Source organism: Bacteroides sp. AM16-24 (assembly GCF_003471885.1).
Classification (GTDB): Bacteria; Bacteroidota; Bacteroidia; order Bacteroidales; family Bacteroidaceae; genus Bacteroides.
The window spans coordinates 115,344-173,014 of record NZ_QRKI01000011.1 but is presented as its reverse complement, the minus strand read 5'-3'; the positions used below and the strand labels follow the sequence as shown (position 1 = coordinate 173,014).

The window sequence follows — 57,671 nt, the reverse complement described above, 5'->3', positions numbered from 1 at the left end:
GTAATCGAAAGCGATATAATGTTTTGGGAATTCCCATAACACATACTCACGCTTATTAAATGAGTAGGCTGCCTGACCTTTATAGAACCATTTCTTATCTTTTGTACCATAAGCACCATATCCGCTGAAACTCCAGTGTGGGTCGAAGTTACCGGTAGTCATACCACTGAGGCGGAAACGTGTACCGTTTACATAATTACTTGTGATACTGGTATTGATAGGACCGAAGTCGAACTTGCTGGGGTGCTTTTTGCTTCCTGTTTCTACAAAGTTCTCTATCAGGGCTTTTGCACCGAAGATAACATACTTGAAGCCTGGAATCTGTTCAATGCGATTCATGAATACGTCCATGTTACTCTCCTTTTTGGTGAGGGGAACCTGGCGTACTGAAGCCCAGTATTCATCGCTCTTGTTAAGCATGTTGGCTTCCTTGATGACATTACCTTTCAGGCGGAAAAGACGGGGCTCTATATCTTCAAATTTGTAATTACTGTACTTGGTAGTACGTTGTACTTCAAGTCCTTGCAAACCTTTCACGAATTGTAATTCTACAGTCATGTCGTCATCTGTCAGTACCCAGTTGCCATCCGGCATCTGTTCAAACTGCTGCACAATATCAAGATTGTCCACGAAGTTGACTCCAGTCTTTTTAGGGAGGTTCATGGTACATTTCTTCACTGCATAGGTGGAGTCTTTCACGACATAGAGATGTCCTGTAAAACCAAAGTCCTGCGAGTTCTGTGGAACGAAAGTAAGGTGTACACACTCCTGGCGGTCCACCATAATAGTATCCATAAGATAGAACTTATAAAAACTGATAGCGCCTCGTCCGATAGGGCTGACGAAACGGCGTTGCAACAGGCGGATGTCGTCATCATAGATATTGACGTCAGAGAATACATCGGTCAGAATGGTTCCCAGCATATCTCCAGTGTTGAAGAACTCTTCAATACCGCTGGAATTCATACCTTCGATAATAGTCTTTTCGCTTTTGGGACTTTTACGATAGATGGTTTTTGAAGACGTCTCTTTGATGGAAATAGGGAGAATCATCTTGTTGGTCTTGGGCGATATTTCTACCTGGTCCTTGAAGAATGAGAATTTTTTATAGATACCTTTCTCCATCTTCTCTGGAGTGACGTCGTTCATGGACATCTTCATCTTTTCATATTTCTGGTACTGATAGAAGTCATTGGCTTCCAGTTTCAGCCCTTTTTTATTTTCGATGACTTTTCTCATGAAATCCACGGCAGGGTTGTTTTTCCGGGAATATTTCTCTTTTTGAGGTTTTACCACTACTTCAGAGAGCATGACGTCGGCAGGTGCCATCTTCACGTTCAGCACTTTGGTGTTAGGAGTTAGTGTGACTTTCTTGGTCACATATCCGATGGCGGAGAATGTAAGCTCATTCCAACCTTTGCGGGTTTCTACTGTATATTCTCCTTCGGCATTGGTGATAGCACCTACACCTTTCCCCTCGTATTGAACGGTGATGTACATTAATGGTTCGTTGGTTAGGGAGTCGGTAACGACACCTTTTATCTGTGCGGATGCACTATGTGCAACAAATAGTGACAGCAGAAAAAGGATGATAGTTGTATATTGTTGTTTCATATTTAAGTCAGTATGAGGCTGCAAAGGTAGCAAATTACCATTAAATAAGAAGTAAATATAATCTAAAGAAATAAGAGGAATGTTTATATGCGCTCTTCTTTTATATCAAGGTAAAGGAAAAGATGCTGTTTTTTAGATTTTATGTTACCTTTGCAGGGATGAATAAATCTTGTCACAGCTTAACTATAAGAGTAATATATGAAACTTCATGTTGTTAGTTTTCAAGTGCCGTTCCCTCCTGATTATGGAGGGTTGATAGATGTGTATTATAAACTGAAGGCTCTGAAAGAAGCTGGCTGCTCGGTTGTTTTGCATACATATAGGTATGAGGTGGCTGAGCAACCTGATTTGCTTAAGGTGGCTGATGCCGTCTATTATTATGAACGCTTTACAGGTTGGTGCTCTATGTTTTTTTTTCGTCCTTATATTGTTTACAGTAGGAGAAGTAAGTTATTACTGGAACGTTTGTGTGAGGATGATTCCCCAATTCTGTTTGAAGGACTGCACACCTGTTATTTCCTCTCAAATCCTTTATTGAGAGGCAGGCAGAAATGGGTGAGGATGCATAATGTAGAGCATGATTATTATTACTTTTTGGGGAAGTCATGTGTTTCTTGGTACGAGAAATGTTATTATTATTTGGAAGCTTGGAAATTGAAACATTATGAACGGGTATTGCTGTATGCTGATAAAATATTGGCTATTACCAATACGGATGCTCTCTATTTCACTCAGAAATATCCTTCTGTGTCGACTTATTGTCTGCCTTGTTTCTTTGATAACATTAGTGTAGAAACTGTGACGGATGTAAGTCCGGAGAATGAGAAGTATATACTATATCATGGAAATCTGTCTGTTCTTGAGAATGTTCGAGTGATTAATTATATTCTGGACAACTTGCTGCCTAAGTTGGATATAAATATGCGGGTGGTTATTGCCGGTAAAAATCCTGATAAGCATTTACGGGAGAAAATTTCCAGAATACCGAATGTATCTCTTGTCGCAAATCCTTCGCAGGAAGAAATGAACTCTCTGATAGTCTTTGCACATATTCATTTACTGCTGACTTTCCAGAATACAGGAATCAAACTGAAGTTGATATATTCTTTGATGAAAGGGCATGGACATTGTCTAGTGAATTCGATGATGATTCCGGATCTAGGCTTTGAGGAAGTGTGTACAATTGCTGATGGACAAGAAGCACAAGTTATAGCTCTCCGTAAATTGTATCATACTCCTTTGATGCCTGAAGCGCTCCAATGGCGACAACAGGCTTTAATGAAAATGGGATATAACAATCAGGTTACTTTAATTCTCCATTAATCAACGTTTGCACAATACGTTCCGCTGTACGTCCGTCCCAACGGTCAGGTAACGTAGTATGTTTCCATTCGCCATGCATCAACGTTTCAAGTACGGCGGCAAATGCAACGGGGTCTTCGTTCACTAATTCATTAGTACCTACACGCCAGGTTTCGGGATGTTCGGCATAAGAGTTGAGCGTGATGCAGGGAACATCAAGGAAGGTAGCTTCTTCTGCAATGTTGCCGGAATCTGTGATGATACCTTTGGCATGGTTGATAAGATATCCGAAGTGCAGGTAACTTTGAGGCGGTAGAATGTGTAGGTTGGGTGCAGGTATTTCCAGCACTTTGATGGCTTTCTGCACGTATGGGTGCAACGGAGCAATAATGGGCATACCTTCGGATTTATCCACTAATGTTTGTATTAAAGATTTGAGCACATTCTTTTTGTTCAGCAACTCGTGACGATTGAGAGTGAGTAATAGATAGCCGTGTCCTTTCAAGCCCATGGTAGAGAACCATACGGGTTGCAAGAGGCGGTGACGGTTATAACGGACAGTATCTATCAGAATATTACCTACATAGTGGATGTATTCGGGAATCATGCCTTCCTGATTCAAGTTGCGGTTAGCCACCATACCTGCGGTAAACAGATAGTCGGAAATGGCATCTACAATGGTACGGTTCACTTCGCGAGGCATATTCATATCGAATGAACGAGTACCGGCAATGAGGTGTGCGACTTTCAGCCCGCGCTTCTTGGCAACGATAGAACAACTCATGGTGGCTGTAAGGTCATCTACAACAAGAACTACCTGGGCGGGATGTGTGTTCAATTCCTTTTCGAAGGCAAGCATGATGGCAGCTGTTACTTCCGATTGGTCATGACCGCTGACTCCAAGATAACCATCGGGTTTCTTCATGTCCAGATCGGAGAACAGAGAGGCATCCAGACTGGTATCGTCTTGCCGTCCAGTATAAATAAGACGGTATGAAATTTTCTTTCCAGCTTCCTGTGCGGCTTTAATAGCCCGGGTGATAGGAGCTATTTTCATGAAGTTGGGGCGTGCACCCGATACGATTGTTATTTTCATTATATATAAATTGATGAGACAAAAATACGTTTTCTTAGGGAAATTATTTGTTACTTTGCCAATAAATTTAATGAATAGCAATTATAAATCATTAAACATTTAACGTTAATCATTGATTATTATGCCAACATTTGTTCAAATACTCGACTTTATAGGTACGTTTGCTTTTGCCATCAGTGGCATTAGGCTGGCTTCGGCAAAGCGGTTCGACTGGTTCGGGGCGTACGTGGTAGGTTTTGTAACTGCCATTGGTGGCGGTACGATACGTGATGTGCTGTTGGGGGTCACTCCGGGCTGGATGACAGATCCTATCTATTTGATTTGTACAGGATTGGCATTGCTGTGGGTGATTCTTTTTGGAAAACATCTGATTCATTTGCATAACACTTTCTTTATATTCGACAGCATTGGTTTGGCACTGTTTACAGTAGTCGGTGTGGGAAAAAGCATAGTACTGGGATATCCGTTCTGGGTAGCTATTATTATGGGTAGTATTACAGGTGCTGCAGGTGGTGTGATTCGTGATGTGTTCATCAATGAGATTCCACTGATTTTCCGAAAAGAGATTTATGCTATGGCATGTGTGGTAGGCGGTACGGTTTACTGGATGTGCGATCTTGTTGGTGTACATTCATATGGCTGTCAGGTGGCAGGTGGTATTTCAGTATTCGTCACGCGTATTCTGGCTGTGAAGTATAATATCTGTCTGCCGATTCTTTCGGGAAGTGCAGCAGAAGTAGAAGATAAAGACAAGGATTAAAAACTTTGTTCCAAGGACAAACTGAATAATTGCAAAAGCGAATGGAAAAAGAAAAGGGTATCACCGGAAGAAGAGGTGATACCCTTTTTAATTAAAGGAGATTCTTGTTAGAACATTGCGTCTTTCGTGTTGAACAATTTTCTTTCATTCAGTTTCACTACTTTGCCGTATTTCTCCAGCTTCTTCACGTCGATATCTTTCGGGTTACCCATGATACCGATACAGTATGGTTTACCTTTGACATTTTCTTCGTAGTACTTCACGATATCATCGAAAGTCAGCGCATCAACCTTAGGCAGATTTTCTTTGGTAGGATCATCGTTATAACCTACACGTTGCAGTGATCTCATGTATTCAGCTTTGTTGCGGAAAGAAGGATGTGTAGTCAGCATCTCCTGGCGCATATAGCTCTTGATGTTGTCTATACGGTCAGCGTTCTTTGGCATGTCTGTAATCAGCCCCATGAATACATCCAGTGCATCGTTGGCTTTATCATTCTGTGTACCGATGTTACCGAACAGATAAGTCGGGTTGCCAGGCAATGAAGGTGTACCGATATATGCTCCGGCTGAATAAGCCATAGAACGTTTTCCACGGATTTCATCCAATACCAATCCGTTGAAACCACCGGAGAAATATTGATTGAATGCATCGCGAATCACGTCGTCTTTCTTGTCGAATTTCTCCATTGGCATGAAGAAGTAGATTTGAGCCTGTTCGGCATCAGAGTTCGGCAGGAAGTAAACGGTGTTCTCCGTTACGGTAGCCATAGGTTTGTCCTGTGGTGAAGTGGTCGGTTTTTCGTTGGCAACCAGTGGCAAGTTTTTGCTGAGAACTTCGTAAGCTTTGTCGAAAGGCATTGTTCCGCAATAGAAGATTTCTGCTTCATAGTTTGCTGCGCGGTTAATGTCACCTGTCAACTCGGAAATCTGCAATTCATAAACTTCCTTGTCTGTCAGTTCATCGATGTAGGATGATTTATCCTGGTAAATCATATACTGCATAAGTGCGCTGGACAAAGCGTTTACGTTTTCCTTGCGTTGCTGACGGCTACCCAGCATGGAACCTTTGATACGGCTCAGCTGTTTTTCGTCCAGTTTCGGCATCAGGATCTGACGGGCGAGGAGCTGGCAAGCTTGCGGCAAAGTTTCTTCATAACCTTCCATGGTGATGTAGAGATAGTTGCTGTTAGCACTTACTTCACAAGTAGCATTCAGTTTACCAAGCTCTTCTTTCAATTGTTGTGGCTCGTAAGCACCCATGATACCTGCATTATTCATCAGGTCTGCTGCGATACCCAGTTTGCGGAATTCGCGCTCACCAACACCGTAACGCAGTGTTAAGCTGAATACATTATTTTCCGGATTCTGTGTATAGTACATCTTAGAGCGGTCGTTCAATTGTTTGCTTTGTACGTCAGCGAAGTTGATGAACTTCTCATCTACTTGTCCGATAGGCATGTTCTTGAATTGCGTAGCATACAGTGATTGTTTGCCTACAGGAGGTTCGATAGGTTTATATCCCGGTTTCTTAATTTTGGTACTCTTATCGAGTTTTCCTTTTTCGATGTAAATGGCAAGATAATCATTTGTCAGGTATTGCTTGGCAACACGTTTGATATCTTCTGTTGTGATAGCCATTACTTCATCTTTGTAGTTGAGAACTTGTCCCAGGTCTTCTTCACTGATGAAAGCATCCATCAACATATGTGCTTTGTAAGTGTTAGACTCCATTCTGCGGTCGAAATCACGACACATATTGTTCTTAATAGAATTGATTTGCCATTCTTCAAATTCACCGTTAGCTACTTTCTCAATAGCTTTCAGAGCTTTCTTTTCAGCACTCTTATTTGATTCGAAGCGACGTTGGTTTTCGTCGTACAAAGGGATGCAACGCACGATATTACGGCCTTGTTCGCGACGACTGTCTGAATAAGCAAAGCCTTGTGTCAATTCACCGTCAATGGTCAGCTTGTCCAGTGTACCGGTGTTGCTGTTATTGCTCAACAGAGACATAGCGATATCCAAAGGCTTTTCATCGGGATGTCCGGAAGGTACACCTTTATATACGAGGCATACATTGGGATAATAACCGATCTTTGCATTATATTGCTTACGGCCTTTGATTTCAAGGTCGGGATAAGTTTTACGTTCGGGAGTCGGTTTAGCTTGCAGGCGTCCGAAAGTAGCGTTGATACGTCCGCTGATTTGTTTAGCATCTACGTTACCAACGAGGATGAGCACCATGTTTTCCGGAGTGTACCAATCGTTATAATAGTCGATCAACTTACTCAAACGTGGGTTTTTCAGGTGTTCCGGCAATCCGATAATAGGGCGTGCGTAGGGATGTCCTTCGTATGCCTTGCTTGAGATAAACTCTTGCTGTACGCTGCTTGGATTGTCTTGGTACATGTTATATTCCTCATATACACTTTCCAGCTCGGTCTGGAAAGTACGGAATACTGGATTAATCATACGTTGTGAGTAGATTTCCAACCATTTATTGATTTGGTAAGGAGGGAATGAGTTGTGATAATAAGTCACATCGAAACTTGTTCCGGCATTCAATCCCTTTCCACCCATACTTTCTATCAGATTCATGAATTCGGTAGATACACTTACTTTAGCGGCTTCTACTGTCAGTTCATTGATTTCTTTAGCGAGGGCTTCTTTCTTCACGGGATCGGCTTCATCCGCCATTTCATCGTATTTGGCAATGATTTTATCGTAAAGAGGCTTTTCGGTAGCCCAGTCCAGTGCTCCGATCTTGTCGGTACCCTTAAACATTACGTGCTCCAGGTAGTGTGCCAGTCCGGTATATTCTGCCGGATCGTTCACTGAGCCTGTTCGGCAGGCCACAATACCATATACATCCGATTTGGTGTTGTCTTCCCATATATATACGGAAAGGCCATTCTTTAGCTTGAATGCTTTCAGCCCTTGACCGTATGACGGCAGAGCGATAGCCATGATAGCCAGAAGAATAATGGAATTAATAATTCGTCTCATAAAATAAAGTGTTTTTAAATAAAGTGTTTTTGCTATATGTAGGCAAAACTATAAAAAAATCACAAACACTTTACGAAATCTTCGGAAAAAGATACGCTTTTTTTTAAAAAGACCGCCAGAAAACTCTCAAAATGGGGGTGAAAACTGTCATTTGATAGTTTTTGCCCTAAATAAAAACAAAACTCGACCCCTCGGAAACTTGAAACTTCCCTATACTTGCAATCGTGAATTTAAAATAATTATTAACTATTTAAAAGAGCAAAGTATGAATACCTACAGTTTTAGGAAGGATTTGATTAGTGTGCAAGAAGAACTGCTTCGCTTTGCATATAAGTTGACAGCCGATAAAGAGGAGGCGAATGATTTATTGCAGGAAACCTCACTCAAAGCGTTGGATAACGAAGACAAGTACATGCCCGATACAAATTTCAAAGGGTGGATGTACACCATTATGCGGAATATCTTTATTAATAATTACCGCAGAATTGTTCGCGAACAAACTTTCGTGGATCAGACAGATAACCTTTATCATTTAAACCTGCCGCAAAACTCCGGTTTTGCAAGCGCTGAAGGAACTTATGATTTGAAAGAGATGCACCGCATTGTCAATTCATTACCTCGTGATTATAAAGTCCCCTTCTCCATGCACGTTTCCGGTTTCAAGTATCGTGAAATAGCCGATCGGCTCGGATTGCCTTTAGGAACTGTCAAAAGCCGCATATTCTTTACCCGCCAGCGGCTACAACAAGAATTGAAAGACTTTGTTTAAAAGCTACAAGCTATGAGGAGTTACGAGCTATAAACTCTGAGTAACAAATTACGAGCTACGAGTGCCTTGCAGTATGATGGCCGGGTGAACAATCATTTACCTGCCAACATAGCGCAGCCACTCGTAGCTCGTAGCTTGTAGCTCGTAATTTTGATGACAATATGATATAAAACATAACTTTTATAGCAAATATTTAAGGTATATTTTTGACTATATGTCAGAATAAACCCTTATATTTGTACTTATTAAGTTAACTTACTAATCCATATATGTTAAACCGCTAACTACCGACTGCGATGAAAAAAGAAATTAAATTCAGTCTTGTTTACCGTGACATGTGGCAATCTTCCGGTAAATATCAACCTCGTGTAGACCAATTGGTACGTATCGCCCCCTTGATTATCGAAATGGGGTGTTTTGCCCGTGTGGAAACTAACGGAGGGGCTTTTGAGCAAGTGAATCTGTTGTATGGCGAAAACCCCAACAAGGCCGTACGTGCTTTTACTAAACCTTTCAATGAAGCAGGTATACAGACACATATGCTGGATCGTGGTCTGAATGCTCTGCGTATGTATCCGGTACCTGCCGATGTTCGTCGTTTGATGTATCATGTGAAGCATGCACAGGGAGTGGATATCACTCGTATTTTCTGTGGATTGAATGAAACGCGCAATATCATTCCTTCTATAAAATATGCATTGGAAGCAGGTATGATACCGCAAGCTACGCTGTGTATCACGCATTCGCCTGTACATACAGTGGAGTATTACGCTCATGTTGCTGATCAGCTGATCGAAGCCGGAGCACCCGAAATCTGTCTGAAAGACATGGCAGGTATCGGTCGTCCGGGTATGCTGGGGCGATTGACGAAAACAATTAAAGAGAGGCATCCGGAAGTGATCATTCAATATCATGGTCATAGTGGGCCGGGCCTGTCGATGGCATCTATTCTTGAAGTCTGTGAGAATGGAGCTGATATCATTGATGTGGCTATGGAACCGATGTCCTGGGGTAAAGTACATCCGGATGTAATTTCGGTGCAGGCTATGTTGAAAGATCTGGGTTTCCAGGTACCGGATATCAATATGAAAGCCTATATGAAAGCGCGTGCCATGACGCAGGAATTTATAGATGATTTCCTAGGGTATTTCATGGATCCTACGAATAAACATATGTCTTCTCTGTTGTTGAAATGTGGACTTCCCGGTGGTATGATGGGGTCTATGATGGCGGATCTAAAGGGGGTACATTCAGGAATAAATATGATACTGAGAGGGAAAAACGAACCTGAACTTAGTATCGATGATTTGCTGGTGATGCTTTTCGACGAAGTGGAATATGTATGGCCTAAATTAGGTTATCCACCACTGGTGACACCTTTCAGCCAGTATGTGAAGAATGTTGCGTTGATGAACGTTATGCAACTGGTGAAAGGCGAGGAGCGCTGGACGATGATAGATAATCATACCTGGGATATGATTTTGGGTAAGAGCGGACGCCTGCCAGGTGAACTGGATCCTGAGATTGTAGAACTCGCAAAGTCCAAAGGTTATGAGTTTGTAGATACAGATCCGCAGTTGAATTATCCGGATGCATTAGATGAGTTCCGGAAGGAAATGGATGATAACAACTGGGAATATGGTGACGATGATGAAGAACTCTTTGAGTTAGCCATGCACGACCGTCAGTATCGTGACTATAAGTCAGGTACTGCTAAGAAGCGTTTTGAGGATGAGTTACAACGCGCTAAGGATGCTGCCATGGTGAAAAATGGATATTCAGAAGAAGAAATAAAAAAACTGAAACGTGCTAAGGCTGACCCGATAATTGCTCCGGATAAAGGACAGGTACTGTGGGAGGTATCAGTTGAAGGTCCTTCTGTTGCTCCGTTCATCGGGCGTAAATACCAGCATGATGAAGTGTTCTGCTATCTTTCCACCCCGTGGGGAGAATACGAAAAAATACCGACCGGATTTACCGGACGTGTCGTAGAGATATGTGCCAAGCAAGGTGATACCGTGAATAAAGGCGATGTGATTGCTTATATTCAGAGGAGTGATATTTTTGCATAGTTAAATTAATGATTAACGGTTAGTGATACACTGACCGTTAATCATTAATTCTCCCTTATCCACTTTTTTATTGTCTCCTTTAGCACCTCCTGTGTGAAAGGTTTAGTCAGGAAATCGTTGCACCCCACTTCAAGTGCTGCTTTACGGTCATGATCATAGGCAAAAGCAGTCAGGGCAATGATGGGGATATCGGGTGATAGTTCACGGATGATTCTTGTTGCATCCAGTCCGCCGAGGTTCGGCATTTTCATATCCATCAGGATGATATCCGGATTTAATTCCACAAACATATTGACGGCTTCCATACCATCTTTGGCACGTTCCAGGTGATATTCTTTTCCTAAGATGGCTTTGATCAGGATATAGTTACTGTCGGTATCTTCGGCTATCAGGATCGTTTTCATTCGAGAACTTTCAGGTGTAGCTTGATTCTTTTCAGTTGTTGCTTTTTGTTCATTGGTTGTCGACCCACTCTCTTCAAGTACAGTTTCAGGCATTTCTTTTTCTTCCTCGTTGGCAATCTTTGCAGGCAGGTTAAAGGTGAAAGTTGTACCTTTCTCCAGTTCGGAAGTTACAGAGATTGTTCCGCCCAGACGTTCAATGATGGTCTTGCAAATTGCTAACCCTAATCCTGTACCTTGTGCAAAATTGTTTGCTTTCACAAACCGTTCGAAAACTTTTCCTATCTTTTCGGGAGCAATGCCTGTTCCTGTATCAGTTACATGGAAAATGATATTTTCCCCTTCTTGGTGGTATCCATAACTGATACTTCCATGAGTTGTGAACTTGAATGCATTTCCTATCAGGTTTGATATAACCTGGAAAATACGATTCTTGTCCGAATCGATGCGAATATCTTCATCCGAAGGTTCAAATATTAACTCAACATCGGAAGGACAACGGAATACATGGGCATCATGAATCTCTTTACAAAGCGGATATAGGCGGACGGGAGCAATGCTGAATTCAACAATACCGGCTTCTATCTTTGATAAATCCAGTATTTCGTTGATGAGTTGCAGCAGGCGTTCGTTGTTAGCTTCCACTATGTTGTAATATTCTTTGCGTTCCTCTGTATTTTCACTTTCGGCGATGATGCGTGAGAAACCTATAATGGCATTGAGTGGCGTACGTATTTCATGGCTCATATTGGCAAGGAAAGCCGATTTGAGCTGATCGGAAGTTTCCGCTTTTTCTTTGGCAACCATTAATTCACGTTTCATCAGTTCCATGTCGGTGATGTCCCATTCTATATTCAATAAGATGGGAGAGAAGTCGTTACTTTCTATTTTCATCTTCCGTTTGTCAAGGAAAAGAGATTGTCCGTTACCATCACGTTCTTCCGTAATCCAGTGCATTTCTTGTCCTGTAGCAGCTATCTCAATGTCTTGGCGACGTTTTTCTTGTGCTATTTCCAGAGGATAGAAGTCGAAATCGTCTTTTCCCAGAGCTTCCTGCATAGTGATTTCACGGTTATATGATTCACGGTTGCGGTATAAGTACTTAAAATTGTTTTTTATATCTTTCACGACGATACCTGCGGGCAAATACTCTATGGTTTTGTCTAATATCTGGCTGAAGCGTTTGATTTGCTGTTCGTGTTTGATGCGTTGGGAAATATCCCGGCCGAATGCCCAGATAGTTCCTTCACCTTCATCACTGATGATACAATAGGCATTACTTTCGTATGCCAGTATTTCGGGGTAGAGTGGCAGAGGGTTATACATAGTGACACACAGTTTCTTTTCTCCATTCTTGATGGAAACAGCCAGTTTTTTCCATTCTTCTTCATTCCGGACATATGAGTCGATTTCATAAATTTTTAGTTGGGTGATGTCATCTGTATTGTTCAGGTTGTGGTGCAGCTTGAACTGGCGGTTGGCAAATATCAACGTACCATCTTCATGGGCTGCAAAGATGTCTTCTGTGGAATTGTTGATGGCATGTGTCAGCAGATTGATGTCATTGCGTCTCTGCTGGATGTCGGTGATATTTTGTATATATCCTTCCAGGGTAACATTGCCGTCCTTGTATCGTTCGCGGGTGAATGCTTTCAGGCGGATATAAAAGACTTTTTTGTCTAAGGAAATACGATAGTCTATGCTTTCTTCCATATTCCCTTTGAGATTTTGGACGAGCCAGTTGCTGAAACTGTCTCTATCTTCAGGAAGAATAAAATTCAGGTAGTCGGATAGGAGAATACTTTGTTCTGCTTCCGTACACATGATACCTGTCTGACCTGAATAGCTGAATTCCTTGGCGTTGGCATTATATATCCACCTGCCAATGAGCGCGGCCTTTTGTATTTCAAACAGTTCCCGATTTTTTCTTTCCAGTTCCAGTTTGCGTTGGCTGCGTTCCGTAATGTCACGATATTGACATAATATTAGGTCGCCATAGGGCTGCATGATACATTTGAAGAAATAATTTCTACCCCGCAATGTGAGTTCATAATTGCGGATTGATTTTGTTTTCTGGAGTAAGACTTTCTTGAATTCCGGATAAAACTCACGGTAGGTATTGGAGGGTAACAGGGATAGTAAATTCTTTCCAAGTAGCCTTTTTTCTTTTATGAACCATAAATCTACATTATGGATAGCTATATCTACACATACACCGTCTTTGTCCATGAGTATTAGTGTGTCTGATACCATGTTCAATAGTTTTTCGGAGTTGTTTGTGTCTTTCAGGATGCTTTTCATGTCTTCTTGTGTATTTAGATTTATAATTGGGCAGGTATCTTATTTTCCCGCCCTTCGTGATTTTTCCCAAGCTCCACTGCTATTGCCTTTACGTTTACTTAGGTAGCGGAATCCCCTTATTACATTGACGTTCATAAAAAGGAAGTAATAAGGTATGAAGAGAATTTTGTTTTTAATATGTCTTCTTGAAAGGATATATCCCCAGATACCCATCAGGTAAAATAGAACCTGTAATCCCAGAATGATAGCGTAGAATAGAGGACAGTTACCAGTAAAGAGTAATATAACATTGAGGGGCAGCAACAGGAACAGGAGGATAGGGGTGATAGACCATCGCAGAACACGATGGGATACATATTGGAAATTAAGCCAGCCATAGCGGAACGGGTTCAGTAACGGACGTAATCGCCAGATAGACTGTAGTCCTCCGGCTGCGATGCGTACTTTACGTTTTTCTTCTTCCTGCATATCGGCAGAACCACTTTCGGTGGCGTAAGCTGTAGCACAGTAAGCGATGGTATAACCGTGCATGGCTATGCGGAGGGAGAGGATGAAATCATCGAGTAGGGTATCCGTTCTCATGTCTTCGAATAATTCGCGGCGTACAGCGAACAATTCTCCGGCGGCTCCTACAGCTGAGTAAAGACGTGAATCGAGTGCTTTCAAAGTCGACTCATATTTCCAATAGATGCCTTCTCCACCTGATGCTGCATTATCTTTGCTTTGTACGGCAATACGTTTTTCTCCGGCAACACACCCTACTTTAGGATTGGTAAAAGCATGAACGATTTCACGCAGAGCTTCACGGTTCAAGTGGGTATTGGCATCAGTGAATATGACGAGTGGCGTTTTTACAAACTTCATTCCCCGGTTGAGGGCAGCGGTTTTTCCCTGCCGTTGGGGCTGATGGAGTACGGTGGCTTGAGGCCAGCGTGAAAGGCGTTCATTAGTGTGGTCGTTACTGCCATCGGTTACCCAGAATATTTGCAGTTTCTCTGTAGGGTAGTCTAAGTCCAGGCAGTTTTGCATTTTTTCGTCTACAACGTCTTCTTCGTTGTAAGCTGCAATAAAGAGTGTGAGTTCGGGCAACTCTTCATCCGGAGGCATGGGGTAGTGGATCGGCTTACGGAAAGTTTCCTTTATCTTAACCAGAATATATAATACAATTCCATATCCTATATAAGTGTAGAATACGATAAAAAGGCTTATCCAGAATACTATCTCAAGGTTTCTCATTATAAAGTTGTTTAAGGTAAACAAGTAATAATGCTCAAAAGTATGGATAATCTTTTACTGATGCAAGAAAAGGGGAAAGATTTATCAAAACGCTTCTGTCATATTGAAATAAAACAACGTTTGGTTGTTGACTGTATTTTTACCCAAATCAAGACGGACATTCATACGGGGCTGTACTTCAATACGTAGTCCGACACCGTAGTTGGGAAGTACACCTTCTATCTTGCCGGGAGTGGGACCCATGAATCCGCAACCTGTCCAAGCTACGAAACCTACATGGTTGAGCATACGCTTCAGCCAGGTACTCTTATCGGTGTTTATCATCTGGCGATACTCCGCCATAACCACATGGGAAGATTTGTCACGATATTGTCCCATATAATAACCACGCAGGTCAAAAGGAGTTCCGGTAAGCATGTATTGTGTCAAAGGTACATCTCCAAACACGTTTTTAGTTTGTGCTGTCCAGGCAATGACCTTACGTTTCCCGACAGTCTTATATTGACGATAGTCTATCTCCAAGCGATAAAAGTTTTTATCGCTCCCGAGAAATTTGGTATACATCATTCCACGGAAATCGAGGTACATGCCCGAGTAGGCATTGGAGGGAATGTCACGGCTGTCATAAGTCAGCAGAAAACCAAGTCCGGAATTGAAATTTTTGTAACCTTTCTCTGTACCTCCGGCTGCCTTGTAGGATGGTTCGTCTACCAGATGTTTGGCGGGTTCTGTTATATCGTCATAGTTGATGTCTATCTGTGGTCCGGCAAATATATTGCTGTTGCCTAAGCGGAAAAGGAACCAGGGATTGAACTGGATACCACTGTAGCGGTATTGGCTGGTACTGTCGCTACGAACATAATTCTTGTTTGTACTGTAGCCCAGACCGTAGAAATTATCTTCCGTGTTTTTATAAGCAAATTTTCCGAAGATGCGGAAACGGTCACCTTTAAAAAAGAGTTGAGGCTTGGAAAAGAGGTTGATGCCACCATTGAACAAGAAAGCGATGGCTACAGGAACTACAGAACGCAACTGTGTAGTGTCACTGGGATTCATGCGGAAAGTCATCAGAGCGCTACCACCAAGTACTGCACCAAAATCGGGAGTATAACTCGGACCACCCAAAATATTATAATGCAAGTTTCGTTTTGCTACCTTTTGTTTACGCAATTCACGCTTAGTCAATGCAGGAGTCGTATCGTTGCCAGTAATCATCAAATTCATTCCTTCCTGAGCGGAAAGTGCTGTTACTGAAAGTAGTAATGTAATAATACCTGTTATATATCTTTTCATATCATACGAATGAGGGTGCAAAGAAAACTAATAAATTTGAATTAGTTTTCAATTCAAAAGACAATAAATCTAAAGATTTTACTAAAAGTTTCAAAAAAGCCATTAATTTTGCATCTAATCAAAGAATTGGCAGTGGGAATTGCCAATGGTCTTTTTTCGAAGTATCGGACATTTAGACTAATATAAGACCATCCCCGTACCCGGTCCGTGTCTGGTCCATACCAAAGCCGTACCAAGTCCAAGTTCTTAGACACGGAGCAAGTACGGACTTGATAGGGGGCAGACCTGTAGAGGACAGGAAAAATAGACCAATTACTATACAAACCATATATTTTATGAATAAACGAATTTTATCAGTTTTTGTTTTCAGTGCCGCTTTATTTTCCATGCAGGCACAAGACGGAAAAGGGGGAATCAGCGAAACGATGCTGAACCAGATTAAACAGGGCTATCAAGGCACCACTGCCGATAAGGCTCTTCGTAATGCCATCGGAAACAATGACATTCGTAAACTTGCACTGAATCAGGAGAATCTGACAGGAATGGATACTCATTTTTCTGTGAAGGTAAATTCTAAAGGAATTACAGATCAGAAGTCGTCCGGACGTTGCTGGCTCTTCACCGGACTGAACGTGATGCGTGCCAAGACTATTGCCAAATATGATTTTCAATCTTTTGAATTTTCGGAGATTTACCCTTTCTTCTGGGATCAACTGGAGAAAGCCAATCTTTTCCTGCAGGGTATTATCGACACCCGTGAAAAGCCTATGAGCGACAAAACAGTGGAATGGCTTTTTCAACATCCTTTGAGTGATGGAGGAACATTTACGGGGGTTGCTGATATTGTCAGCAAATACGGTCTGGTACCTAAGGAAGCTATGCCGGAAACCAATAGCAGTGATAATACTTCGCGTATGGCAAATCTGGTTTCTTTGAAATTGAAAGAATACGGCCTACAATTGCGCGACCTTGCTTCTAAAGGGGCAAAACCGGCGGCATTGGAAAAAGAGAAAACAACAATGCTCGGTACTATATATCGTATGTTGGTACTGAATTTGGGTGTTCCACCTACAGAGTTCGATTATGTACGTAAGGATGCCAAGGGTAATCCTGCGGAGACCGAACATCACACTCCGATGTCTTTCCTGAAGAAATATGGTGATGAGAATCTGCTGGGCAATTATGTGATGGTAATGAACGACCCTTCCCGTGAATACTACAAATGCTATGAGATAGACTATGACCGCCACCGCTACGATGGCAAAAACTGGACCTATGTAAACCTGCCTGTAGAAGATATCAAAGAAATGGCTATTGCTTCTTTGAAAGACAGTACCATGATGTATTTCTCTTGTGATGTGGGTAAGTTCCTGAATTCCGAACGTGGTTTGCTCGATGTGAAGAACTATGATTACGAATCGCTTATGGGCACTACTTTCAATATGGATAAGAAACAACGTATCCAGACTTTTTCCAGCGGTTCTTCTCATGCCATGACGCTTATGGCAGTAGATTTGAATAAGGACGGAAAGCCTGTGAAGTGGATGGTGGAAAATAGCTGGGGACCTACAAGCGGTTATCAGGGGCATTTGATCATGACGGATGAATGGTTCGATGAATATATGTTCCGTCTGGTTTTGGAAACTAAGTATGTGCCTGCTAAGGTAATGGATCTGTTCAAACAGAAGCCTATTCGTCTACCCGCTTGGGATCCTATGTTTGCGGAAGAAAATTAACACGATAACTCATCTTGTCGTCATCGTGCTCGTTAACGAAAGGAATTGCGGAAATTTATCCGTAATTCCTTTTGTTTTTGCTCTTTATTCACGTTCTTTTTTGCTACTTTTGCGGCAAATTAATGAAACCATTATTTTATATAAACGCATGGCAAATGTAATTAAGTTACGTAAAGGCCTTGACATCAACCTGAAAGGTAAAGCTTCTCAGGAGTTTATGTCTGTGAAAGAACCGGGATTCTACGCATTGGTTCCCGATGATTTTACGGGTATCACTCCGAAAGTGGTAGTCAAAGAACAGGAATATGTGATGGCCGGAGGACCCTTGTTTATCGACAAGAATCATCCTGAATTGAAATTTGTTTCGCCCGTTAGCGGCGTAGTGACAAGCGTGGAGCGCGGCGCACGCCGTAAAGTGCTGAACATTGTCGTTGAAGCTGCAGCCGAGCAAGACTATGAAGAATTCGGTAAGAAAGACGTAAATGCCCTGAATGGCGAGTCGGTGAAAGCTGCATTGTTGGAAGCCGGTATGTTTGCGTTCATCCGTCAGCGTCCCTATGATGTGATTGCTGATCCGACGATGTATCCGAAAGCTATCTTTGTTTCGGCCTTCGACAGTAACCCGCTGGCACCTGATTTTGAATTCGCCCTGAAAGGCGAGGAAGCAAACTTCCAAACAGGATTGGACGCTCTTTCCAAAATGGCAAAGACGTATTTAAGTATTAGTGTAAAACAAAAGGCAGCAGCGTTGACGCAAGCTAAGAATGTAACGATTACTGCATTTGACGGACCGAATCCGGCCGGCAATGTAGGCGTACAGATTAACCATATTTCACCTGTTGTGAAGGGTGAAACTGTATGGACAATCGGTGCGGAAGCTGTTATATTCATCGGACGTCTGTTCAATACAGGTCGTGTGGACATGACACGCAAAGTTGCCGTAACAGGTTCCGAAGTGTTGAAACCTGCTTACTGTAAACTGAAAGTCGGTGCTCTGCTGACAAACGTATTCAGTGGAAACGTGACTACCGGTAGAGATTTACGCTACATCAGTGGTAATGTACTTACAGGTAAAAAAGTGAATCCGAACGGTTTTCTTGGCGCTTTTGACAGCCAGTTGACAGTGATTCCCGAAGGTGACGATATTCACGAAATGCTGGGTTGGATTATGCCGCGTTTCAATCAGTTCAGTGTGAACCATTCTTATTTCAGCTGGTTGCTGGGTAATAATAAGGAATATGTGCTTGATGCCCGTATCAAGGGTGGTGAACGTCACATGATCATGTCTAATGAGTATGATAAAGTATTCCCGATGGACATTTTCCCTGAATATCTGGTAAAAGCTATCATAGCAGGTGATATTGACCGTATGGAGGCTTTGGGTATTTATGAGGTAGCTCCTGAGGATTTTGCCCTTTGCGAATTCGTATGTTCTTCGAAAGTAGAAGTTCAACGCATTGTTCGTGCAGGACTTGACATGCTCCGTGCTGAAATGGCCTAATTCAATTTAAAAATCAAGAATTAAAAATTAAAGATGAAAGCGTTAAGAAATTATCTCGACAAGATAAAGCCGAACTTTGAAGAGGGCGGCAAATTCCACGCATTCCAGTCTGTGTTCGACGGATTCGAAACATTCCTGTTCGTCCCCAGCACGACTTCGAAATCGGGAACGCACATTCACGACGCTATCGACAGCAAGCGCATTATGTCGATGGTGGTCATTGCGTTGGTACCGGCGTTGTTGTTCGGTATGTATAACGTAGGTTACCAGCACTTCCATGCTACCGGTGCTACGGGTAGTTTTATTGAAATGTTTGCCTACGGTTTTCTGGCTGTATTGCCTAAAATCATTGTTTCTTATGTAGTAGGTTTGGGTATTGAATTCGTTGTGGCTCAATGGAAGAAAGAAGAAATCCAGGAAGGTTTCCTCGTTTCAGGTATCCTGATCCCTATGATTGTTCCGGTAGACTGCCCGCTGTGGATTCTGGCAGTGGCTACTGCATTCTCCGTAATTTTTGCAAAGGAAGTATTCGGTGGTACAGGTATGAACGTATTCAACGTTGCCCTGATTACTCGTGCATTCCTTTTCTTCGCATATCCTACGAAGATGTCCGGTGATGCTGTTTGGGTATCAGGAGATACTATCTTCGGTATGGGGCAGGCTGTTGACGGATTGACCGTAGCTACTCCGCTGGGTGAAGCTGCTACTACAGGTGCCATTCCGCCTTTCTCTTGGGATATGGTAACGGGGTTGATACCGGGTTCTATTGGTGAGACCAGTGTAATTGCCATTGCTCTTGGTGCTATCTTGCTGTTGGCAACGGGTATCGCAAGCTGGAAGACGATGTTCTCCGTATTCGTGGGTGGTGCATTCATGGCTTGGGTGTTCAATACAGTCGGTCCCGACACTCCGATGGCTCAGATGCCTTGGTACGAACATCTCGTGCTGGGTGGTTTCTGTTTCGGTGCTGTGTTCATGGCTACCGATCCTGTAACTTCGGCTCGTACCGAGACGGGTAAGTATATCTTCGGTTTCCTGATTGGTGTCATGGCAATCGTAATCCGAGTACTGAACCCCGGTTATCCCGAAGGTATGATGCTTGCCATCCTGCTGATGAACATCTTCGCTCCGTTGATTGACTACTGTGTAGTACAAGGTAATATCAGCCGTCGCGAGAAACGTGCAATTAAGTCTAACAATTAAAATACCGTAAGAAAATGAATACCAATAGTAATAGTTATACTATCATTTATGCTTCGGTAATGGTTGTTATCGTTGCATTCTTGCTGGCATTCGTTAGTTCCTCATTGAGAACCATTCAGAACAAAAACGTGGAACTGGATACGAAGAAGCAAATACTCGCTGCATTGAACATCAAGAATGTGGAAGATGCCGAGGCTGAATATAATAAATATGTAAAAGGAGATATGCTGATGAATGTAGACGGTACATTGACCGAGAATACCGGTGAATTTGCTACTGACTACGAAAAAGAAGCTAAAGAACATCAACGCCTGCACGTATTCGTAGCAGAAGTGAATGGAGAAAAGAAATATGTGTTCCCTGTTTACGGTGCCGGTCTTTGGGGTGCTATCTGGGGATATGTTGCACTGAATAGCGATAAAGATACTGTTTATGGTGTCTATTTCTCTCATGCCAGTGAAACTCCGGGTCTGGGTGCTGAAATTGCCGGACAACACTTTCAAGATGAATTCTTGGGTAAGAAGACACTGGAAAACGGTGAAATTGCCTTGGGTGTTGTGAAGAACGGCAAGGTTGAGAAACCTGATTATCAAGTGGACGGTATCTCTGGTGGTACGATTACTTCTGTAGGTGTAGATGCCATGCTGAAAGCTTGTCTGAATAGTTACAAGAGTTTTTTAACCAATAATGATGAGGAATAAGGATATGGGACAGTTGTTTTCAAAGAAAAATAGAGAAGTATTCTCAACTCCGCTGGGCATGAACAATCCTGTTACCGTACAGGTGCTGGGTATCTGTTCTGCACTGGCTGTAACTGCCAAACTGGAACCCGCCATCGTAATGGGTCTTTCGGTAACAGTGATTACGGCTTTTGCCAATGTGGTTATTTCATTGTTGCGTAAGACAATTCCCAACCGTATCCGTATTATCGTTCAGTTGGTTGTGGTAGCAGCTTTGGTAACCATTGTGAGTGAAATATTGAAAGCTTTTGCTTATGATGTAAGTGTACAGCTTTCTGTGTATGTAGGTTTGATTATTACAAACTGTATCCTGATGGGACGTCTGGAAGCATTTGCCATGCAGAACGGTCCGTGGGAATCTTGCCTGGATGGTATAGGTAACGGTTTGGGATATGCTAAGATTTTGATTATCGTAGCTTTCTTCCGCGAACTGTTAGGCTCGGGTACATTGCTTGGTTTCAATATCCTGAACCATGAATGGCTGACAAATCTGGGTTATGTGAACAACGGTTTGATGCTGATGCCGCCGATGGCTTTGATCATCTGCGCTTGCATCATCTGGTATCAACGTGCTCGTCACAAAGAATTGCAAGAAAAGTAATCACTAGTAAACAGAAAGAATTATGGAACATTTAATAAGTTTATTTGTCCGCTCCATATTTGTGGACAACATGATATTTGCATTCTTCCTGGGTATGTGCTCTTACTTAGCTGTATCTAAGAATGTAAAGACTGCTGTAGGACTGGGTATCGCTGTAACTTTCGTATTGGTGGTTACGCTTCCAGTCAACTATTTATTGCAGACCAAGGTGCTGGCTGCCAATGCTATTATTGATGGCGTTGACCTCAGCTTCCTCAGTTTTATCCTTTTTATTGCTGTAATTGCCGGTATCGTACAGTTGGTAGAGATGGTTGTGGAACGTTTTAGTCCTTCTCTCTACGCTTCACTGGGTATCTTCTTGCCGTTGATTGCTGTAAACTGTGCTATCATGGGTGCTTCTCTGTTCATGCAGCAGCGCATCAATGTAGGTGAGAGTGACCCGAAGTACATCGGTGATATATGGGATGCCATCTCTTACGCACTGGGTTCCGGTATTGGTTGGTTACTGGCTATTGTCGGTCTGGCAGCTATCCGTGAAAAAATGGCTTACTCTGACGTGCCTGATGCGCTGAAAGGCTTGGGTATCACGTTCATTACAGTAGGCTTGATGGCAATGGCATTCATGTGTTTCTCTGGTTTGAACATCTAATAAAGAAAGGAATAGAACAATGGATATGAATTTAATATTAGCGAGCATTGGAGTATTCCTGGTGGTTATTCTGCTGCTTGTCGTTATCTTGCTGGTTGCCAAGAACTTCCTGGTGCCTTCAGGTAATGTAAAACTGACTATAAACGGTGACAAGGTACTGGATGTGGAGTCTGGTGCTACGTTGCTGAATACATTGTCTGTGAATGGAGTATTCCTTTCTTCCGCTTGTGGTGGTAAGGGTTCTTGCGGACAGTGTAAATGCCAGGTACTGGATGGTGGCGGCGAGATTCTGCCGTCTGAGGTTCCTCATTTTAGCCGTAAACAAGTACAGGATCACTGGCGTCTGGGTTGCCAGGTGAAGGTAAAGAGCGATATGGCTATCAAGATTGATGAGTCTGTGCTCGGTGTAAAAGAGTGGGAGTGCGAAGTTATCTCCAACAAGAACGTGGCTACATTCATCAAAGAGTTCATCGTTGCGTTGCCTAAGGGTGAACACATGGACTTTATTCCGGGGTCTTATGCGCAGATCAAGATACCTAAGTTCGATATGGACTATAACAAAGACATTGATAAGAGCCTGATTGGTGATGAGTATTTGCCGGCATGGGAAAAATTCGGTCTGTTTACACTGAAGTGTCGAAATGACGAAGAAACCATTCGTGCATACTCTATGGCTAACTATCCGGCAGAGGGCGACCGTATTATGTTGACGGTACGTATCGCAACTCCGCCGTTTAAGCCCAAAGAACAAGGTCCGGGCTTTATGGATGTGATGCCGGGTATCGCTTCTTCTTATATCTTTACGCTGAAACCAGGTGACAAGGTTATCATGAGTGGTCCTTACGGAGACTTCCATCCGATATTCGACTCTAAGAAGGAAATGATGTGGATTGGTGGTGGTGCCGGTATGGCTCCGTTGCGTGCCCAGATCATGCACTTAACGAAGACATTGCATACTACTGACCGTAAGATGACTTACTTCTATGGTGCACGTGCCCTGAATGAAGTATTCTATCTGGAAGACTTCCTGCAAATAGAGAAAGATTTCCCGAACTTTACGTTCCATTTGGCATTAGACCGTCCGGATCCCGCAGCAGATGCAGCAGGCGTGAAGTATACTCCGGGATTCGTTCATCAGGTAATTTACAATACATACCTGAAAGACCATGAAGCTCCTGAAGATATTGAATATTACATGTGTGGTCCTGGCCCGATGTCGAAGGCTGTTGAGAAGATGCTCGACGATCTTGGTGTTCCGGCTCAGAACTTGATGTTCGATAACTTCGGCGGATAAAATTAGGCAAGGTTTATAAAAAACTTCGATATTTGTAGAAACTCCTGCAAGGCTACGGCTGTGCAGGAGTTTTTTTGTTATCTTTGGCCCGTTATCGAAAAAGAATGTTATGGAAATTCAGGATATACTGCGTAATCTGCAAGTAGAACAACTCACCCCGATGCAGGAGGCTACTCGGGAGGCTTATCATGAAAATAAAGATTTGGTGCTACTCTCACCTACGGGTTCGGGTAAAACACTGGCTTTTCTTCTTCCGTTGGTACAATCATTAAAGACGAATGTGCAAGGTGTGCAGGCCGTTGTGTTGGTACCTTCGCGGGAACTGGCATTGCAAATTGAAACTGTATTTAAATCCATGGGAACTCCCTTTAAGGCTATGAGTTGTTATGGTGGCCGTCCTGCTATGGAGGAACATAGGACGATGAAAGGTGTTAATCCTTCAGTCATTATCGGTACACCGGGGCGAATGAACGATCATTTGAGAAAAGAAAATTTTGATGCGGGTACTGTTACTACATTAGTAATAGATGAGTTTGATAAATGTCTTGAATTTGGTTTCCATGACGAGATGGCGGAAGTTATCGGACAGTTACCTTCATTAAAAAAGCGTATATTACTTTCAGCTACAGATACCGAAGAAATTCCCCAATTTGCCGGAGTGGGAGGAGATTCCCAATCTTCAGTCTCCGGTTCTCAACTGGTTAAGCTTAATTTTCTTGATCCCGATGCTCTTGCCCCTCGTCTGAAGTTACATAAAGTTGTTTCTCCCGAAAAAGATAAGCTGGAAATACTCTACAATTTGCTTTGTACGCTTGGTTATCATTCCACTCTTGTATTTTGTAACTATCGTGATAGTGTGGAACGCGTCACCGGATACCTGCAAGCAAAGAAGTTCCCGTGTGATATGTTTCATGGGGGTATGGAACAGCCTGACCGTGAGCGGGCACTCTATAAATTTCGCAATGGTAGTTGTTCCGTATTAATTTCTACTGATCTTGCTGCCCGCGGACTGGACATTCCGGGCATCGAAAATGTAGTGCATTATCATCCTCCCGTGAATGAGGAAGCCTACACTCATCGTAATGGGCGTACAGCGCGTTGGGAGGCATCGGGAAACGTCTATTTGATTCTGCATGAAGAAGAATTTGTACCGGAATATATTTCTGATGATATTGAAACTTACGAATTTCCAGAGGTGCTTCCTAAGCCTGCTAAACCTCGTTGGGCTACATTATATATAGGTAAAGGAAAAAAAGATAAATTGAATAAAATCGATATTGTAGGTTTCCTATATAAAAAAGGTGGAATGGCACGTGAAGACGTCGGGCAGGTAGATGTGAAAGAACATTATGCTTTTGTAGCTGTGCGCCGTAGCAAAATGAAGCAATTGCTTACGCTGATACGTGGTGAAAAAATCAAAGGAATAAAGACGATAATAGAGGAGGCTAAGTAAACTCTCTTATAAATATTCATTTTATTTGCATTTATTCTTCTGAATGTAAAGTAATAAATCCTCAATACTTTTAGTTTCTCTAAAAGTATTGTTCTTGATAAGCATGGATAACAAAATGGTGCATATATCCTGTATAAACCATAAAAAAGTAAGCTAAATGCGGTGTAAAAATGGAATTTCATCATGAAAGGTTTGTTTTAAAGAAATATTTCCGTAATTTCGCAAGGTCTAAAGACATTAATGAACGAAATTGTATAACCAAAACAAACTTCAAATGAAAAAGCATAATTTCAATGCAGGACCTTCTAATCTTCCTCGTGAGGTGATTGAGGATACGGCAAAAGCTATTCTCGATTTCAATGGTTCAGGCCTCTCACTGATGGAAATCAGCCACCGTGCTAAGGATTTTCAACCCGTTGTGGATGAAGCTGTAGCACTATTCAAAGAATTACTTAATATCCCTGAAGGGTATTCGGTACTGTTCTTGGGCGGTGGTGCCAGTTTGGAATTCTGCATGGTACCCTTCAACTTCCTTGAAAAGAAAGCTGCTTACCTGAATACAGGTGTATGGGCCAAAAAAGCCATGAAAGAAGCCAAAGCATTCGGTGAAGTAGTTGAAGTCGCTTCTTCCGCTGAATCTACTTATACTTATATTCCGAAGGACTATACAGTACCTGCTGATGCTGATTATTTCCACATCACAACCAACAATACTATTTATGGTACTGAACTTAAGGAAGATTTGAATGTAAATGTTCCGATGATTGCTGATATGTCTTCTGATATTTTCTCCCGTCCTATCGACGTGTCTAAATATATCTGTATCTATGGCGGTGCACAGAAGAATCTGGCTCCTTCCGGTGTTACATTTGTTATCGTGAAGAATGACGCTTTGGGTAAAGTTTCCCGTTATATCCCGACAATGCTGAATTATCAGACACATGTTGACAGCGGTTCCATGTTTAATACTCCTCCGGTTGTTCCTATCTATGCTGCATTGCAGACTTTACGTTGGATCAAGGCACAGGGTGGTGTGAAAGAAATGGAACGCCGTGCCATAGAAAAGGCAGATATGCTGTATGCTGAAATCGACCGCAACAAAATGTTCGTAGGTACTGCCGCACAGGAAGACCGTTCACGCATGAACATCTGTTTTGTGATGGCTCCCGAATACAAAGAATTGGAAGCTGACTTCATGAAGTTTGCTACAGAAAGGGGTATGGTAGGTATCAAAGGACACCGTTCAGTAGGTGGATTCCGTGCATCTTGCTATAATGCTATGCCAAAAGAAAGCGTACAGGCTTTGATTGACTGCATGCAGGAATTTGAGAAACTTCATTAATAATATTTATTCACCACAGAGTCACGCTGAGGTTTCACAGAGTTGTAGAACTCAGTGTTACTCAGTGAGACTCTGTGGTGAGTCTTTTTTAATATCATAGAATTATGAAAGTATTAATTGCAACAGACAAACCGTTTGCTAAAGTAGCTGTAGACGGTATTCGCAAAGAAATTGAAGCAGCAGGTTATGAACTTGCTTTGCTGGAGAAATATACAGAGAAAGCACAGTTACTGGATGCTGTGAAAGATGCCAATGCTATCATTATCCGTAGTGATATCATAGATGCCGAGGTGTTGGATGCAGCTAAAGAACTGAAGATTGTGGTACGTGCAGGTGCAGGTTATGATAATGTAGACCTGGATGCAGCTACTGCACATGGTGTATGCGTAATGAATACTCCGGGACAGAATTCAAATGCCGTGGCTGAACTTGCTTTCGGCATGATGGTGATGGCTGTCCGTAATATGTATAATGGTACTTCCGGTACGGAACTGAAAGGTAAGAAACTGGGTATCCATGCATATGGTAATGTAGGTCGTAATGTAGCCCGTATTGCTAAAGGTTTTGGAATGGAAATCTACGCTTTCGATGCTTTCTGCCCAAAAGAAGTAATTGAAAAAGATGGTGTGACAGCTGTTGACTCTGCTGATGAGCTCTATTCTACTTGTAATGTAGTTTCATTGCATATTCCGGCTACTGCTGAAACAAAGAACTCTATCAACTATGCTCTGGTAAACAAGATGCCGAAGGGTGGTGTATTGGTAAACACAGCCCGTAAAGAGGTTATCAACGAAACAGAATTGATTCAGTTGATGGAAGAACGTGCTGACCTGAAATACATGACTGACATCATGCCTGCTGCCAACGAAACATTTGCAGCTAAGTTTGTCGGACGCTACTTCTCTACACCGAAGAAGATGGGAGCACAGACTGCCGAAGCTAATATCAATGCAGGTATTGCTGCTGCTCAGCAGATTGTAGGCTTCCTGAAAGACGGTTGCGAGAAATTCCGCGTTAACAAAAAGTGAGATGAATAGCAGGACTGCCTATCAATTTGCAGTAATCTATCTGACGATAGGTGCTGGTATATTTGCATTGAGCAGTATATTCAGAAAAGAACTTTCAGATTTCGCCCTCGGCTTTTGCGAGGGCGTATCTGTTGTGCTGATAGTAGGTAGTGCCATCTATTTGATAGTGCATTTCATGAAAAAGAAATCTCAATAATCCATTAAAAACACACCTTGACTTATGGCTATAATTAAACCTTTTAAGGGCGTTCGTCCTCCGCAGGACCTGGTAGAACAGGTTGCTTCCCGTCCGTATGATGTGCTGAACTCAGCAGAAGCGCGCGAAGAAGCGAAAGGAAACGAGAAATCCCTGTATCATATCATTAAGCCCGAAATAGATTTTCCGGTAGGCACTGACGAACATGATGAATGTGTTTATCAGAAAGCTGCTGAAAACTTCCAAATGTTCCAGGATAAAGGCTGGTTGGTGCAGGACGATAAAGAAAACTATTACGTCTATGCGCAGACCATGAATGGAAAGACGCAGTATGGTCTGGTAGTTGGCGCTTATGTTCCCGACTATATGAACGGTGTCATCAAAAAGCATGAATTGACCCGCCGCGATAAGGAAGAAGACCGCATGAAGCATGTTCGCGTGAACAATGCCAATATCGAACCGGTATTCTTTGCATATCCTGACAATGCTACTCTGGATGCTATTATCGCTCATTATACTGCCGGAAAGCCAGTGTACGACTTTATCGCTCCCGGCGATGGTTTCGGACATACTTTCTGGATTATTGATAAACAGGAAGATATTGATGCCATCACTCAGGAATTTGCTAAGATGCCTGCCCTCTACATTGCCGACGGACATCATCGTAGTGCTGCCGCTGCTTTGGTGGGAGCTGAAAAAGCGAAACAGAATCCTAATCATTCCGGTGACGAAGAATACAACTACTTCATGGCTGTTTGCTTCCCCGCCAACCAACTGACAATTATCGATTATAACCGTGTTGTCAAAGACTTGAACGGTTTGACACCGGAACAGTTCCTGGCTGCTGTCAGCAAGAACTTCACGGTTGAAGAAAAGGGTGCGGATATTTATAAACCTTCCAGTTTGCATAATTTCTCCCTTTATCTGGATGGCAAGTGGTATAGTCTGACAGCTAAACCGGGTACATACAATGATAATGATCCGATTGGCGTGCTGGATGTGACCATTTCTTCTAATCTTATTCTGGATGAAGTACTCGGTATAAAAGACCTTCGTTCCGACAAACGTATTGATTTCGTCGGTGGTATCCGTGGTCTGGGCGAGTTGAAGAAACGGGTGGATAGTGGCGAGATGAAGGTAGCTTTGGCACTTTATCCGGTCAGCATGAAGCAGTTGATGGACATTGCAGATACGGGCAACATCATGCCTCCCAAAACAACGTGGTTTGAACCGAAATTACGTTCGGGACTGGTTATCCACAAATTGGATTAAAACTATTATTTGAAAAAGAAAAACGAGGATGTTCCTTTCAACGGACATCCTCGTTTCTTTTTAAGAATGATGCTTGTAATATCGTTTTCTCATCCATCGGTCGAACAGGACGAACAACGGAATTGTAATAAGTATCAGCACCCAGAATGCCGGTATCTGAATATGGTCAGGTTTCAAGTTTTCCGTAGGAGTGAAGGCCTCCTTGATGACATCACCAAAGTAAGTGGTTAATCCGGCAATGCAACATCCTGCTAAGAATACAGAAGCTGCTATCGTAGCAAACAAAGTCTTTCGTTCCGATTTCTTTTCCCGCAGACGCATAGCCTCTTCCACCTTTCTCATGGTGCGGTAAGCAAAGTTGGAAGGCAGGCGAAATTCATTTTCCGCTTTTACGGCTCTTTTCAGTCCTTTATCTTTTTGTTCTTCGTTCATACTTCCTCTTGTTTAATGAGTACATATATCTTTTTGCGTATGCGATGCAATTTTACTTTTGCATTGCTCTCTGTCAGGCCCAGAATCAGGGCGGTTTCATTCATCGTCTTTTCTTCATAGTAGAATAGAGTAATCAAGGCACGTTCGTCAGAGTTCAGTTTTTCTATGGCTCTGTTTAGTTTGATAATCATTTCCTCGCTTTCGTCGTTCAGCGTTTCATCAACCTGTTGCTCCGAAATATTGGCGAGTAACGTATCATCCATGGCAAAGGTATCAAATTTCCTTTTACGGGCTGCCGAAATAGCCGTATTATAAGCAATGGAATATATCCATGTGGAGAAAGAACTTTCGGCTTTGAAAGAGGAGAGGTGCTGGAACGCTTTCAGAAAAACGTCTTGCGTCAGCTCTTCGGCATCCTCCTGATTGCAGATGATGCGGGCAATCAGGGAAAATACCTGTTGACCGTACTGATTCAGGAAGTTTTCGTACAGAGCAGTTTCTCCTTTCAATATTCGTCGGATAATATGTGTTTCATTATTCTCCATTTTGCTCTTTAGACGCAACTCTCTATATAAGGTTACAGAATCCGGAAAGAAATATTTTTTTTCGCAGAATGTGTAACCTCACAAAGAAGCCTGCGTCTAAAGTGTACAAAGGAACAAAAATACTAATTTAAAACGAAACGAATATGATGGATTTTATTATGGTGCCTACGATTATGGCAATCATTACTTTAGGAATTTACAAACTGTTTGAATTGTTTGTATGTAAGAAGGAGCGCCTGATGCTGATTGAGAAGATGGGGGATAAGTATGTCCCGGATGTGGCTTGTATGCCGAAACTTTATGGCAATTTTTCTTTCTCGGCATTGAAATTAGGATGCCTGCTGGTGGGCATGGGATTGGGATTGTTGATAGGTTTTGTAATTTGCACTTCGGCAATTCCCGGATACTTGGATAAGGATGTGGACAACTGGCGTGTTTATCGTGAGACGGTATCTTTGGTTTATGGAGCTTGCGTGCTTTCGTTTGGAGGTATTGGGCTTATCACAGCCTTTATTGCAGAGTTGAAGCTCAGTAAGAAATAATGGCCGGAATTTAGGAATTTTCTTATGATAAAAAAGAGTTGTCAGTCATTGGCAACTCTTTTTTGCGTTAAGAGAGAACCTTAAGGATTCTCCGTGTGTTACTATATTAGTAAATAACCTAACCAGATAAGAATATGGATAAAAAAGAAGAAAAAGCTCTCGAAAATAAGAGCAAGATACAAAAAAGTGCTGAAGAAACATTACCTGGACGACAATTGGGCTTATATTCCAAAGTCGATAAGAAAGAAGTGCGCAACATGGTTTCTGAAATAAATCCGGATAAGAATAGCTTGGGCAGCAGAGGATAGTTTCGTTTTAATTGACTATCTTTGCAACGCATTTAAAGTTTATAGAACAATGAAAACGAAGAAACGCAGGGATGTCCTATCGGCATTCAAGGAAGCGAACCGCTCGATAGAGCTGGAACGCAATGGGGGGCGTTGGATTGCAAAAGACCGTCCGCATAAAAACAAGAAGAAGTATTGTCGTAAAGATAGTAAGAAAGAGTTGTCACGTATCATCGATGGCAGCTCTTTTTGTTTTATATCACTCTTTTTGTTAACTTCGCCGTTTCTAAAATTAAAAAAACTATGTTTCGTAAACTTGTAGCAATAGAACCTGTAAGTCTGATTCCGTCAGCAGAAAAAGAACTGCACTCGTATGCAGATGAAGTTGTGATGTATCCTGATATTCCGGCAGGAGATGAGGAAATTATAGCCCGCATCGGAGATGCCGATGCTGTGCTCCTGAGTTATACTTCCCGGATAAACCGTGCGGTGTTGGAGGAGTGTACGGATATTAAATATATCGGGATGTGTTGTTCGTTGTACTCTCCCGAAAGCGCCAACGTGGATATCCGCTATGCCAATGAACGGGGAATAACAGTAACCGGTATCCGCGATTATGGCGACGAGGGTGTGGTGGAATATGTGGTCAGTGAGTTGGTGCGTTGTCTGCATGGGTTTGGTCAGGAATCATGGGAAGATATGCCGCGCGAGATTACCGGGCTGAAAGTTGGTGTTGTGGGTCTGGGTAAGTCCGGTGGCATGATAGCGGATGCATTGAAGTTTTTCGGTGCGGAGATTGCCTACTTTGCCCGTAGCGAGAAGCAGGAGGCGGCAGCTAAAGGATATCGTTTCCTGCCGTTGAACGAACTTCTTGCTCAGAGTGAGGTTGTTTTCTGTTGCCTCAATAAGAACACGGTTTTGTTGCATGAGGCGGAGTTCGGACAACTGGGAAACAAGAAGATTTTGTTCAATACCGGATTATCCCCGGCATGGGACGAACCGGCATTTGTCAAGTGGCTGGAAGGTGACAATCTTTGTTTTTGTGATACGGTGGGAGCTTTGGGTGGAGAGCAACTTTTGAGTCATCCCCATGTCCGTTGCATGCAAGTATCCACTGGCCGCACCCGTCAGGCGTTTGACCGCCTGAGCGAGAAAGTGCTTGCCAATATAAAGGAATATATCCGGTAATCGAATCAGAAGAATACAATCGGTGATGTGATATTGAGCAGGGTGTTCACCACAGACCACCCTGCTATTTCAGCCGTGGCGCTGTACACATCGATTACGGCATGCACCTGCTCATTCTTTATTTCTACTCTTTGCGTATCTCCCACAAATCCGGGGGTGGACTGTATGGACATTTGCATGTTTTCGGGACCGACAGAAGCCAGTGAGGCGGCAACGGCTACATTAACTTTGGTAGGGAACATGGCGATGGCTTCGGTTGCATTGCCTGAGAAAACAATCCGTTGCTCGTTTTGCAGAGCCTCATCATATACAGCAGTTCCTTTCAAAGCATCAGGACCCTTTTCATTAAAAAACTTGGCGGTTGCATTTCCCATCAGGGAGGCTGTGCGCAGCACATCAAATCCGCCGGTAGCTCCGGAGACGATATACACACGTGTGCTATTCGCTTGGGCTGTCTCTATCACTTCCTGATAAAAAGCAGTGTCTGCCAGTGCGCCAATAGAAAGGGTGACGATAGAAGTCCCGTTCTTCAATGCAGGCAGGGCAAGTTCTTTCATGGCGGCAGGGGAGGCTGCTTCCACTAAGTAATTGGGCTTCAGTGCCAGTAAATCTTCTATGGTTGTGCAAGCCATACATGTTTTTCCATGTTGCTGCATTTTGGCAACGATACGTTCAGCTTTTTCTGCTGTACGAGAGTATACACCCACTAAATCATATTCAGGCAACAAGCCATTGACAACTGCATCCGAAACTATTCCGGCGAGTCGTCCACATCCGACGATAACTAATTTTTTCATGGGGCAAAGATACTCCTTATTCGTATAAACTCCAAAATGCAGCTATGAGCTTCGTCTATTTTTTGCGGGACGATATAAATGTTGTACTTTTGTTGTACAAAAAGCAATAAGAAGTTTGAGTATATGGGACGAAAAGAAGAATATAAACTGCAAAATGAGCAATACTTGGAAGCGTTGCGTGCAGAAGAAGAAATCAAAGAACTACCTTGCGGAATCCTCTACCGTGTATTGGAAAGCGGCAACGGTGATAATACTCCCCGTTTAAATAGCATTGTGACTGTGCACTATAAAGGCACCTTGATAAACGGTCGTGAATTTGACAACTCCTGGAAGCGCAATTGTCCTGAAGCATTTCGTCTGAACCAAGTTATCGAAGGTTGGCAGATAGCCCTGCAACGAATGCATGTAGGTGACCATTGGATAGTCTATATCCCTTACACAATGGGATACGGAACACGTAGCAGCGGTCCTATTCCCGCTTTCTCCACTTTGGTGTTTGAAGTTCAGCTATTAGGAATCGCATAATCATGTCATCATGAAAATTCTGATTATTAACGGAAGTCCCCGCAAGCAAGGCCATATCTCAAAGATGCTTCAACTTATGGAAACAGAAGCAAAAGACAATGGCGACGAAGTAACCGTCGTGAGAGTTGCCGATCTGGCAATCCGTCCTTGCATCGGCTGCATGAGTTGCCGTGAGAAACTGAAATGTTGCCTGCCGGAAGATGATGCACAGCGCGTACTGAAACAGATAGAAGAAGCTCATGCCTTGATTATCGGTGCTCCCTGCTATTGGGGGAATTTGCCCGGACAACTGAAAGTAATGTTCGACCGTATCGTTTACGGAATGATGGGAGAGACATCGCGAGGCATTCCTATCGGGCTGCATAAAGGAAAAAAGGCCGTTATCGTCAGTACTTGCACCACCCCGTATCCTTTCAATATCCTCTTTAATCAGTCAAGGGGAGTGGTGAAAGCACTAAAGGAAATTCTGAAATGGAGTGGATTCAAAGTCATCTCTGCCATTGAGAAAGGCGGAACGAAGCAACATCCCGGACTGACGGAGCGAGAGATGAAACGCTGCCGCAAAGTGATACGTAAGCTGTAATCAAGAAACCATTGAAAGATAAATTTTAGAAGGAACGACAAATCTCTACCACCGTTTCTGAGATATTTGCGCGTGCAACTTCCGGTTGCATGGCCTGCTCCAACGTTATGGATGGTGGATTGATAGAATATACTCCCCGAAATCCCGCCCGATGCAGGTCGTCTGCATTTTCTACGCTACCGGCTATCAGTATAACCGGAATTTTCTGTTTGCGAGCTTTGTCAAGTATGCCGGAAGGAACTTTCCCCATTAATGTTTGTTTGTCGGCCTTTCCTTCGCCGGTGATAATCAAATCAGCACCTTTTATTTTATTGCTGAAATCAAGAGTCTCCAGCATCAACTGTATACCCGGTTTCAATTTTGCATTCAGAAAAGCCAGCAAACTGCCCCCCATACCACCGGCGGCACCTGCTCCGGGATGATTGGAAATGTCTTTTCCCGTTTTGTGGAAGATGACTTCTGCAAAGTTTTTCATGCCTGCATCCAGCGCCTCTACCATTTTCCGGTCCGCTCCCTTCTGAGGAGCAAAGATATATGCGGCGCCTTCCGGTCCACAGAATGGATTTTGTACGTCGCAGGCAACGGTAAAATGGGAAGTTCTTAAATCAGGGTGGACGAAACTTGTATCTATGGAAACAACTTCCATTAAAATTTTTCCGTTACCAGTTTCCAATATCTTCCCTTCTTTATTCAGAAACCGGAAACCTAAGGCCTGTAACATTCCCAGCCCGGCATCATTCGTTGCACTGCCACCAATGCCGATGATGAAGTTGCGGCAACCACGTTCCAACGCATCACGAATCAGTTCTCCCGTTCCGTAGGAGGTGGTCAGCATCGGATTCCTTTTCTCCGGCGGAACCAGAGGCAACCCGCTGATGCTTGCCATTTCTATAAAGGCCGTTTTCCCGTCTTCCGAAATGCCGTAGTAAGTATCGTGCCATTCCATGAGAGGGTTGTGGGCAGAAATCTGCACTTCACGTCCGTTGGTTGCTGCAATCAGCACATCCAGCATTCCTTCGCCGCCATCGGCTATAGGTAGAGACAGAATTTCACACTCCGGGAATACAGAACGAATACCCTCAGCAGCAACTTTTCCTGCTTCTGCCGAGGATAAACATCCTTTGAAGGAGTCGATGGCGATGACTACTTTCTTCATGTATTTAGATTTCCTCTATATCTTCTATATCTTCCAGTTTGGCTTCGGTCTTAGCTTCCGTCTTTGTCAATTTCTTGGTATTGTTGGCAATAACTGCCAAAGCGCGATACAGTTCAGCAAGCAGGCGTGCAAATACAACAATCAGGAAACCGTATATCGGCATGAGGAAGAAAATGCCTGTAGATACCGGCATGACGTATTGTAATTCGTTTGCTGCCAAGAGTGCGATAATCAGTGAGCAAAGTGTGCCAACAACACCGATATAAAGTCCGAGCCATTCACCCACTGTCTGTGTCAGATGGGATACTACAGGGATAGCAATGAATTCGTTGTCTTCCTGGATGACTTCTTTCAGTTTGTTTTTCCGGTTCATCCAGAGCAGATAGCTGCCCCATGCACCACCGCAAAGGATAATAAATATCAGAATAAAAGCAAAGATTGCTTTCCCCTCGGCGAACTTGAAGAACCCCGTGTCGATGACTTTCACCAGGATTGCAATAGGAAATAGCAGATTTAGTACAGCAAAGATGACATAAAGCCAACGGAAAGGTTCACGGAAGAAACGTCCGTTGTCGATGTAACCCAGCAGAGGGTCGAGAAAGGTAAACAGCTTGTTGTTCATAGTGATAAATGTTACTTATGGGAGGACCTTGCATTCTAAGATTGTAAGTATGAGGCCCTGATACATACTTATAATCAGAAGTTTTTCTATTGAATGCGGTTCTGTTTTGACAAATTTACAAAAAAAACTTTTAAACTCTGTCCGTTTCGTCTGAAAAAGAGAGAGGATTAGAAACTATTTTCTCATAACGATAAGAATACGTATCTTTGCACCATGAGTGAAGATACCTACAAAACCATAAACGCCCCTGCCGAAGGGATTTATACCGAGAAGCGTAGCAAATTCATTGCTATCGCTTTGCCTGTGCGTACTGTCGATGAGGTAAAATCGCATCTGGAAACTTATCAGAAGAAATATTACGATGCCCGCCACGTCTGCTACGCCTATATGTTGGGAGCCGAGCGCAAGGATTTCCGTGCCAATGATAACGGAGAACCTTCCGGTACGGCAGGAAAACCTATCCTGGGACAGATTAACTCCAATGAACTGACCGATATACTGATTATCGTGGTCCGCTACTTCGGTGGCATCAAGTTGGGGACGAGCGGACTGATTGTAGCTTATAAAGCTGCTGCCGCCGAAGCGATAGCTGCTGCCGAGATTATAGAAAAGACGGTGGATGAGACGGTGGCTTTCCTGTTTGAATACCCTTTTATGAATGACGTGATGCGCATTGTCAAGGAGGAGGAGCCGGAAATACTGGAACAGTCGTACGATATGGATTGCCGCATGGCGCTTCGCATCCGTAAGTCGATGATGCCGAAGCTGAAGGCACGCCTGGAAAAAGTCGAGACATTGCGCTTTGAAGAGGATGCGTAATGTCTCAGCTCCCCGGAGAAAATTCCTCCGGTACGTCTATTTCAGAGATAAATCGTTATAGTGGATTTTCCTGTGCGTCCCGTCGCAGAAGGGTTGTTTATAAGAGCGTCCGCAGCGACACAAGGCGATTCTTCCTTTTCGTACCTCTGCTTTTCCCTCCCGGTCTATCAATTTGAAATTGCCTTCTACAATAAAAGGTCCGTTGGGTGTAGCCGTGATGGCTACTGTATTTTCTTCTGTTTCCATATCATTGTTTTTTTAATGTTATACGTTTCAAATAAAACGTTTGCGTATGGAAATAGTTTATCCATTCACTTTTTTTGTATGGATTTCCTTATCTTTGCACTTATAAATAATATATAGATATATGGCATTCGAAGCAACAAAGCGTGAGTTGGGCGAACTCTACACATTCTTTCGCCTGTTGGCAGACGGAAAGGTTTCATTGGGCACACCGCAAGTCCGGAAGGATGAAGCAAAGTGCTGGTCCATTGCGATGGTACAAAGGGAAGAGCATGACGGCACGCGCCGTTATTATATAGAACAGGAAAATATCCGTATCGTCAGCGGGGCGGTGGAGAAAATGGGGACGTTTACTGTGGCTGACAAGGAAGAACAGAACATTCCCCGCGAAGACTTTGGCGGGGCGGCAGAGCTGATACTTGAATTGCTGAAAACGACTGCCGGTTCCGATACGATTGAAGTTCCCGAAGGTCTGGAAGGTTTTCTCGATGCCATCAATATCTACGATTTGGAGGCGAAGACGGAAGACCGCACGGATTTCTCTGTTGCCTTCTGGCACGCTGAAGCACCGTTGACGGGATTTAATGTCCGTTGCCGCCTCAGTTCGATGAACCCGTTGCTGGATGGCGGACGCACGGCAAACCTGAAACTGGAACAGTCGGGTATCAAGTTTGCTACGCCTACGGTGAACAAGGTGAATGCTTTGCCGGAATCTCCGACGGAGGTTACCGAGCGTATGCTGATGATTGAGCGTCTGGGCGGAGTGCTGAAATATTCGGATGTGGCGGACCGTGTGTTCCGTTGCAACCTGCTGATGATTGATTTACACTTCCCCCGTATGTTGGCGGAGATGGTGCGCATGATGCACCTCGATGGCATTTCCCGTGTCAGCGAACTGACGGAGCGTATCAAAGAGATAAATCCCCTGAAGATAAAAGATGAGCTGATAAACAAACATGGTTTCTATGAGTTTAAGATGAAACAGTTCTTGTTGGCACTTGCCTTGGGCATGCGTCCGGCAAAGATTTATAACGGTACGGACTCAGCCGTAGAAGGCATTCTGCTGGTAAATGCGGAAGGAGAGGTGCTTTGCTATCATCAGTCGGAGCGCCAGGTATTTGCCGATTTCTTATATCAGAACACTCGTTTCGAGAAAGGCTCGGTAGATAAGGATAAGTACGGTTTCCTTGAAAAAGAGAACGGCGTGTATTATTTCAGACTGAATGTAAAGATTGGGTTGACAAAAAAATAATGAGTATGAATGAGATTTTAAAGACCATCAAGTCGCGTCGCAGTGTGCGCGCTTATACGGAACAACAGATTTCGCAGGAAGATTTAACTGCCATTCTGGAAGCGGCAACCTATGCCCCCAGTGGTATGGGACTCCAGACGTGGCATTTCACCGCTATTCAGAATGACGCTGTACTGGAAGAACTGAACGAAAAGATTAAAGGCGCTTTTGCCAAGAGCGATGAACCCCGTTTGCAGGAACGCGGACATAGCCGGACGTATTGTTGTTATTATCATGCTCCTACACTCGTCATTGTTTCCAACGAACCGACACAGTGGTGGGCAAGCATGGATTGTGCCTGTGCCATGCAGAATATTTTCCTTGCAGCCAAGTCTCTCGGCATCGGTTCCTGCTGGATAAACCAGTTGGGGCAAACTTGTGATGATCCTGATGTGCGTGCTTTCCTTACGAAGCTGGGCATCCCCGAAAACCACCGCGTATATGGTTGTGCCGCTTTAGGTTACGCCGCTGCCGCTCCGGTGAAGGAGAAGAAACTGGCGGAAGGCACTGTGACGGTTATTAAGTGATACTGAACGTTCCCTTGTTCTCTATATTTACTTTCGTATGCTGAATATATTTGTCATCTGTTGTCCTGCATAGAGGTATGGGATAAAGATGACTGGATTGAATGTTTTGCCATCTTGCGGAGCTTGATGGAAAAGAATGCAGGGAATCCGTATGATGAAAATGCAAAAAGAAAGCATTTGGGGAGAATGAAAGGAATGTTGTATGGTGATATTCCTGTAAATGCTTCCATACGTTTGTATATGGTTAAATTTCAATCAAATGGACTTTAAGAGAATGATTGGAATGCTTCGAAATGTAGCGGATAAAACTTCTTTCAGAAGAAGATTTTTCCATGTTTTGGATAAAAATAGCCTTATATCCGATAGGGCTACACCCTTTTAAGTACATGGTTACACCCTTTTGGGCATATGGCTACACCCTTTTTGCTGAATGGTGTAGCCCTTTTTCAACCCCGTTATCTCCCCTGTTATGTTCGTTTCTGCCGATAGGAACTTCCGTTACTGCTCGTGGGAACTCCGGTTTCCCTTAATGGGAACTCCAGTTCCCTTTAGTGGGAACGACAGTTTCTCCTTGTGGAAACGCTCGTTTCCTGCTGGTAGGAAACCCCAATTGCTTGTTTGCTAATTGATTATGAAAGCATCTGGAAAGTGTCAAAAAACGATGCGAAGCTGCAGGGTAAATCGGGAGCCGATGGACGAATAAGTATTAGATAAAAGACAATATGAGGAAAAGTCATAACAATAACGAAAAGACTTTTCTTCGTATGTTTACCCATCGTTGATGTAGCGAATCACTCTTGCCGTTTTCTTTCCCCACTATACAGCAAAGAAGGTGTTCATAAAAATGCCCGCAGGGGAGGCGGCAGTCAGGTAATTAATGAATTATACATGAAGCAATTTCGTATAATTCCGTCGCCTCGCCCTGTGGGCTCCCTCTTTTCACAAAGCGGGTTGAAATGAAGCTATATTCCGATAAGAATTTACTTCATTTATCTCTGCATATCAATGATACCGCTATCCGTATCGCTATTGTTCAATCCCTTGTTTCCGGCTTTGTGTCTGCGGCCGAACTCAAACGTATAGCCTACGCGGAGTATGAACATCTGTCCCGTTTCTTTTACAAAAGTTTCCGAACGGAAAGGCGCTACCTCACTGATACGTTCTTTTCCCACCTTATAATTATTGGTGAAAGGAAACAGAACACCAATCCCTGCCTGAAAGTTTTGCTTGGCATACATCGCCATAAATGCGGTCTGATTCTCATTCTTCTTGATGGTTTCACCAAAGAAGTTATTCTGCACCTTCCGGAACTGCCCGAGCAGTGAGAAACCTTTGTATTGCAATTGCGCCATCACACTGTAATAAAATTCATCGTACGTGTGACTGTATGTCAAGCCTTCCGACCAATTGCGGGTATATCCTCCCGAAGCATAAAGCGTCAGGAAATCTTTCAGCCCGAAGAGCGTTGCGCCGTTGATGCCTACCATCAGTTCCGCATTTAGGCTTTGGAACGACCGTTGGTTTTCATCTTTCAATATCAGTTTCCCGTCCTCAACGAAGATGCTTTCCATGATGGGACTGTCGTAATACTGGTGGCGCACGCTCAGATTGGCATTGAACTGCTTCTTCGAATAGCTGTAAGACAAAGAGTTCGTGAACTGCTGATACGTTTTCAGCAACGGATTACCACGAACTATCTGTATCGTATCTATAGCCTGCTCCACATCCGTCAACGAACCAAGCGACGGTATGGCGGGACTGATATTGAACCGGTAGCGCAGGAAGCCCGCTTTCTTCATATTGTAACTCAATCGTACGGTAGGCGTGAAGGTATAGTAAGCATGGCTTTCGTTGCTTTCCTTGAACCAGGCGCGCGTCATGCCCACACTACCCGCATAACTGAAATCCTTCACCTTGCCCTGCACCTCAAAGAAAGCGGAAGTCTGCGACTGGTCCATTTTCGAAGTAGTGGGATTGGAGCCTTTGTATTCATTCTCCGTCCTCATCTGGTAGTGGCGGGCGCCACCGCTCAGTTTCACATCCTTGAAGCTCTTTTCATAAATGGCCTCACCGATGACAGAGCGTTTATCGCCATCCACCAGTGTCTGAATATCCGCCAACGGTGCATTCTCGTCCTTGTACTCCTTATATTTACGGTTGTTCTTGGTGTGGATGAGCGTTCCCGTCACATTCATCTGTATGCTTTGCTGATGGGGCAGGGTATGCTGGAAGTAAAGGTCGAGTGCCGGAGAATAGCTGGATGTGTGGTTATTGACGTATGAATAGATAGACTCCGTGCTGCCTACTGCCCACATCCGGTTCAGCTCGTTCTGGTAAGGAGCGTTGTTGAGGTTATTGCGGAAGATGGCGTTGAAGACATACTTGTCCGCTTTCGTCAGATTGTATGTCAGGTTCAGGTTGTTGATGAAACTGAGTGCGGGGGATTCGTCTTCGATACCTTCCTTGATGCGGTCGATGGTACGGTCGCCCAGGTGGAAGGTTTCGTGAGATTCGAGGCGGCTGTGATACTTGCCGTTCTTGTTGAAGTAGTCGATGCCCCATTCGGAGTTTTTGTAATTGAACTTCGCACTCAGGAAATTCTCTCCCCACAGGGTATGGGGTGAGTCGGAAAGCTGGAAGTTTACCACACCACCCGTTTCGCGGCGGCGCAGGATGATGTTCACCACAGCGCCCAGTTCGTCGTCACCGTATTGCTTGCCGGGGTCTTCAATGAACTCCACGCGCAGCACGTCTTTGGCTCTGATGGCGGCTATTTCCTTGTCTGTCACCTTGATGCCGTTGATGCGGGTTTGCACGGCTCCACCGCCACTGACACTCATGCTGTTGGTGAAGTTGTCCACTTGCAGGCGGGCGATACCGAGATTGTTCAGCAGGTCGTAGGCACCGAACGAGCGTTTCAATTGGCTTTCGGTGGGCAGGATAATCTGACGATCCACCCGTTGAAGCACGTTACTGGCGGATACGGTTACCTCGCCCAGACTGACGGCATCTTCCTGCAACTGTACATCGCCCAGATCGAGGTTGTTGTTCAGTTTCAGCAGGATGACTTCACTCTGATAGCCGATGAAAGTAATGGCGAGGCGGTAGTTGCCCGCCTTGATTTTATTGAGAGTGAACTTGCCCTGTGCATCCGATGTTACTCCGGTCACCAAGGTGGAGTCTGTGGCCCATAGTGATACGTTGGCGGCTATAATCGCCTCTTGAGAAGCGTCTGTGACACGTCCTTTGACGGAGAGGTTCTGTGCCTGCGCACTGAGTACGCAGAGGACAAGCAATAGTAAAAATAGTTTTGTTTTCATATTCGTTTCTGTTAGTAGATTACTAATCAATTAGGGATACAGATTTCACTCCTCCCCATTGGGGAAGATTCTATCTATTGTATTTCAATAGTTTATACTTTCTTCGTTGAGACGGTGAAAGTTAGGATTGTACGGCGGAATTCAGTTCGTACATCAGCGTAAAAACCTTGACTATGATGAGTACGAAGAGGAGTCCGAAAGTAATCCATAATGCTGTCTTTGCGTATCTCTTCATGAACTGCTGTTTTTAAGTTTATTATATCGTTCTGTTATTTCATCTATGCTGATGCCAAGCAGGTCCATAATGCTGAACAGGTCGGCAAGCTGGTTTTCAAAGAATTCTTTCTTCTGTATCTTCATCACTTTCTTCATGGCATCCTTTGAGAGATAGAAGCCCATGCCCCGCTCGGGATAGATGATGTCCTCCGCTTGCAGGTATTCGTAGGCTTTCAGCACGGTGCGCGAGTTCACGGCAAGCTGCGTGGAAAGCTCCCTGACCGAGACTATTCGTTCGCCCGCCGTCCACTCACGGGTGAGTATCTTGCTGAAACAGAAGTCTACAATCTGCTGGTATATCGGTTTATTGGTCTTGAAGTCCATAGCTTACAGTTGTTTTTCTTTGAGCAGGAAGTAGCTCGATATCCATATTCCGATGCTGAACAAGATAGGGGTACCGTAGTTGCAGAAAGCAATGATGGCTTCTGACGTGCTGCTTATCGGGAAATTATAGATGGGATAGGCTATGTTTGCTATCCAATATCCGTGGCTGTCGGCAGGTTCCCACAATGTTATTGAGAGTATAATCCCGAAAATGAGAATGAAGCAGGAACACAAAACGATGAAGGAATTTATCAGCTTCTGGCGTTTGAAGGCTATGCATCCGAGGAAGAAAATTCCTTGCATCAAGCTGCATGACAGTATCTGGTCTTTTTCTATCAGGTGAAATTCAATGTGGCTGCCGAAGTGTTGCAGGTAGTCAGTGCCTGAGAGTATTAGTAACCCTTTTATGCTTGTTATCAGCAAGAAACAGAACAGCGGGAGTACGAGTAGATACTTCATCCACAAGTGCAGGAACTTCTCAAAAACGGAAGCGGGCATCAACAGGTATAGAGTGGAGGTCTGTTTGGTGATATTTATCTCCAACAGGCAGGGGGCGATGCAGAGAAACCACAGCACGTAGCGGCTGAGGGAGAAAGCCTGTGTATGTTCGATGTAATAGCTTGAGCCTTTGTTGATATCATACATCATGCAGAGAAGACAAATGCCCAGCACAATACCGGCACTCCATAGCAAGTGTCGGCCGGTTTCCTGTTTCTTGTACTGTTCCAGCAGGAAGAAACGTTTCAGGTTGAAGGTTGCATTCATATTCTTTGTTTATTTGAACATTGATTTTATCTTTTCCGGCACTTGCAGCACTGCTTTGTACAGCAGTTCTATATCCGGTGTATTTTCTTCTTCCTCTTCATTAGGCAACACGGAGAAATATCCGGGTAATTCCTGTTCGCTGTAAATGCTGTCTTCGGGCAGACTGTCTGTCCGGGCAAAGAGGAGGCGCTGGCTGATTTCGTCCAATGAACGGTTCAGCAAGATTTCGCCTTCGCCGAGGATGATGAGGTGATCCAGCAGGTTCTCGAAGTCGTGTGCCTGATGGGTAGAGATGAGGAGCGTACTGTCATCATCTATGCTGCGGCTGATGATACGTTTCAGAGCTTGTCGGGATGTGATGTCCAGTCCGTTTGTAGGCTCGTCGAGTATCAGGAGCGGGGTATGCAGTGCAAAGGCATACGCCAGCATCGCCTTCTTCTGCTGACCATAAGAAACTGCGGATAACTTCTGTTTCCTGTCAATCTTCAGTTCTTCAAGATTCTGTTCAAACTCTTTGTGGTTGAAGTGAGGATAGAAAGCGGAATGCCGTGTGGCAAAAGCGGAAATGCTTTCGGAAGGCATCTGCATTTCTTCGGGCAGAAAGAAGTAGCGGCTCAATAAGGCGGGTTCTCTTTTTGCCGGATTCATCCCATCAATGCTGCATTCTCCTTTCCAAGGAAAAAGTAGTCCGCAAAGGAGATGTATCAGTGTGGTTTTACCTACACCGTTCTCTCCCAGAAGTCCATATATTCCGTTGCCTATCTCCAAAGATATATCATTGAAAATAGGATGGTTAGACTTGTAGCCGTAGCTGATGTTTTCTATCTTTATCATAGTTTTTTAAGTGTTGCACTGATGTACAACACTGCAAACGTAGGGGAAGCTGAGGAGAAAAACAAGGAAGGGAGAGATTAATTAATATATTTTAGCAGTCAGCGAAGTCTTGTCGTAGTGGTATGCCGACTATTGTAACTTTTACAATTCAATGAATTTCCTTTTAAAAGGTCTGTTTTTCCCAATTTGTTTATATATAAGTTTTATTCTGGCTACATATCCGCAACGTTTGAAGCCTTTCGCCGAGGCGCGGTTTGAGGATTGTACATAGGCAAAAGTGACGGATTTACCTTGTTTCCGTGCTTCATACTCTCTTATGGCGATTATTTTCCGATGTAATCCTTCTCCCCTATGATAGGGGTTGGTATAGTCGTCAAACAGATAAGCTGTATTCGGATCCATCTTTCTGTTTATGAAGTTGTCGTGATTTGTTGAGATTGCGCCATAACATATCAGGTTATCGCCATCGTAGATTCCGTAGTATGAATATCCCGGTTGGTCAATAAACCTTTCAATTTGTTTCAACTTGCGATTATTAAACCACTTCCCATCGAATTTCATTTGCTTTCTGAAGTCATCCATTGTCATTTTGTGATACTGTACTAATGTGTCGGTATCTATGGTTTCGGGAAGCTCTTTGAAGTATGCTAAGTACTTAATGTAAGTAATACCCAGCATTCTCACGACTTTAAAGATTGTTTTGTACAGGCATCCTATTATGCCGTAACGTTTGATTATGTCTGTTAGCTTGTTCATTTTGACTGTCCGTTTTTATAAAATCAACCACACCGCCATCATGTGGCATATTGATCCTCCCAATACGAAGAAATGAAATATAGAATGCATATAACGTTGCCGGAAAGAGTAGAACACCGCTCCGGTGATGTAGCAAATGCCCTCACCGATCATCCAGTAGCACGTTCCTGCGGCAACGGCATATAGAGGTTTGAAGGCAACCAGTACGGACAGCCCCATAACGATGAAACAGATTGTTTCCACATTGCTATGTTCCTCCATTTTGCGGAAACTCGCGATAGTGCCGATGATAGCGCACAACCAGACAAAACCGAATAGTCCCCATCCCCAAGCGCCTTCGCTCCGCAGTGCAATGAGTGTGACGGGTGAATAACTGCCCGCAATATGCCAGTAGATAGCCGCATGGTCCCAATTCCGCAACCGCTTTTTCCAGGGATTATGGTATTTCAGCGCATGGTAGAGAGTAGAGGCAACGTAAGAGCCGAGCATGCCGAAGAGGTAGAGCCAGATGCCGAATACAGCCCAGAAGTTTCCACTCTGATAGCTTTTTACGAGAAATATCGTGCCGACAACAACTCCCATCAGGATGCCTGCGGCGTGCGAGAGGGTATTTATTCTCTCTTCGGCTTTTGTGTAGAAAAGTCCGTTTTGTTTCTTTTTCCGGGTGATGCTCATTTCTTCGGTTAGTACTCGTGACACTTCCGCAAAGGTATGCCTTTTGGGGCAGAAAGCAAAGATTTGCTATTTTATATTTTCGCCATCTCCCTATTGTAAGGTGTGCTTTTCGAAACTGTCCTTCTGAATGGAGTAACGGCAAGCCAGACGGTTCCAGTTCCAATGCCCGGTCGTACATATTGAGAGCAAGATATAGGTTCGACTGTCGGCCATAAGCCATGATGATGCCGTTTCCCACTTTTTGCAGACTGTCATTTATTTGATGAAGGTGGGCACGAATGGCAAGTAGTTCGTATTTCAGCAATGAATCGTTAGGAGCAACATCATTATATATATGCGGACGAATATTTATTCGTCCGCATACACCAAGAGAGTTTATTCAAAGCATCCGTAGCACGTCGGCAACAGCTTACGGTCGCCCAGCGTGTTATCCACACGCGCTACGTTTATCCAGAATTTGTTTTCGCGTACACTTTCTATCGGATAAACCGCCTTTTCCCGAGTATAGCTGTGTTCCCAGTTGTTGGCAACCACTTCATATTCGGGGTGCGGAGCGTTTATCAGAACATTGTCTTCCTTATCTGCTTTGCCTTCTTTCACTTCCTGAATTTCTTCCCAGATGTTTAACATTACATTAATGAAATTATCCAGCTCGCTGAGGCTTTCGCTTTCCGTAGGCTCTATCATCAGTGTACCGTGAACAGGGAAGGAGAGGGTAGGAGCATGATACCCATAATCCATCAATCGTTTGGCAATGTCATTCTCGCTGATACCTGTTTCTTCGTGAACCTTACGGCATTCCAATATCATCTCATGGCCTACGAAACCCATAGCGCCACGATATACGATACCATACGTATCTTTCAGACAGGCTGCCAGATAATTAGCGCTGAGAATAGCGATTTTGGTAGCACGTGTCAATCCTTCCGTACCCATCATACGGATATATCCGTAAGTGATAGGCAAAATACCGGCGCTACCGAATGGGGCGGCAGATACAGTATTGGCAGGATTGCCGAACAGCGGATGTCCTGGCAAGAATGGGACGAGATGTTCTGCAACGCAGATAGGACCTACGCCCGGACCACCGCCACCATGAGGCGAAGCAAATGTCTTGTGCAGGTTCAGGTGGCAAACGTCGGCGCCAATAAAGCCGGGATTTGTCAGACCTACTTGCGCATTCATGTTGGCGCCGTCCATATATACCTGTGCTCCGCATTCATGGATGATGCGGCAGATTTCTACGATTTCTGTTTCAAAAATACCGTGAGTAGAAGGATAGGTAATCATCAGTGCGGCAAGGTCGTCTTTGTTTTCTTCCGCCTTGGCACGAAGATCATCCATGTCCACATTACCCTGTGCGTCGCAAGCACAAGTCACAGTAGTAAAACCGGCTTGGATGGCAGATGCCGGATTGGTGCCATGGGCTGAAGCGGGAATCAATATTTTATTGCGGTGCCCCTGACCGATGTTTTCCAGATAAGCGCGGATAACGCGAAGCCCTGTATATTCACCTGCCGCACCGGAATTCGGTTGCAGACTGACGCCTGCAAAGCCTGTGATGACTTTCAATTCTTCACTGAGATTGTTTATCAATTCACGGTAGCCCTCTGCCTGGTCCTCGGGAACAAGCGGATGCATGCACATGAATTCCGGACGACTGAGGGGCAGCATTTCCGCCGCAGCGTTCAGCTTCATGGTGCAGGAACCCAGGGAAATCATGGAGTGGGCAAGGGAAATATCCTTGCGATCGAGGCGTTTGATATAACGCATCATTTCCGTTTCTGTGTGATATTTATTGAACACTTCATGGGTCAGATAAGAACTCTGACGTTTCAGAGCCTTGCTGATAGTACTGTTTACGGGAATATCTTCTGCTTTTGTCCAATCCTTACCGGCGGCAATGGCAAAAATGGAGAGCAGGATGTTGGCAGCAGATACATCTGTTGTTTCATCGATACTCATACCTACATCTCCATTGTGGAAATAGCGCAAGTTAACTTCTTTACTCAAGGCAATGGTACGTATCTGTTGTGCAGATACAGTATCAGGCAATGCAAAACGTAGGGTGTCGAAGTATTGCTCGTTCACTTGTTTGTATCCCAGCTTGTTGATGTTCTTTTCGAGATATGCCGCAATGCTGTGAATGCGTTCGGCGATAGTGCGAATGCCTTCCGGTCCATGATATACGGCATAGAAACCTGCCATCGTTGCCAGCAACGCTTGTGCGGTACAGATATTTGAAGTGGCTTTTTCACGTTTGATATGTTGCTCACGGGTTTGCAAGGCCATACGATAACACAACTTTCCGTATTTGTCTTTTGACCAGCCAATGATACGTCCCGGAATGTTACGCTTGTACTCGTCACGTGTAGCAAAATAACCGGCAGACGGTCCACCGTAGAACATTGGTGTGCCGAGACGCTGCGTAGTACCGAATACAATGTCAGCTCCCCATTCTCCCGGAGGTGTGAGTAGGGCAAGACTCAAAATATCGGCGGCTACAGCCACTTTGCAGTTGGCAGCGTGAGCTTTCTCTACAAAGGTGCGGTAATCTTCCACATTTCCACTTGCATTGGGATATTGCAGTATGCAGGCAAAAATGTCCGGCGTCATTTCCATCTCGGAATATTTACCTGTGCGTATCTGGATACCTTGCGGGATGGCGCGTGTGGTCATTACTGCCAATATTTGTGGAAAAATCTTTTCGTCCACAAACACAACGTTTGCACCGGATTTCTGCATATCGCGCGGACGCAGGGCATACATCATACTGACGGCTTCGGCCGCAGCTGTTGCTTCATCCAGCAGGGAACAGTTGGCAAGAGGCATACCTGTTAGGTCGCAGACTGCTGTCTGGAAGTTCATCAACGCTTCGAGGCGTCCCTGTGAAACTTCTGTCTGGTAGGGAGTATAGGAGGTATACCATACGGGATTCTCAAATACATTCCGTTGGATAACGGCGGGGGTGATGGTATTATACCAGCCGAGGCCGATATACGTAGTGTAAAGTTTGTTTTTGCACGCTAATCGGGTGATGTGTTGGCCGAACTCATATTCTGTCATGGGTTCGGGGAGTGCTAATGGCTCTTTCAGCCGAATGTTGGCAGGAATGGTTTTATCTATCAACTCATCCAAACTGCCGACTCCAATTTTCCGGAGCATTTTCTCTTCATCTTTCTCGCTAATGCCGATGTGGCGGCAAGCTAATAGGTCGCTTTTCATGGTAGTATCTGTTTTTTTAAGTTTATCTGAAGAATGGATTTTCTGCCTTTTCAATGCCGATAGTAGTCGGAGCACCATGTCCGGGATAGACTATTGTCTCATTGGGCAATACGAACAGGCGGCTGCAAATATGTTCTTTCAGTTCGTCGAAGTTGCCGCCGGTGAGGTCGGCACGACCGATGCTACCTTGGAAGAGTACATCTCCGGAGAACATGCAGTGATCTGCAGCGCAGTAATAAACAAGGCTTCCCGGTGAGTGTCCCGGTACGTGAATAGCCTCCAGTGTTGTATTTCCAAAACTGATGATGTCTCCATCATGTAAATAGTGCCCTATTGGTGCAGGCAGTTCGTTCCAGTGAAAGCCAAACATACGGCTTTGTTTCGGAGCTTCATCAATCCAGAATTCATCGGCCTTATTAGCTTCTACTTGCAGACCGAATTCTTTAACCATGAAAGCATTTCCAAAGATATGATCCAGATGCAGGTGTGTGTTGAGGAGATGTTTTACGTTCAAACCGTTCTTGATAATGAAGTTCTTCAACGCTTGTTTTTCCTCCTCATAATAGCAACCGGGGTCTATCACGGTAGCTTCAAGGGTGTCGTCCCACAGAACGTAACAGTTCACGGGGAACATATTAAATTCAAACCTTTTTATTTTCATGATAGGTATATGTTAGTCATTATTTCTGTGATTAAGGCGCTACATAAACCACTTTTTTCGTTTCAAAGAATTCCTCCTCGAAATAATCTTTCAGATCGTACATCACAGTCTTGTTCTTGAAAGGCATAGTCTCATTGGCCAGCTCGCCGCCTTTCAGACAGATCAGTCCGTTGGGCAAAGCATTCTGTTGTTTGGGAGTGATATTCTTACGAATGATTTTCAGTAGATCGGCAAGCGGCATTACAGCACGACTTACAACGAAATCGAATAACTGCTTTTCCTCCTCAGCCCGGGCATGGCGGAAAGTGACATTTTTTAGTCCGATACTGTTGGCTACCTCCGTTGCTACGCGCACTTTCTTTCCAATACTGTCTACAAGGTGGAATTTCACTTCGGGAAATAAGATGGCAAGAGGAATACCGGGAAAGCCTCCTCCTGTTCCCAGATCCATGATATGGGTACCGGGTACGAAGCGTGTAACCTTGGCTATACCCAGTGAATGGAGTACATGATGTTCGTACAGATTCTCGATGTCTTTGCGTGATATGACGTTTATTTTAGCATTCCAGTCCGTATAGAGGTCATAGAGGGACGCGAATTGCTGCTTCTGCGTCTCTGTGAGGTCCGGGAAGTACTTTAGAATGATTTCCATGTTTATTTAAATATAAAATATAAACTATTAATTATTAATTGCGAGCTGGAATTATGAATCTGCATAGAATTAATATTTGATAATTAAGAATTCATAATTAACACCTCTTTTTCATCGCTCAGTAAATGCGACATGATTTCATAAGGCAGAGTGATTTCTACCGGTCCCATCACATAGGGAGCGATTTCATAAATATTATAATAGAAAGTGATTCCTTTTTCGCTCAGGTAGAAGTTCTCGGTTGGTTCCAGGTCTCCAGTGCTTGTATATCCCATTTCTTCTACTTCCTGGCGTGTAGTGGCCTTGTTATCTGCCATGAGTTGGTTCCATAGCAAGTCAGTGAGTGCTTCCTGATATTCTCCTACAAAAATATCGTCCAGACGTATCGGACTCAAAGTACGCAAGTCCATATTGAGGAAAGTGGACATATAAATGCCATGGGCGCCTCCGGTAAACTCGTTGTAATCGATGCGGTAAACCAGCAGATTCTTTTTGTAATATTGTACATGGCCTTCTACACCTTTGTAATAGGAGTACCAGGCACTTATGGATGCTGAATCTTCTTTTTCCGCTTCATCTTTGGCATACATAGGTTCCAGATCTTTCAGATAATCCTGGATATAGGTTTCTTTATAAGCTTTTACAGCCTCTTCGGGTGTCATCGTCATGTACTTGTCGCCGAAGCAGGCAGAGAGGAAATAGGTGTTGAGACTGTCTTTCAGTTTCTCGTCGGATGATTTACTGGCATAGGCAAAGTTGATGGTAATGTTACATCCGGGCTTTGCAGTATCTCCGAACAGGTGTGCAGTCTCGTTTACCTGTATACTGTCGAACTCCAACGCACCTGCGTTTTTGTTCATGGTGTTACCACAAGAAAATAAAAAGCCACTTGCCGCAAGTAGAATGACAAGTAGGCTGACATATTGCTTTTTCATTTGGACTTTCTTCGTTAAATTCAACATTCTGGTTTCAGTTCGCTATCGACAAATATAGGACATATAAACGAATAGAACATATAAAAAATGAAAAAATAATAGGCATAAATGCTTTTATCTGCCTATCTTTGTTTCAGATATGAAGAGACTTCGCTACATATTGGCAATATTATTGTCCCTGACGGTTGTGTATGCAGGGGCCGGAGTTTCTATTGTCCACTATTGTTGTGCACGTTGCGCCACAGAGCAGGCATGTTGCACCAATGGCTGTGCTAAATGCCACAAATCTCATCATAGTCCGGAAAAATCTTGCAAGGATGAAGGCTGTACGGCTACCTTTTATAAGGTAAACCTCGTGAAGTATTCGTGCGAAAGCCCTGTTATAGCCGTACCTGTTATTCAACTTCTCTGTGAAGCATTGCCGGATTTCCAGTACTCCTTGCCTACAGGTGATGTGGAAGAGGTACCCTATAATGTACCTCCGCATCCTGACAGTTCGAGGCAGTATCTGGCTCTTTATTCTGTTCTCATCATTTAGAATTCCCTTATTACGGAGTGAATCCGCTCCTGTACGTTTGAGAGACTTCCATTTCTTTCAAATGGGGTAGGCACTGTGCCCTAACCATACCAAGTCCGTATCAAGTCCGTACCAACTCCGTACCAAGTCCAAGCGTATAGACACGGAGCAAGTACGGACCGGATAGGGGGAGAATACAGTGCAGGTCATTTAAAATGATTGCAAGAACTAATAGAATTTTAAGAATAATGAGATTTTTATATATTTTTCTTTTTCTCTCCATAACCTTGAACTTGCAGGCGCAAGTGACGGGTGTTGTAAAAGACACTGCCGGAGAACCCATTCCAGGTGCAAATGTTTTCTGGATAAATACAACCGAAGGAGCGACCACTAATGAAGATGGTAACTTCTCTATTCATAAACCTGCCCGCAGCCATCTGCTTGTAGTTAGCTTTATCGGATTTGAAAATGATACGGTACATGTGGATAAGGGCAATCAGCAACTTGAGATTGTGCTTCGTGAAGGAGTGGAATTAGGTGAAGTGAACATTGTAACCCGTAAAATGGGTACCATGAAGTTGCGCTCCAGTGTGATGAACGAAGATATGATCAGCAGTGCCGAACTGACACGTGCAGCCTGCTGTAACCTGGGCGAGAGTTTTGTGACAAACCCTTCTGTCGATGTAAGCTATTCGGATGCTGCTACGGGAGCCAAACAGATTAAACTATTGGGGCTCTCCGGCACCTATGTACAGATGATGACTGAGAATATTCCGAATTTCCGTGGAGCAGCCGCTCCTTATGGATTAGGATATGTACCAGGACCATGGATGCAGAGTATACAGGTCAGTAAAGGAAGTTCATCCGTGAAGAATGGCTATGAGTCTATAACCGGACAAATTAATGTGGAGTTCAAGAAGCCTCAGTTGCCGGAAGCGGATTGGGTGTCGGCAAATCTTTTTGCCAGCAGTACAAACCGGTATGAAGCTAATGCGGATGCTACGGTGAAGCTTTCGAAGCGCTGGAGTACTTCTTTGCTGGCGCATTATGAAAATGAGACGAAATCTCACGACTCCAATGATGATGGTTTTGTGGATATTCCGCGTGTGGAGCAGTATAACTTCTGGAACCGATGGGCGTATATGGGCGATCATTATGTATTTCAGGCAGGTATAAAGGCTTTGCATGAAACCCGTAACAGTGGTCAGACTGCTCATGGGCAGACAGCTACTCATGATCTATACGAAATAGGCATCCAGACAAACCGTTACGAAGCCTTCACCAAGAATGCTTATATTTTCGATAAAGAAAAGAATACGAATCTTGCCTTGATTCTGCAAGGAACCTTGCATAATCAGGATGCCACTTACGGACGTAAACTGTATGATGTGGACCAAAGCAATTTCTATGCTTCGTTGCTTTTTGAAACGGAGTTCAGCAAACAGCATAGTCTATCCACGGGATTGAGTTTCAATTATGATGGTTTCGATCAGCATTACCGGCTGACAAACCAGGTAGAAGACGGATTGACGAAGAAATTTGTGAAGGAGTCTGTTCCGGGAGCGTATGTCCAGTATACATTCAATCTGAATGATCAGTTGATGTTGATGGGTGGTATTCGGGGAGATTACAGCAGCGAATATGGTTTCTTTGTTACACCGCGTGCACACGTCAAGTATAATCCGAATGAGTATCTGCATTTTCGTTTGTCTGCCGGTAAGGGATACCGTACCAATCATGTATTGGCGGAGAATAACTATCTCCTGGCAAGCAGCCGTAAAATGAAGATTGCCCCTCATCTGGATCAGGAGGAAGCGTGGAATTACGGAGCGAGTGTGTCTGCTTACATTCCTGTTTTTGGTAAGACGTTGAATGTGAATGCCGAGTATTACTATACGGATTTTCTGAAACAGGTGGTTGTGGATATGGATAGCAATCCGCATGAAGTGGCCTTTTATAATCTGGATGGACGTTCTTATTCACATGTGTTCCAGGTAGAGGCAAGTTATCCGTTTTTCAAAGGTTTCAACCTTACGGCAGCCTACCGTCTGACAGACGCGAAGACCACCTACAATGGTAAACTAATGGAGAAACCACTTACCGGAAAGTATAAGGGTTTATTGACAGCTTCCTATCAGACACCTCTGGGACTATGGCAGTTTGATGCTACCCTTCAGTTGAATGGGGGTGGAAGGATGCCCGATCCTTACGAACTCGCTGACGGCAGTCTTTCGTGGGAACGTCGTTATGGCAGCTTCCAGCAACTTAGTGCCCAGGTAACGCGTTATTTCCGTCGCTGGTCTATTTATGTTGGTGGTGAAAACCTGACTAACTTTAAGCAGAAGAATCCGATAATCGATGCCTCTAATCCATGGGGAGAGAACTTCGATGCTACCATGGTGTGGGGACCGATGCATGGTGCTAAGGCATATATCGGGTTGAGGTTTAATCTGGCAAGAAACTAGTAGCTTGTAGCTCGTAACTAAAATAATATTAACCAATAACTAAGGAGATATTTATGAAAACAAGAAGAATGATGGCTGCTCTCGTAGTAGCTTTATTGAGTGTAACAGCAGTGATGGCAAAAGATATCCGTACCGCTGTTTTTAAAGTTTCACAGATGCATTGCGAAAACTGTGAACGGAAGGTGAAAAACAACATTAAATTTGAGAAAGGAGTAAAAGATTTCTCTACAGACTTGAAAACAAAAACTGTGTCTATTACCTACGATGCTGAAAAGACAAATGTAGACAAACTGAAAGCTGGTTTCAAAAAGTTCAACTACGAAGCTGAGTTCGTTAAGGAGTCGAAGCAAGAGGATAAGAAGTAGTCGAACAAACGGCCTGTAGAGATTGTTACTTACTGTATGAGTATGGGCTGAATGATAATTTGCAATAGGCATATAAGCCTTTCAGCCTGTTATATTATCATTCCTCCCATTCTTGTACAATTATCAGCTAATTTTGATAAATCATAAAAACAATATATATGGCTAATTTAAAGAAACAGACGTTTCCCGTACTGAACATGCATTGTGCGGGATGCGCCAATAACGTAGAAAAGACTGTTCGCAAGTTGGTGGGCATTACGGATGCTTCGGTCAACTTCGCTTCCAATACACTGTCTGTCTCATACGAGATGGATAAGCTGACACCCGGAGAAATTCGTGCTGCCGTACTGGCTGCGGGCTATGACCTCATTATTGAAGAAGATCATGTCGAAGAGCGCCAGGAGGAAGAACAACAGAAGCGTTACCGTCGCCTGAAAGGGCGGGTGATAGGCGCGTGGCTATTTGCTATTCCTCTGCTGTTGCTTTCCATGGTCTTTATGCATGTACCTTATTCCAACGAAATACAGATGGTATTGGCTATTCCAGTACTGGTGTTGTTCGGTACACCGTTCTATACCGGTGCCTGGAAACAGGCTCGTTTGGGACGCAGTAATATGGATACCTTGGTTGCACTGAGTACATCCATTGCTTTTTTGTTCAGTGTTTTTAATACCTTCTTCCCCGATTTCTGGTATAGCCGTGGCTTGGAACCTCATGTTTATTATGAAGCTGCTGTGGTTATTATCGCTTTCGTACTGACTGGTAAGCTGATGGAAGAGCGTGCTAAAGGTAACACCTCTACCGCCATCCGCAAGCTGATGGGATTACAGCCCAAGATAGCCCGTGTGGTGCGCAACGGTAAGGAAGAGGATATTCCTTTGGAACAGCTGAGAATTGACGACCTGGTCAGCGTACGTCCCGGTGAGCAAATTCCCGTTGACGGCTTTTTAACTGAAGGAGATTCTTATGTCGATGAAAGTATGATCAGCGGTGAACCTATCCCGGTAGAAAAGAAGGCCGGTTCGCACGTATTGGCTGGAACCATCAATCAGAAAGGTTCATTCATTATTCGCGCCGAGAAAGTCGGTAGTGAAACGGTGCTGGCGCGTATCATCCGTATGGTGCAGGAAGCACAGGGCAGTAAAGCTCCCGTACAACGTATCGTGGATAAGGTGACAGGTATCTTTGTCCCTGTGGTATTGGGCTTGTCCGTACTGACATTCTTTATTTGGATGTTCTTCGGTGGTGTAGATATGCTTTCCCATGCCATGTTATCAGCGGTTTCCGTATTGGTGATTGCTTGTCCCTGTGCATTGGGGTTGGCTACGCCTACGGCTTTGATGGTAGGTATTGGTAAAGCTGCCGATCATCATATCCTGATAAAAGATGCTGTGGCACTGGAACAGATGCGAAAGGTGAATGTGGTGGTGTTGGATAAGACCGGCACATTGACTGAAGGGCATCCCACTGTTACCGGATGGTTATGGGCACAGCCGCAGGAGGAGCACTATAAAGATGTTCTTCTGGCTGCCGAACTTAAATCCGAACATCCGTTGGCAGCTGCTATTGTGACTGCCCTGCAAGAACAGGAGCATATCGAACCGGCAGCTTTGGACAGCTTTGAAAGTATTACCGGAAAAGGGATTAAAGTTTCTTATCAGGGTACTGAGTATTGGGCTGGTAGTCATAAACTATTGAAAGATTATCATGCCGCTCTTACTGATGTATTGGGAGAGATGCTGGCACAGTATGAATCGGATAGTTGCAGTATCATTTATTTCGGACGTAAGAATGAGCTGCTTGCCATTGTAGCTATCAAGGACCAGATAAAAGCTACATCCGTCGAGGCTGTCCGCGAACTTCGTACTCAGGGTATCGATGTATATATGCTGACGGGAGACGGAGAACGCACTGCGTCTTCTGTTGCCGCACGCTTGGGCAATATCCAATACATTTCTGATGCTATGCCGGATGATAAGGAAGAGTTTGTCCGTCAGCTCCAGCTTCAAGGAAAGACGGTGGCGATGGTAGGCGATGGAATCAATGACTCACAGGCTTTGGCTTGTGCCGATGTCAGCATTGCCATGGGTAAAGGAACTGATATTGCTATGGATGTAGCAATGGTAACCCTTATGACTTCGGACCTGTTACTATTGCCGAAAGCGTTCAACCTCTCCCGGCAAACTGTACGTTTGATTCATCAGAATCTGTTTTGGGCATTTATCTACAACCTGATAGGTATTCCTATTGCAGCAGGACTGCTTTACCCCATCAATGGATTATTGCTGAACCCTATGCTGGCAAGTGCGGCTATGGCGTTCTCCAGTGTATCGGTGGTATTGAATAGCCTTCGACTGAGGTACTAACTATTTCTATATTCCAACGGACTCATTCCCATGTGCCTCTTGAAGTACTTTCCAAAGAAAGAGGCACTGGGGAAGTTCAGTGAATAGGCTATCTCCTGGATAGTCATATCTGTAGATTTCAACCGTGCCTTGACGTCGATGATGACTACATGTGAAATGATATCAAGCACGTTCCTTCCAGTTACTTGTTTTACAGTGGTACTGAGGTGCTGCAATGAAATTCCTAATTTGTCGGCATAGAACTGGGCACGACGTTCGGTCATATAGTTCTCGATAACCAGTTGTACAAACTTATGGCAAATTTCCTCTTTACGGCTTTTGGCAAGAATGTTTTGCGGACGACGGGCATAGAGAGTATTTATCCCAAGCAAAATGCTGTGAAGTACACTTTGTCCCATAGCTGTGCTGGTGGGGTGTGCAATGGATATACGCGTCAGTAGTGCGAAATAATCTATAAAATAAGAGGCTACAGTATCGTTGACATTGATAATAGGGTTGTCCCATATTTTGGAGAATGACCCCATAGTAGCTTGCAGCAGGTTGATGCCGTTGACACAATGAGCGGAGAAGCCTACGAAACAAAGCCGCACTTTTTCTTTTTGTTCATTGAGTTGTATGATAGTGCCCGGCATTAGGATAATCAAATCATTCTTCTTTATCTCGTATTCCATCAGGTTGATAGATGCCTTAATGGTTCCTTCGGTACATAATGCAAAAATACAAGCCTTTAATCGGCACGACTGGCGATAGAGATTCAGAATATCTTCTGTAACATCTCTCCATGCCAGCATTTCGACCGGCAAATCTACTTGTGGGAAGTTATGTTTCATCTTTTTTCATTTTGCTGTCGGCAAATATACGATTTTATCCCTAAAATCTTAACTTTGTCGGCATGAAACTGAATGTTACAGACTGGAATATTATTCCGTATGCCGATGCATGGACCCGGCAGACTGAGTGGTTTGATACTCTTGTTCGCGCCAAGCAGGCGGGGGAGGAGTATGAAAATCACATTATTTTGTGTGAACATCCGCACGTTTATACTTTAGGGCGTAGCGGTAAAGAGGCAAATATGTTGCTGAGTGAAGAACAGCTTCAGAAGATTGGAGCC

General features: G+C 43.9%; 54 protein-coding genes (2 of these 54 cut by a window edge). 30 read left to right on the top strand and 24 right to left on the bottom strand.

Features of this window, described 5'->3' with window-relative positions; all coding sequences use genetic code 11:
* Nucleotides 1-1,614, bottom strand: partial view of a DUF5686 and carboxypeptidase-like regulatory domain-containing protein gene (locus tag DW182_RS14150; RefSeq protein ID WP_115501805.1) — the 5' portion only. 975 nt of this gene lie to the left of the window's left edge; the window shows 1,614 of its 2,589 coding nt (coding positions 1-1,614); it begins with the start codon at nucleotides 1,612-1,614; its stop codon lies beyond the left edge, outside the window.
* Between the two features lie 198 nt (nucleotides 1,615-1,812).
* Between DW182_RS14150 and DW182_RS14145 the strand changes: the two genes are divergently transcribed.
* Entirely contained in the window at nucleotides 1,813-2,937 is a 1,125-nt protein-coding gene (locus DW182_RS14145; protein WP_118295907.1) for a glycosyltransferase family 1 protein, read from the top strand.
* Here DW182_RS14145 and DW182_RS14140 read toward each other — a convergent pair.
* Entirely contained in the window at nucleotides 2,918-4,012 is a 1,095-nt protein-coding gene (locus DW182_RS14140; protein WP_182424528.1) for a UDP-N-acetyl glucosamine 2-epimerase, read from the bottom strand. The genes DW182_RS14145 and DW182_RS14140 overlap by 20 nt on opposite strands.
* A gap of 121 nt (nucleotides 4,013-4,133) precedes the next feature.
* On the opposite strand from DW182_RS14140, the gene DW182_RS14135 reads away from it, so the two are divergent.
* A complete protein-coding gene (locus DW182_RS14135; RefSeq protein ID WP_115501806.1) occupies nucleotides 4,134-4,772 on the top strand; it encodes a trimeric intracellular cation channel family protein in 639 nt (212 codons plus the stop codon).
* 107 nt (nucleotides 4,773-4,879) lie between these two features.
* On the opposite strand, the gene DW182_RS14130 is transcribed toward DW182_RS14135, so the two are convergent.
* Nucleotides 4,880-7,780, bottom strand: a complete 2,901-nt coding sequence (locus DW182_RS14130) for a pitrilysin family protein (RefSeq protein WP_118295906.1) — start codon at nucleotides 7,778-7,780, stop codon at nucleotides 4,880-4,882.
* A 265-nt stretch (nucleotides 7,781-8,045) separates the two neighbouring features.
* Between DW182_RS14130 and DW182_RS14125 the strand changes: the two genes are divergently transcribed.
* Nucleotides 8,046-8,549 (top strand): RNA polymerase sigma factor, encoded by a 504-nt coding sequence (locus tag DW182_RS14125; protein ID WP_021967203.1) that lies wholly within the window; start codon nucleotides 8,046-8,048, stop codon nucleotides 8,547-8,549.
* Between the two features lie 296 nt (nucleotides 8,550-8,845).
* Complete coding sequence (locus tag DW182_RS14120) at nucleotides 8,846-10,621, top strand: biotin/lipoyl-binding protein (RefSeq protein ID WP_007663384.1); 1,776 nt, start codon at nucleotides 8,846-8,848, stop codon at nucleotides 10,619-10,621.
* A gap of 44 nt (nucleotides 10,622-10,665) precedes the next feature.
* On the opposite strand, the gene DW182_RS14115 is transcribed toward DW182_RS14120, so the two are convergent.
* The 3 genes from DW182_RS14115 to DW182_RS14105 form a co-directional block, all read right to left on the bottom strand.
* Nucleotides 10,666-13,323: an ATP-binding protein gene (locus tag DW182_RS14115; RefSeq protein ID WP_007663383.1), complete on the bottom strand. Its 2,658-nt coding sequence runs from the start codon at nucleotides 13,321-13,323 to the stop codon at nucleotides 10,666-10,668.
* Between the two features lie 39 nt (nucleotides 13,324-13,362).
* Nucleotides 13,363-14,559: a glycosyltransferase family 2 protein gene (locus DW182_RS14110; RefSeq protein WP_118295905.1), complete on the bottom strand. Its 1,197-nt coding sequence runs from the start codon at nucleotides 14,557-14,559 to the stop codon at nucleotides 13,363-13,365.
* An 84-nt stretch (nucleotides 14,560-14,643) separates the two neighbouring features.
* On the bottom strand, nucleotides 14,644-15,852 hold the full coding sequence (locus DW182_RS14105) for a BamA/TamA family outer membrane protein (RefSeq protein ID WP_007663378.1): 1,209 nt from the start codon (nucleotides 15,850-15,852) through the stop codon (nucleotides 14,644-14,646).
* 335 nt (nucleotides 15,853-16,187) lie between these two features.
* Here DW182_RS14105 and DW182_RS14100 point away from each other — a divergent pair, with 335 nt between their 5' ends.
* The 12 genes from DW182_RS14100 to DW182_RS14045 all read left to right on the top strand — a co-directional run bounded on the left by DW182_RS14100 (nucleotide 16,188) and on the right by DW182_RS14045 (nucleotide 28,867).
* The gene (locus DW182_RS14100; RefSeq protein WP_118295904.1) at nucleotides 16,188-17,588 is read left to right on the top strand and encodes a C1 family peptidase; all 1,401 of its coding nucleotides are present in this window, start codon (nucleotides 16,188-16,190) and stop codon (nucleotides 17,586-17,588) included.
* A 148-nt stretch (nucleotides 17,589-17,736) separates the two neighbouring features.
* Complete coding sequence (locus DW182_RS14095) at nucleotides 17,737-19,089, top strand: Na(+)-translocating NADH-quinone reductase subunit A (RefSeq protein WP_022391934.1); 1,353 nt, start codon at nucleotides 17,737-17,739, stop codon at nucleotides 19,087-19,089.
* 33 nt (nucleotides 19,090-19,122) lie between these two features.
* Nucleotides 19,123-20,292, top strand: a complete 1,170-nt coding sequence (locus DW182_RS14090; protein WP_007663374.1) for an NADH:ubiquinone reductase (Na(+)-transporting) subunit B — start codon at nucleotides 19,123-19,125, stop codon at nucleotides 20,290-20,292.
* 14 nt (nucleotides 20,293-20,306) lie between these two features.
* Complete coding sequence (locus DW182_RS14085; protein WP_118295903.1) at nucleotides 20,307-20,993, top strand: Na(+)-translocating NADH-quinone reductase subunit C; 687 nt, start codon at nucleotides 20,307-20,309, stop codon at nucleotides 20,991-20,993.
* A gap of 4 nt (nucleotides 20,994-20,997) precedes the next feature.
* Nucleotides 20,998-21,633: an NADH:ubiquinone reductase (Na(+)-transporting) subunit D gene (locus tag DW182_RS14080; protein WP_118295926.1), complete on the top strand. Its 636-nt coding sequence runs from the start codon at nucleotides 20,998-21,000 to the stop codon at nucleotides 21,631-21,633.
* Between the two features lie 22 nt (nucleotides 21,634-21,655).
* Nucleotides 21,656-22,282, top strand: a complete 627-nt coding sequence (nqrE, locus tag DW182_RS14075; RefSeq protein WP_007663369.1) for an NADH:ubiquinone reductase (Na(+)-transporting) subunit E — start codon at nucleotides 21,656-21,658, stop codon at nucleotides 22,280-22,282.
* A gap of 19 nt (nucleotides 22,283-22,301) precedes the next feature.
* Complete coding sequence (nqrF, locus tag DW182_RS14070) at nucleotides 22,302-23,576, top strand: NADH:ubiquinone reductase (Na(+)-transporting) subunit F (RefSeq protein WP_007663367.1); 1,275 nt, start codon at nucleotides 22,302-22,304, stop codon at nucleotides 23,574-23,576.
* A 109-nt stretch (nucleotides 23,577-23,685) separates the two neighbouring features.
* Nucleotides 23,686-25,029, top strand: a complete 1,344-nt coding sequence (locus tag DW182_RS14065; protein ID WP_007663366.1) for a DEAD/DEAH box helicase — start codon at nucleotides 23,686-23,688, stop codon at nucleotides 25,027-25,029.
* Nucleotides 25,030-25,303: 274 nt separating this feature from the next.
* On the top strand, nucleotides 25,304-26,371 hold the full coding sequence (gene serC / locus DW182_RS14060) for a 3-phosphoserine/phosphohydroxythreonine transaminase (RefSeq protein WP_118295902.1): 1,068 nt from the start codon (nucleotides 25,304-25,306) through the stop codon (nucleotides 26,369-26,371).
* A gap of 104 nt (nucleotides 26,372-26,475) precedes the next feature.
* Complete coding sequence (locus DW182_RS14055) at nucleotides 26,476-27,399, top strand: NAD(P)-dependent oxidoreductase (protein WP_118295901.1); 924 nt, start codon at nucleotides 26,476-26,478, stop codon at nucleotides 27,397-27,399.
* Nucleotide 27,400: 1 nt separating this feature from the next.
* The gene (locus DW182_RS14050) at nucleotides 27,401-27,595 is read left to right on the top strand and encodes a hypothetical protein (protein ID WP_007663363.1); all 195 of its coding nucleotides are present in this window, start codon (nucleotides 27,401-27,403) and stop codon (nucleotides 27,593-27,595) included.
* A 24-nt stretch (nucleotides 27,596-27,619) separates the two neighbouring features.
* Nucleotides 27,620-28,867 carry a DUF1015 domain-containing protein gene (locus DW182_RS14045; RefSeq protein WP_118295900.1) on the top strand — a complete coding sequence of 416 codons (1,248 nt, stop codon included), beginning with the start codon at nucleotides 27,620-27,622 and terminating at the stop codon, nucleotides 28,865-28,867.
* Nucleotides 28,868-28,927: 60 nt separating this feature from the next.
* Here DW182_RS14045 and DW182_RS14040 read toward each other — a convergent pair whose 3' ends face one another.
* A complete protein-coding gene (locus DW182_RS14040; RefSeq protein WP_021967629.1) occupies nucleotides 28,928-29,299 on the bottom strand; it encodes a hypothetical protein in 372 nt (123 codons plus the stop codon).
* Entirely contained in the window at nucleotides 29,296-29,844 is a 549-nt protein-coding gene (locus tag DW182_RS14035) for an RNA polymerase sigma factor (RefSeq protein ID WP_021967630.1), read from the bottom strand. Before DW182_RS14035 ends, DW182_RS14040 begins: the two co-directional genes overlap by 4 nt.
* A gap of 143 nt (nucleotides 29,845-29,987) precedes the next feature.
* On the opposite strand from DW182_RS14035, the gene DW182_RS14030 reads away from it, so the two are divergent.
* The 4 genes from DW182_RS14030 (at nucleotide 29,988) to DW182_RS14020 (ending at nucleotide 31,861) form a co-directional block, all read left to right on the top strand.
* Nucleotides 29,988-30,386 (top strand): DUF6249 domain-containing protein, encoded by a 399-nt coding sequence (locus DW182_RS14030; RefSeq protein ID WP_007663356.1) that lies wholly within the window; start codon nucleotides 29,988-29,990, stop codon nucleotides 30,384-30,386.
* A gap of 134 nt (nucleotides 30,387-30,520) precedes the next feature.
* Nucleotides 30,521-30,694, top strand: coding sequence for a hypothetical protein (locus DW182_RS22310; RefSeq protein WP_181982170.1), 174 nt, complete (start codon nucleotides 30,521-30,523; stop codon nucleotides 30,692-30,694).
* 49 nt (nucleotides 30,695-30,743) lie between these two features.
* Complete coding sequence (locus tag DW182_RS14025) at nucleotides 30,744-30,995, top strand: hypothetical protein (protein WP_181982169.1); 252 nt, start codon at nucleotides 30,744-30,746, stop codon at nucleotides 30,993-30,995.
* Nucleotides 30,977-31,861: a D-isomer specific 2-hydroxyacid dehydrogenase family protein gene (locus DW182_RS14020; protein ID WP_022392391.1), complete on the top strand. Its 885-nt coding sequence runs from the start codon at nucleotides 30,977-30,979 to the stop codon at nucleotides 31,859-31,861. Before DW182_RS14025 ends, DW182_RS14020 begins: the two co-directional genes overlap by 19 nt.
* Nucleotides 31,862-31,866: 5 nt before the next feature.
* Here DW182_RS14020 and DW182_RS14015 read toward each other — a convergent pair whose 3' ends face one another.
* Nucleotides 31,867-32,658 carry an aspartate dehydrogenase domain-containing protein gene (locus DW182_RS14015; protein ID WP_118295899.1) on the bottom strand — a complete coding sequence of 264 codons (792 nt, stop codon included), beginning with the start codon at nucleotides 32,656-32,658 and terminating at the stop codon, nucleotides 31,867-31,869.
* Nucleotides 32,659-32,781: 123 nt separating this feature from the next.
* Between DW182_RS14015 and DW182_RS14010 the strand changes: the two genes are divergently transcribed.
* Entirely contained in the window at nucleotides 32,782-33,183 is a 402-nt protein-coding gene (locus tag DW182_RS14010) for an FKBP-type peptidyl-prolyl cis-trans isomerase (RefSeq protein WP_117707685.1), read from the top strand.
* A gap of 10 nt (nucleotides 33,184-33,193) precedes the next feature.
* Nucleotides 33,194-33,766: a flavodoxin family protein gene (locus DW182_RS14005; RefSeq protein WP_118295898.1), complete on the top strand. Its 573-nt coding sequence runs from the start codon at nucleotides 33,194-33,196 to the stop codon at nucleotides 33,764-33,766.
* A 25-nt stretch (nucleotides 33,767-33,791) separates the two neighbouring features.
* On the opposite strand, the gene DW182_RS14000 is transcribed toward DW182_RS14005, so the two are convergent.
* A complete protein-coding gene (locus tag DW182_RS14000; protein ID WP_118295897.1) occupies nucleotides 33,792-34,922 on the bottom strand; it encodes a glycerate kinase in 1,131 nt (376 codons plus the stop codon).
* A 4-nt stretch (nucleotides 34,923-34,926) separates the two neighbouring features.
* Nucleotides 34,927-35,544, bottom strand: a complete 618-nt coding sequence (locus DW182_RS13995; protein ID WP_021967237.1) for a hypothetical protein — start codon at nucleotides 35,542-35,544, stop codon at nucleotides 34,927-34,929.
* A gap of 213 nt (nucleotides 35,545-35,757) precedes the next feature.
* Here DW182_RS13995 and DW182_RS13990 point away from each other — a divergent pair, with 213 nt between their 5' ends.
* On the top strand, nucleotides 35,758-36,363 hold the full coding sequence (locus DW182_RS13990; protein ID WP_118216994.1) for a YigZ family protein: 606 nt from the start codon (nucleotides 35,758-35,760) through the stop codon (nucleotides 36,361-36,363).
* Between the two features lie 36 nt (nucleotides 36,364-36,399).
* Here the strand turns inward: DW182_RS13990 and DW182_RS13985 are convergent, their stop codons facing one another.
* The gene (locus DW182_RS13985; RefSeq protein WP_007663338.1) at nucleotides 36,400-36,609 is read right to left on the bottom strand and encodes a CDGSH iron-sulfur domain-containing protein; all 210 of its coding nucleotides are present in this window, start codon (nucleotides 36,607-36,609) and stop codon (nucleotides 36,400-36,402) included.
* A gap of 121 nt (nucleotides 36,610-36,730) precedes the next feature.
* On the opposite strand from DW182_RS13985, the gene DW182_RS13980 reads away from it, so the two are divergent.
* Both DW182_RS13980 and DW182_RS13975 read left to right on the top strand, forming a co-directional pair.
* A complete protein-coding gene (locus DW182_RS13980; protein WP_118295896.1) occupies nucleotides 36,731-37,858 on the top strand; it encodes an HpaII family restriction endonuclease in 1,128 nt (375 codons plus the stop codon).
* A complete protein-coding gene (locus DW182_RS13975) occupies nucleotides 37,858-38,424 on the top strand; it encodes a nitroreductase family protein (protein ID WP_181982168.1) in 567 nt (188 codons plus the stop codon). The genes DW182_RS13980 and DW182_RS13975 overlap by 1 nt, the downstream gene beginning before the upstream one ends.
* A 989-nt stretch (nucleotides 38,425-39,413) precedes the next feature.
* Here DW182_RS13975 and DW182_RS13965 read toward each other — a convergent pair.
* The 11 genes from DW182_RS13965 to DW182_RS13920 form a co-directional block, all read right to left on the bottom strand.
* A complete protein-coding gene (locus tag DW182_RS13965; protein ID WP_118295895.1) occupies nucleotides 39,414-41,744 on the bottom strand; it encodes a TonB-dependent receptor in 2,331 nt (776 codons plus the stop codon).
* A gap of 231 nt (nucleotides 41,745-41,975) precedes the next feature.
* Entirely contained in the window at nucleotides 41,976-42,344 is a 369-nt protein-coding gene (locus DW182_RS13960) for a GntR family transcriptional regulator (protein ID WP_022393556.1), read from the bottom strand.
* Nucleotides 42,345-42,347: 3 nt separating this feature from the next.
* Nucleotides 42,348-43,109 carry a hypothetical protein gene (locus tag DW182_RS13955; RefSeq protein WP_118295894.1) on the bottom strand — a complete coding sequence of 254 codons (762 nt, stop codon included), beginning with the start codon at nucleotides 43,107-43,109 and terminating at the stop codon, nucleotides 42,348-42,350.
* Between the two features lie 9 nt (nucleotides 43,110-43,118).
* Nucleotides 43,119-43,943 carry an ATP-binding cassette domain-containing protein gene (locus DW182_RS13950; protein WP_118295893.1) on the bottom strand — a complete coding sequence of 275 codons (825 nt, stop codon included), beginning with the start codon at nucleotides 43,941-43,943 and terminating at the stop codon, nucleotides 43,119-43,121.
* Nucleotides 43,944-44,084: 141 nt separating this feature from the next.
* Nucleotides 44,085-44,699 carry a GNAT family N-acetyltransferase gene (locus DW182_RS13945; RefSeq protein WP_118295892.1) on the bottom strand — a complete coding sequence of 205 codons (615 nt, stop codon included), beginning with the start codon at nucleotides 44,697-44,699 and terminating at the stop codon, nucleotides 44,085-44,087.
* A gap of 15 nt (nucleotides 44,700-44,714) precedes the next feature.
* On the bottom strand, nucleotides 44,715-45,374 hold the full coding sequence (locus DW182_RS13940) for a hemolysin III family protein (RefSeq protein ID WP_007663321.1): 660 nt from the start codon (nucleotides 45,372-45,374) through the stop codon (nucleotides 44,715-44,717).
* A 90-nt stretch (nucleotides 45,375-45,464) separates the two neighbouring features.
* Nucleotides 45,465-45,629, bottom strand: coding sequence for a hypothetical protein (locus tag DW182_RS22175; protein ID WP_157448656.1), 165 nt, complete (start codon nucleotides 45,627-45,629; stop codon nucleotides 45,465-45,467).
* A 120-nt stretch (nucleotides 45,630-45,749) separates the two neighbouring features.
* Nucleotides 45,750-48,599 (bottom strand): aminomethyl-transferring glycine dehydrogenase, encoded by a 2,850-nt coding sequence (gene gcvP / locus DW182_RS13935; protein WP_118295891.1) that lies wholly within the window; start codon nucleotides 48,597-48,599, stop codon nucleotides 45,750-45,752.
* A gap of 22 nt (nucleotides 48,600-48,621) precedes the next feature.
* Nucleotides 48,622-49,260, bottom strand: a complete 639-nt coding sequence (locus DW182_RS13930; RefSeq protein WP_044533096.1) for an MBL fold metallo-hydrolase — start codon at nucleotides 49,258-49,260, stop codon at nucleotides 48,622-48,624.
* A gap of 31 nt (nucleotides 49,261-49,291) precedes the next feature.
* Nucleotides 49,292-49,912, bottom strand: a complete 621-nt coding sequence (gene rsmG, locus DW182_RS13925) for a 16S rRNA (guanine(527)-N(7))-methyltransferase RsmG (protein ID WP_007663315.1) — start codon at nucleotides 49,910-49,912, stop codon at nucleotides 49,292-49,294.
* Nucleotides 49,913-49,995: 83 nt separating this feature from the next.
* Complete coding sequence (locus DW182_RS13920; protein WP_118295925.1) at nucleotides 49,996-50,847, bottom strand: DUF3298 and DUF4163 domain-containing protein; 852 nt, start codon at nucleotides 50,845-50,847, stop codon at nucleotides 49,996-49,998.
* Between the two features lie 139 nt (nucleotides 50,848-50,986).
* On the opposite strand from DW182_RS13920, the gene DW182_RS13915 reads away from it, so the two are divergent.
* From DW182_RS13915 to DW182_RS13900, 4 genes are all read left to right on the top strand, one after another.
* Nucleotides 50,987-51,385: a hypothetical protein gene (locus DW182_RS13915; RefSeq protein WP_118295890.1), complete on the top strand. Its 399-nt coding sequence runs from the start codon at nucleotides 50,987-50,989 to the stop codon at nucleotides 51,383-51,385.
* 227 nt (nucleotides 51,386-51,612) lie between these two features.
* Nucleotides 51,613-53,829 (top strand): TonB-dependent receptor, encoded by a 2,217-nt coding sequence (locus tag DW182_RS13910; RefSeq protein WP_118295889.1) that lies wholly within the window; start codon nucleotides 51,613-51,615, stop codon nucleotides 53,827-53,829.
* A 53-nt stretch (nucleotides 53,830-53,882) separates the two neighbouring features.
* On the top strand, nucleotides 53,883-54,194 hold the full coding sequence (locus DW182_RS13905; RefSeq protein WP_044534475.1) for a heavy-metal-associated domain-containing protein: 312 nt from the start codon (nucleotides 53,883-53,885) through the stop codon (nucleotides 54,192-54,194).
* A gap of 158 nt (nucleotides 54,195-54,352) precedes the next feature.
* Entirely contained in the window at nucleotides 54,353-56,560 is a 2,208-nt protein-coding gene (locus tag DW182_RS13900; RefSeq protein WP_118295888.1) for a heavy metal translocating P-type ATPase, read from the top strand.
* Here DW182_RS13900 and DW182_RS13895 read toward each other — a convergent pair.
* A complete protein-coding gene (locus tag DW182_RS13895) occupies nucleotides 56,557-57,390 on the bottom strand; it encodes a helix-turn-helix domain-containing protein (RefSeq protein ID WP_117692125.1) in 834 nt (277 codons plus the stop codon). The two genes, DW182_RS13900 and DW182_RS13895, sit on opposite strands and share 4 nt — an antisense overlap.
* Nucleotides 57,391-57,452: 62 nt before the next feature.
* Here DW182_RS13895 and lipB point away from each other — a divergent pair, with 62 nt between their 5' ends.
* Nucleotides 57,453-57,671 carry the 5' end (the start) of a lipoyl(octanoyl) transferase LipB gene (gene lipB / locus DW182_RS13890; protein ID WP_118295887.1) on the top strand. The gene runs 444 nt beyond the window's last position, so 219 of the gene's 663 nt are visible here — the first part of the coding sequence; it begins with the start codon at nucleotides 57,453-57,455; its stop codon lies off the right edge, out of view.

Excerpts from the sequence above, each read along its gene's own strand:
- DW182_RS13920 (WP_118295925.1), bottom strand. The coding sequence starts at position 50,847 with ATGAAAAAGCAATATGTCAGCCTACTTGTCATTCTACTTGCGGCAAGT.
- DW182_RS14085 (WP_118295903.1), top strand. The coding sequence starts at position 20,307 with ATGAATACCAATAGTAATAGTTATACTATCATTTATGCTTCGGTAATG.
- DW182_RS13975 (WP_181982168.1), top strand. The coding sequence starts at position 37,858 with ATGAGTATGAATGAGATTTTAAAGACCATCAAGTCGCGTCGCAGTGTG.
- DW182_RS13990 (WP_118216994.1), top strand. The coding sequence starts at position 35,758 with ATGAGTGAAGATACCTACAAAACCATAAACGCCCCTGCCGAAGGGATT.
- DW182_RS13940 (WP_007663321.1), bottom strand. The coding sequence starts at position 45,374 with ATGAGCATCACCCGGAAAAAGAAACAAAACGGACTTTTCTACACAAAA.
- DW182_RS13995 (WP_021967237.1), bottom strand. The coding sequence starts at position 35,544 with ATGAACAACAAGCTGTTTACCTTTCTCGACCCTCTGCTGGGTTACATC.
- DW182_RS14145 (WP_118295907.1), top strand. The coding sequence starts at position 1,813 with ATGAAACTTCATGTTGTTAGTTTTCAAGTGCCGTTCCCTCCTGATTAT.
- DW182_RS13910 (WP_118295889.1), top strand. The coding sequence starts at position 51,613 with ATGAGATTTTTATATATTTTTCTTTTTCTCTCCATAACCTTGAACTTG.
- DW182_RS14115 (WP_007663383.1), bottom strand. The coding sequence starts at position 13,323 with ATGAAAAGCATCCTGAAAGACACAAACAACTCCGAAAAACTATTGAAC.
- DW182_RS14125 (WP_021967203.1), top strand. The coding sequence starts at position 8,046 with ATGAATACCTACAGTTTTAGGAAGGATTTGATTAGTGTGCAAGAAGAA.
- DW182_RS14045 (WP_118295900.1), top strand. The coding sequence starts at position 27,620 with ATGGCTATAATTAAACCTTTTAAGGGCGTTCGTCCTCCGCAGGACCTG.
- DW182_RS14095 (WP_022391934.1), top strand. The coding sequence starts at position 17,737 with ATGGCAAATGTAATTAAGTTACGTAAAGGCCTTGACATCAACCTGAAA.
- DW182_RS14035 (WP_021967630.1), bottom strand. The coding sequence starts at position 29,844 with ATGGAGAATAATGAAACACATATTATCCGACGAATATTGAAAGGAGAA.
- DW182_RS14110 (WP_118295905.1), bottom strand. The coding sequence starts at position 14,559 with ATGAGAAACCTTGAGATAGTATTCTGGATAAGCCTTTTTATCGTATTC.
- DW182_RS14005 (WP_118295898.1), top strand. The coding sequence starts at position 33,194 with ATGAAAATTCTGATTATTAACGGAAGTCCCCGCAAGCAAGGCCATATC.
- nqrE (WP_007663369.1), top strand. The coding sequence starts at position 21,656 with ATGGAACATTTAATAAGTTTATTTGTCCGCTCCATATTTGTGGACAAC.
- DW182_RS13960 (WP_022393556.1), bottom strand. The coding sequence starts at position 42,344 with ATGGACTTCAAGACCAATAAACCGATATACCAGCAGATTGTAGACTTC.
- DW182_RS14055 (WP_118295901.1), top strand. The coding sequence starts at position 26,476 with ATGAAAGTATTAATTGCAACAGACAAACCGTTTGCTAAAGTAGCTGTA.
- DW182_RS13915 (WP_118295890.1), top strand. The coding sequence starts at position 50,987 with ATGAAGAGACTTCGCTACATATTGGCAATATTATTGTCCCTGACGGTT.
- DW182_RS14025 (WP_181982169.1), top strand. The coding sequence starts at position 30,744 with ATGAAAACGAAGAAACGCAGGGATGTCCTATCGGCATTCAAGGAAGCG.
- DW182_RS13955 (WP_118295894.1), bottom strand. The coding sequence starts at position 43,109 with ATGAATGCAACCTTCAACCTGAAACGTTTCTTCCTGCTGGAACAGTAC.
- DW182_RS14050 (WP_007663363.1), top strand. The coding sequence starts at position 27,401 with ATGAATAGCAGGACTGCCTATCAATTTGCAGTAATCTATCTGACGATA.
- DW182_RS13985 (WP_007663338.1), bottom strand. The coding sequence starts at position 36,609 with ATGGAAACAGAAGAAAATACAGTAGCCATCACGGCTACACCCAACGGA.
- DW182_RS13905 (WP_044534475.1), top strand. The coding sequence starts at position 53,883 with ATGAAAACAAGAAGAATGATGGCTGCTCTCGTAGTAGCTTTATTGAGT.
- DW182_RS14105 (WP_007663378.1), bottom strand. The coding sequence starts at position 15,852 with ATGAAAAGATATATAACAGGTATTATTACATTACTACTTTCAGTAACA.
- DW182_RS14030 (WP_007663356.1), top strand. The coding sequence starts at position 29,988 with ATGATGGATTTTATTATGGTGCCTACGATTATGGCAATCATTACTTTA.
- DW182_RS13900 (WP_118295888.1), top strand. The coding sequence starts at position 54,353 with ATGGCTAATTTAAAGAAACAGACGTTTCCCGTACTGAACATGCATTGT.
- DW182_RS13980 (WP_118295896.1), top strand. The coding sequence starts at position 36,731 with ATGGCATTCGAAGCAACAAAGCGTGAGTTGGGCGAACTCTACACATTC.
- DW182_RS14040 (WP_021967629.1), bottom strand. The coding sequence starts at position 29,299 with ATGAACGAAGAACAAAAAGATAAAGGACTGAAAAGAGCCGTAAAAGCG.
- rsmG (WP_007663315.1), bottom strand. The coding sequence starts at position 49,912 with ATGGAAATCATTCTAAAGTACTTCCCGGACCTCACAGAGACGCAGAAG.
- nqrF (WP_007663367.1), top strand. The coding sequence starts at position 22,302 with ATGGATATGAATTTAATATTAGCGAGCATTGGAGTATTCCTGGTGGTT.
- serC (WP_118295902.1), top strand. The coding sequence starts at position 25,304 with ATGAAAAAGCATAATTTCAATGCAGGACCTTCTAATCTTCCTCGTGAG.
- DW182_RS14140 (WP_182424528.1), bottom strand. The coding sequence starts at position 4,012 with ATGAAAATAACAATCGTATCGGGTGCACGCCCCAACTTCATGAAAATA.
- DW182_RS14090 (WP_007663374.1), top strand. The coding sequence starts at position 19,123 with ATGAAAGCGTTAAGAAATTATCTCGACAAGATAAAGCCGAACTTTGAA.
- DW182_RS14130 (WP_118295906.1), bottom strand. The coding sequence starts at position 7,780 with ATGAGACGAATTATTAATTCCATTATTCTTCTGGCTATCATGGCTATC.
- DW182_RS14015 (WP_118295899.1), bottom strand. The coding sequence starts at position 32,658 with ATGAAAAAATTAGTTATCGTCGGATGTGGACGACTCGCCGGAATAGTT.
- DW182_RS13950 (WP_118295893.1), bottom strand. The coding sequence starts at position 43,943 with ATGATAAAGATAGAAAACATCAGCTACGGCTACAAGTCTAACCATCCT.
- DW182_RS22310 (WP_181982170.1), top strand. The coding sequence starts at position 30,521 with ATGGATAAAAAAGAAGAAAAAGCTCTCGAAAATAAGAGCAAGATACAA.
- DW182_RS13965 (WP_118295895.1), bottom strand. The coding sequence starts at position 41,744 with ATGAAAACAAAACTATTTTTACTATTGCTTGTCCTCTGCGTACTCAGT.
- DW182_RS14000 (WP_118295897.1), bottom strand. The coding sequence starts at position 34,922 with ATGAAGAAAGTAGTCATCGCCATCGACTCCTTCAAAGGATGTTTATCC.
- DW182_RS13945 (WP_118295892.1), bottom strand. The coding sequence starts at position 44,699 with ATGAACAAGCTAACAGACATAATCAAACGTTACGGCATAATAGGATGC.
- DW182_RS14080 (WP_118295926.1), top strand. The coding sequence starts at position 20,998 with ATGGGACAGTTGTTTTCAAAGAAAAATAGAGAAGTATTCTCAACTCCG.
- DW182_RS14020 (WP_022392391.1), top strand. The coding sequence starts at position 30,977 with ATGTTTCGTAAACTTGTAGCAATAGAACCTGTAAGTCTGATTCCGTCA.
- DW182_RS22175 (WP_157448656.1), bottom strand. The coding sequence starts at position 45,629 with ATGACAGTCTGCAAAAAGTGGGAAACGGCATCATCATGGCTTATGGCC.
- DW182_RS13930 (WP_044533096.1), bottom strand. The coding sequence starts at position 49,260 with ATGAAAATAAAAAGGTTTGAATTTAATATGTTCCCCGTGAACTGTTAC.
- DW182_RS14065 (WP_007663366.1), top strand. The coding sequence starts at position 23,686 with ATGGAAATTCAGGATATACTGCGTAATCTGCAAGTAGAACAACTCACC.
- DW182_RS14120 (WP_007663384.1), top strand. The coding sequence starts at position 8,846 with ATGAAAAAAGAAATTAAATTCAGTCTTGTTTACCGTGACATGTGGCAA.
- DW182_RS14100 (WP_118295904.1), top strand. The coding sequence starts at position 16,188 with ATGAATAAACGAATTTTATCAGTTTTTGTTTTCAGTGCCGCTTTATTT.
- DW182_RS14010 (WP_117707685.1), top strand. The coding sequence starts at position 32,782 with ATGGGACGAAAAGAAGAATATAAACTGCAAAATGAGCAATACTTGGAA.
- gcvP (WP_118295891.1), bottom strand. The coding sequence starts at position 48,599 with ATGAAAAGCGACCTATTAGCTTGCCGCCACATCGGCATTAGCGAGAAA.
- DW182_RS14135 (WP_115501806.1), top strand. The coding sequence starts at position 4,134 with ATGCCAACATTTGTTCAAATACTCGACTTTATAGGTACGTTTGCTTTT.
- DW182_RS13895 (WP_117692125.1), bottom strand. The coding sequence starts at position 57,390 with ATGAAACATAACTTCCCACAAGTAGATTTGCCGGTCGAAATGCTGGCA.